This window comes from Paenibacillus sp. FSL H8-0537 (genome assembly GCF_038051995.1).
GTDB lineage: Bacteria > Bacillota > Bacilli > Paenibacillales > Paenibacillaceae > Pristimantibacillus.
Genome location: NZ_CP150290.1, coordinates 5,632,672 through 5,690,342, shown reverse-complemented (window position 1 = coordinate 5,690,342; position 57,671 = coordinate 5,632,672). Strand labels below are relative to the sequence as shown.

General features: G+C 52.2%; 21 protein-coding genes and 1 riboswitch (1 of these 22 running past the window's edge). Of the genes, 18 read left to right on the top strand and 3 right to left on the bottom strand.

The window, feature by feature from the left end:
- Positions 1-53: 53 nt before the first annotated feature.
- The gene (pyk, locus tag MHB80_RS24035) at positions 54-1,475 is read left to right on the top strand and encodes a pyruvate kinase (RefSeq protein WP_341279335.1); all 1,422 of its coding nucleotides are present in this window, start codon (positions 54-56) and stop codon (positions 1,473-1,475) included.
- Positions 1,476-1,633: 158 nt separating this feature from the next.
- Here pyk and MHB80_RS24030 read toward each other — a convergent pair whose 3' ends face one another.
- A complete protein-coding gene (locus MHB80_RS24030; RefSeq protein WP_341279334.1) occupies positions 1,634-2,311 on the bottom strand; it encodes a hypothetical protein in 678 nt (225 codons plus the stop codon).
- 737 nt (positions 2,312-3,048) lie between these two features.
- On the opposite strand from MHB80_RS24030, the gene MHB80_RS24025 reads away from it, so the two are divergent.
- The 17 genes from MHB80_RS24025 to MHB80_RS23945 all read left to right on the top strand — a co-directional run bounded on the left by MHB80_RS24025 (position 3,049) and on the right by MHB80_RS23945 (position 55,991).
- Complete coding sequence (locus MHB80_RS24025) at positions 3,049-3,834, top strand: alpha/beta fold hydrolase (protein WP_341279333.1); 786 nt, start codon at positions 3,049-3,051, stop codon at positions 3,832-3,834.
- Between the two features lie 108 nt (positions 3,835-3,942).
- Complete coding sequence (gene ectB, locus MHB80_RS24020; RefSeq protein WP_341279332.1) at positions 3,943-5,229, top strand: diaminobutyrate--2-oxoglutarate transaminase; 1,287 nt, start codon at positions 3,943-3,945, stop codon at positions 5,227-5,229.
- A 151-nt stretch (positions 5,230-5,380) separates the two neighbouring features.
- Complete coding sequence (locus MHB80_RS24015) at positions 5,381-13,033, top strand: amino acid adenylation domain-containing protein (RefSeq protein ID WP_341279331.1); 7,653 nt, start codon at positions 5,381-5,383, stop codon at positions 13,031-13,033.
- A 105-nt stretch (positions 13,034-13,138) separates the two neighbouring features.
- Complete coding sequence (locus MHB80_RS24010; protein ID WP_341279330.1) at positions 13,139-34,132, top strand: non-ribosomal peptide synthase/polyketide synthase; 20,994 nt, start codon at positions 13,139-13,141, stop codon at positions 34,130-34,132.
- Between the two features lie 119 nt (positions 34,133-34,251).
- Positions 34,252-37,533: an amino acid adenylation domain-containing protein gene (locus MHB80_RS24005; protein ID WP_341279329.1), complete on the top strand. Its 3,282-nt coding sequence runs from the start codon at positions 34,252-34,254 to the stop codon at positions 37,531-37,533.
- A gap of 40 nt (positions 37,534-37,573) precedes the next feature.
- On the top strand, positions 37,574-39,358 hold the full coding sequence (locus MHB80_RS24000) for an ABC transporter ATP-binding protein (RefSeq protein ID WP_341279328.1): 1,785 nt from the start codon (positions 37,574-37,576) through the stop codon (positions 39,356-39,358).
- Positions 39,355-41,136 (top strand): ABC transporter ATP-binding protein, encoded by a 1,782-nt coding sequence (locus MHB80_RS23995; RefSeq protein ID WP_341279327.1) that lies wholly within the window; start codon positions 39,355-39,357, stop codon positions 41,134-41,136. Before MHB80_RS24000 ends, MHB80_RS23995 begins: the two co-directional genes overlap by 4 nt.
- Positions 41,137-41,652: 516 nt before the next feature.
- Entirely contained in the window at positions 41,653-42,984 is a 1,332-nt protein-coding gene (locus MHB80_RS23990; RefSeq protein ID WP_341279326.1) for an SPFH domain-containing protein, read from the top strand.
- A 124-nt stretch (positions 42,985-43,108) separates the two neighbouring features.
- Positions 43,109-43,558 (top strand): hypothetical protein, encoded by a 450-nt coding sequence (locus MHB80_RS23985; RefSeq protein WP_341279325.1) that lies wholly within the window; start codon positions 43,109-43,111, stop codon positions 43,556-43,558.
- A gap of 48 nt (positions 43,559-43,606) precedes the next feature.
- Complete coding sequence (locus MHB80_RS23980; protein ID WP_341279324.1) at positions 43,607-44,173, top strand: hypothetical protein; 567 nt, start codon at positions 43,607-43,609, stop codon at positions 44,171-44,173.
- 139 nt (positions 44,174-44,312) lie between these two features.
- Positions 44,313-44,498 carry a hypothetical protein gene (locus MHB80_RS23975; RefSeq protein WP_341279323.1) on the top strand — a complete coding sequence of 62 codons (186 nt, stop codon included), beginning with the start codon at positions 44,313-44,315 and terminating at the stop codon, positions 44,496-44,498.
- A 664-nt stretch (positions 44,499-45,162) separates the two neighbouring features.
- Positions 45,163-45,684: a type 1 glutamine amidotransferase domain-containing protein gene (locus MHB80_RS23970; RefSeq protein WP_341283063.1), complete on the top strand. Its 522-nt coding sequence runs from the start codon at positions 45,163-45,165 to the stop codon at positions 45,682-45,684.
- A gap of 275 nt (positions 45,685-45,959) precedes the next feature.
- Complete coding sequence (locus MHB80_RS23965; protein WP_341279322.1) at positions 45,960-47,123, top strand: response regulator; 1,164 nt, start codon at positions 45,960-45,962, stop codon at positions 47,121-47,123.
- Between the two features lie 89 nt (positions 47,124-47,212).
- The gene (locus MHB80_RS23960; protein WP_341279321.1) at positions 47,213-47,743 is read left to right on the top strand and encodes a hypothetical protein; all 531 of its coding nucleotides are present in this window, start codon (positions 47,213-47,215) and stop codon (positions 47,741-47,743) included.
- 359 nt (positions 47,744-48,102) lie between these two features.
- Positions 48,103-48,188, top strand: a riboswitch (cyclic di-GMP riboswitch).
- A 13-nt stretch (positions 48,189-48,201) separates the two neighbouring features.
- A complete protein-coding gene (locus tag MHB80_RS23955; protein ID WP_341279320.1) occupies positions 48,202-49,014 on the top strand; it encodes a transglutaminase-like domain-containing protein in 813 nt (270 codons plus the stop codon).
- Positions 49,015-49,269: 255 nt separating this feature from the next.
- Positions 49,270-55,143, top strand: a complete 5,874-nt coding sequence (locus MHB80_RS23950; protein WP_341279319.1) for an SdrD B-like domain-containing protein — start codon at positions 49,270-49,272, stop codon at positions 55,141-55,143.
- Positions 55,144-55,346: 203 nt separating this feature from the next.
- Positions 55,347-55,991 (top strand): class D sortase, encoded by a 645-nt coding sequence (locus tag MHB80_RS23945; protein ID WP_341279318.1) that lies wholly within the window; start codon positions 55,347-55,349, stop codon positions 55,989-55,991.
- A gap of 94 nt (positions 55,992-56,085) precedes the next feature.
- On the opposite strand, the gene MHB80_RS23940 is transcribed toward MHB80_RS23945, so the two are convergent.
- Together MHB80_RS23940 and MHB80_RS23935 are read right to left on the bottom strand one after the other, a co-directional pair.
- Entirely contained in the window at positions 56,086-56,844 is a 759-nt protein-coding gene (locus tag MHB80_RS23940) for a GGDEF domain-containing protein (RefSeq protein ID WP_341279317.1), read from the bottom strand.
- A 74-nt stretch (positions 56,845-56,918) separates the two neighbouring features.
- Positions 56,919-57,671, bottom strand: the end of a protein-coding gene (locus tag MHB80_RS23935) for an ATP-binding protein (protein ID WP_341279316.1). 2,223 nt of this gene lie beyond the right edge of the window; the window shows 753 of its 2,976 coding nt (coding positions 2,224-2,976); the start codon falls outside the window, past its right edge; it ends in the stop codon at positions 56,919-56,921.

Genomic DNA, 57,671 nt, shown 5'->3' with positions numbered 1-57,671 from the left:
GAAACGGCTAGGTTTATAATAGGGGTATAAATGTTCAGGAGGAATGTGACTTCATGCGTAAAACCAAAATTGTTTGTACGATGGGACCTGCTTGTGATTCTATTGATACCTTAAGGGAAATGATCCGATCGGGGATGAATGTGGCGCGGCTGAATATGGCGCACGGGGAACTAGAGGATCATGCCGGGCGAATTGAGAGGATTCGCGAAGCGGCTGCTGCTGAAAATGCAATCGTGCCGATTTTGCTGGATATTAAAGGACCAGAAGTGCGGATTGGCAAGCTGGAGGAAGCTTCTTACCTGCTGGTGGCTGGCGAAACGCTAACGCTGACGACGGAAGAAGTGCTCGGCAATGGCCGCCGCATTCATGTTAACTATAGCGAGCTTCCGCTTGTCGTGAAGCCTGGCAATACGATTTTGCTCGACGATGGCCTGATTGATCTTGAGGTGGCATCGGTGGAAGCGACGGAAGTGCATTGTACGATCGTAAACGGCGGTCTGATCAAGCCGCGCAAAGGCGTTAACCTGCCGGGCATCCGCACGACGCTGCCGGGCGTAACGGAGCGCGACATTCGCCATATCCACTTCGGCATTCAGCAAAATATTGATATTGTTGCGCCTTCCTTCGTAAGAAGAGCGGAAGATATTTTGGAAATTCGCGAGCTGCTGCAGGCGCACGGTGCCGGCCATGTTCAAATCATTTCGAAAATTGAAAATGAAGAGGGCGTCGTCAACCTGGATTCCATCATTGCAGCATCGGATGGCATTATGGTTGCCCGTGGCGACTTGGGCGTTGAAATTCCAGTTCAGGATGTCCCATCGATGCAGCGCGACATGATCAATAAATGTAACGTAGCGGGCAAGCCTGTTATCGTTGCGACTCATATGCTGGATTCCATGCAAGTAAACCCGCGTCCTTCACGCGCTGAAGTGAGCGACGTTGCAGGTGCGGTTATGCAAGGAACGGATGCGATCATGCTGTCCGGCGAGACGGCTGCAGGAAAATATCCGGTCCAATCGGTTGCTACAATGGCTGCCATTGCGCTTAAAGCAGAGTCCCAGCTGGACTATTACGCAGGCTTCCAAGAGCGCCGTCAGAATGCTTCAACGACGATTACAGAGGTCATTAGCCAAGCGGTTGTCAGCTCCTCCCTTGAGCTGAAGGCGAAAGCGATCCTTACTCGTACGGAAAGCGGCTTTACGGCGCGGATGGTATCCAAATATCGCCCGCAATCGCCAGTTATCGCGATTACTTCGGACGAGAAGATTTTGCCGCTGCTGGCGCTGCTATGGGGCGTTATTCCGGTGAAGGGCACGAAGACCGGCACGACGGACGAGCTGCTGCATGCTGCAATGGCGGATGCGGAGCAAACGGGACTGCTTGCTGAGGGCGACTTTGTCGTCATTACGGCAGGAGCGCCAGTTGGTCTATCCGGTACGACGAATTTGATCAAAATCGAGCAATATGGCGTATAGCCGCAAGCCTAAATGATAAGCTGAACGTAAGCTAGAGCCCGAGCAAGAAGGAGCGTGTAAACAAGCCTTGCGCATGGATGTAGTCATGCAATCGCCTCCTCTATTGGTCGCATTTGGGCTCCAAACATTTCGTCATACTGACGCAAGTGTATTTCGGCTTATTTTGGAATATAGGTCTTATATATGTTTTTGATGTAGGATTGAGCCTGCGCAAGTGCCGTGCTATCGGTTAATGCGCCAGGCTTTTTCTTTAATGTTTCGAGATCGTGAAGCAGATTCAGTCGCCACTCACGGCATCCAACTAGTGTTGCATATATATCTACCCTGGCATGTACGACCCTTGCAGTGTCAAACATAGGCAGGCTCTGAAACAGGTAAGGCTGTTCTTCCTCCAGACATGCTGTCGCTGTCTTTCCTTCCCGCCGATCTTGGGGTTGGTTGTTCAGTTTTTCGCATACTTCTAGCAAAAAGTCGTTGTCCTCTTCTAACGTTTCGAACGTATCCCTAAAGGCGAATGCTTTACGCCTAGCTACTTCAACGGTCCTCTCAACATGCTCCTTTTCGTTTCCACTACGAGCATTGCAAAACCGAAACTCAAAGCCATAGTAAACAGATAATTGCAATAGCCCTTCGGTAGATTCTTTCTCATCACCGACAAATCGTTTGACTGCCCCCTTCATGTTGTCATAGACAAGGGCTTGGTACGCGGCGCCGTCAATAGGCTTAAAGAACCGTGTATAGCTTCTTGAAAGCATGCTGTCATTTGATTCGTGAATAAATAGGTCTAACGGTAATTTCCATAAGCAGAGGTAAAAACAGCCAAGAAGCATAGTCAACCGACAATCCTGCACAGCCTAACCGCCCCGCGAACGTTCCCGATGGTCCCCTAAATCGCCTCTTGGAATGAAATGGATCAAATCAGCGGTTGGATAAAAGGAAATGGATGGATTATATGGAAATAGTAAAAGGTGAAAACAGTTTTAATAAAGGATAGATTCCGCCCATTTTTTGGCCTGCTTTTTTAAATACTTAAGCAACAGAAGGGCAAATTGTCGTTTTCAACGGGTCCCATTCCGCTTTCTGGCTGACGTACCAGGCATCCATGTGCTGGCAGATCATCATGTTGTAGAGTCACATGTACCCCATCATTGTAAATCGGTGTCTACCGGGTTCCGGATTGCAGTCCATTTTCTCGCTATTTTGGAGCGACATAGAAAAGGTCGAGTTTTTTGGTTTAATAACCAAAAAAATCTATAATCATTCCTAAATGGTAAAAACCAATAGATTCAAAAATTGAAATAGGAGAGAATGAACAAAGGTGGTACAAGGAAAATCCTTGTCCCACCTATCTTTTTGGATGCCGAGAGGGTATTTAAGGCAGTGAGAATTCGCGGATGAAAGAACGTTATGGGAAATCTCCCAATATCTATAAAAATGAATGGTTACGCGCCTTCTTGGTCGCTTAATGTTTATTTTAGTCTTTTTTACTCACTTTTTACAATTTTTAAATTGTATATTTTTGATATTTTTGTTATAGTAGCCACATAAATACTATGATGTGGGTGATAGAGAGATGACTGCTCGAGAGAGTTCCTGGTTCTTGAATGCGCACGCCGGCTCTTTTGCAAAGCTCCGCTTATTTTGTTTTCCTTACGCCGGCGGCGGAGCCTCTGTATTTAGTAACTGGAAGCGAGAATTGCCGACTCACATTCATGTTTGTCCCGTTCAGCTTCCAGGCCGAGAGAGCAGAATGTTAGAGGATCCGATGGATTCCGTCGAGGCTATCGTTCATTCGCTTGTTTCGGAGATAACACCGTTTTTACATACGCCCTTCGCATTTTTTGGCCACAGCATGGGGGCGCTAATAGCCTTTGAAACCGCTCGTCAATTACACTTCAAGCATCATGTGGCTCCACTCCACTTATTCGTATCAGGTAAAACTGCGCCTCACTTGCCTTATCCAAGAAAATCCCTACACAAATTGCCCGATGATCAGTTTAAGAAAGAGCTTCAGCTCATGCAAGGCACACCTGAAGCAGTTTTACAGAATGATGAATTGATGGAAATTGTAATGCCTCAATTGCGGGCTGACTTTTCCGCTGTTGAAAACTATGAATACAGACCGGGAGAAGTGCTTCCTTGTCCGATTTCGGTTTTTGGCGGATTGCAGGACCATGACGTAAGTATTGAATCGCTTGACGCTTGGCAAGAGCATACAAATGGTGCATTCCAAGTGCAGATGTTGGAGGGCAATCATTTTTTTCTCCAAAAACAGGAACAAGAGGTCATCAGAAGTGTGCTGCGTGAATTATCACCTCAGATGAGGGGGGTTGCTGCAAGCGGTCCGGTTGTACGTTAACCAACTGCCGCATAAAAATGATGAAATCACGCTCATTGCTGTCCATCGCCGCCTATTAACGAAGTCTATTTGTTATGCACATTTTCATAATTATGGAGGGATTTTTTTATGACAACCACATTCGAAATGCTGGAATCCAATGTAAGATCTTATTGCCGTTCTTTTCCCGATGTCTTTGTGCGTGCGAAAGGCTCGGTATTGTACGCCGAGTCCGGCAAAGCGTTTATCGATTTCTTCGCCGGAGCCGGAGCGCTAAATTACGGACACAATAATGATTTTATCAAGCAACAGCTCATCCAATATCTGCAATCGGACGGCCTTAGTCACGGACTGGATATGTACACTTCCGCCAAGGAGACCTTTCTGCAGACGTTCTCAGACAAGATTCTGAAGCCACGCGGTCTCGACTATAAGCTTCAGTTTTGCGGTCCTACCGGAACCAATGCGGTAGAGGCGGCGCTGAAATTGGCAAGAAAAGTGAAGGGAAGGACGGGCGTGTTTGCTTTCATCGGATCGTTTCATGGGATGTCGCTTGGAAGCTTGTCCGCCACAAGCAGTCTATACCACCGCGAAGCGGGAGGATTGCCGCTGCATGATGTTACGTTTATGCCATTCCCAACGGGTTTTATCGACAGTTTGGATACGATTGGCTACATGGAAGCGATTTTAACGGACGATCACTCGGGCATAGCTAAGCCGGCAGCTATCATCCTTGAAACTATGCAAGCTGAGGGCGGCTTAAATGCGGCGCCTACCCAGTGGCTGCAGCAGCTGCGGGATCTTTGCAACCGTCACGATATTTTGCTGATCGTCGACGATATCCAGGTGGGCTGCGGACGAACAGGTTCATTTTTCTCCTTTGAACGGGCGGGGATTGTTCCTGATCTGGTCGTGCTCTCCAAATCAATCAGCGGTTATGGTCTGCCGATGTCGTTGCTGCTGCTAAAGCCCGAACTGGATGTTTGGCAGCCGGCTGAACATAACGGCACCTTCCGGGGAAATCAGCTTGCGTTCGTTGGCGCGACGGCGGCTCTTGAGCTCCGGGAATTGACGCAGTTGGAAGCAGAGACGGAACGTAAAGCGCAGTTTGTTGAGCAATACCTGAGGGAGCATATTCTGCCGATCAACCCACTCATTTCAATGCGCGGTATGGGATTGATATGGGGCATTGACGTTTCGGCTTGCCAGGATGAGAATCTCTCCAAAGCCATCGTATCTCGATGCTATGAGCTTGGACTGATTGTCGAACGAGCCGGACGTCAAGATATGGTTGTCAAGCTGATGCCTGCGCTTACGATTTCCATGGACGAACTAGCTGCCGGATGCGAAATATTTAGGCGGGGCGTATCGGAATGCTGCACCTTGATCGATTCACTTCAGCCTCAGCTGACATAAACATCGCCTAGAAGAACGGACGGCGTTGGCGCCTGCCAAGCGATCTGGCTGGTAGCGATCATTTTGGCGGTTACATAGCACAACGTCGGACGTCTGGCTAGGCTTCGCGTACCTCGGAGGTTCAATCAAGCATTTATCAAGGGGAGAGACGATGAAAAACAACAATGTTCCATTATTTCCATTAACGCAACCCCAGGAGCGGATTTGGTATACCGAATTGCTATATCCAAATCGAACGACCTCGACGATCATTGCGATAGTGAAAATAACAGGCCGCATCGATGTGTTTGCTTTGAAGCAAGCCATAAACAAAGTCATTGAGCAAAGCGACTCTTTTCGTATCCGATTGAAGACGGAGAATGGAGTTCCTTATCAATACGTTCGGGATTATGAGGAGAAGGATTTCGAATGTATTGATTTGAGCAAGGAGCAGGCGGAGCAAAGGATGCTTGAGCTTCGGTCGATTCCGCTTGAGCTGCTGGAATCCGAGCTGCACCGGTTCGTTGTGGTACGGATTGGGGACGAGGAGACGTGGATCAATTTCAAGATGCATCACATCGTATCCGATGGCATCTCCATGAATTTGGCCGCAAACGAAATCATGCAGCATTATTCGAATATCATAAGGGGCAACAGCTCTCCTTGTAAGTACAGCTCTTATATCGATTTTATTCAGGTCGAGCACGACTACGAGCAATCCGAGCGCTATCAGAAGGACAAGGACTATTGGCTCGCAAAATTCGGCACTATGCCCGAAGCCACTAGTTTGAAGTCATACAATCCGTTAACAGTGGGCACGGACGCAAGAGTCGATAGATGGTTGCTTGAAGACGAACTGCATCATGGCGTAAAAGCCTTTTGCGAGGAGCATCAGATCAGTATCTTTACCTTCTTTCTGAGTGCTTTATATATTTACATGCATAAGGTAACGAGCGAGCAGGATGTGGCAATTGGCACATTGTATGCGAACCGGACGACAAGGAAAGAAAAAGAAACGGTCGGTATGTTCGTCAGTACGGTCGCAACGAGGATGTTGGTGGAGCCTGAGCAGGAATTACTTTCGTTTCTAAAAAATGTCGCCAAAGAACAAGCCTCCATCCTGCGCCATCAGCGTTATCCGTACAATAAGATCATTCAGGACTTGCGAGAGGCTCACCGCAATCAGGATGTCCAGCGGTTGTTTGGCGTTTCGATACAATACCGACCAGTGAGCTTCTTTCGTATGGATGAGGCAGTTATGCATGGGAATCAAGATTACACCGGGGATTCGGTTAACGACTTTGATATTCATGTGCTGGATTTTGCAGATGATGGAAAGCTCTTTGTTGATCTGTATTACCGCACGCAGCTATTTGGCGAGCATGAAGCGAAGGCGATTATCCATCAATTCATCTGTATCTTGGAGCATATGATTCGCAGCCCGTATCAGAAAATCTCCGAGCTGTCGCTTATTAGCGAAGAGGAGCAGCGCAGGCTGATCACTGCCTTCAACGATACGGATGCGGATTACCCGAGAGAGAAGACGATTCACATGTTGTTCGAGGAGCAGGCGGAGTGTCATCCGGATGCAGTCGCGGTCGAGTACGAGGACGAGCGGCTGACGTACCGCGAGCTGAATGAGCGGGCGAACCGTCTGGCGCGCACCCTGCGCAGCCAAGGTGTAGGGGCGGATCAGTTGGTAGGCATTATGGCTGAACGTTCCCCTTCCATGGTGATCGGGATTCTCGCTATCTTGAAGGCGGGTGGGGCGTATGTGCCGATCGATCCAGAGTATCCAGAGGAGCGTATCCGCTACATGCTGGACGATTCGGGAGTCGGTGTGCTGCTGCTGCAAGCGCATTTGCGGGACAAAGCGACGTTTGCGGGTGTCTGCCTGCTTCTGGATGACGAGCAGACCTACGCAGCGGACAGCACGAGCCTGACCTCGGTTAACCAGCCGAACGATCTGGCTTATGTGATCTATACGTCGGGAACGACGGGCAAGCCGAAAGGCACCTTGATCGAGCATAAGAACGTCGTGCGGCTGCTGTTCAACAGCAAGAACCGGTTCGACTTCGGCCCATCCGATACGTGGACCTTGTTCCACTCATTCTGCTTCGACTTCTCGGTGTGGGAAATGTACGGGGCGCTGCTGTACGGGGGCAAGCTGGTGATTGTGCCGCCGATGACGGCGAAACAGCCGGCACAGTTTCTGCAGCTGCTGAAGGAGCGTGGGGTCACGATCCTGAACCAGACGCCGACGTATTTCTACCAGCTGCTTCGCGAAGCACTGACGGAGAGCGGGCAGACGCTGAGCCTTCGGAAGGTCATCTTCGGAGGAGAGGCGCTGGCGCCGCAGCAGCTGAAGGACTGGAGGAAGAGGTACCCGGCTACGGAGTTGATCAATATGTACGGGATCACCGAAACGACGGTGCACGTGACCTACAAGGAAATCACCGAGGTGGAAATCGCCGAGGGGAGAAGCAATATCGGAAGACCGATCCCGACGCTGAAGGTGTATGTGCTGGATGGTAAGCGCCGATGCGTACCAGCGGGAGTAGCAGGGGAGATGTATGTGGCCGGAGAGGGTTTGGCGCGCGGTTACTTGAACCGCCCAGAGCTGACGGCAGAGAAATTCGTGGACGATCCATTTACGCCAGGGGAGCGGATGTACCGATCGGGAGATCTGGCGAGATGGTTGCCAGACGGGAACATCGAATACATGGGACGAATCGACCATCAAGTGAAGATACGCGGGTACCGAATCGAGCTTGGGGAAGTGGAAGCGCAGCTGTTGAAGGTAGAGTCGGTGCAGGAAGTACTGGTCATGGCGCGAGAGGATGAAAGCGGCGAGAAGCAGCTGTGCGCGTACGTGGTAGCAGACAAACTGCTGACGGTGAGCGAGCTAAGAGGAAGGCTGCTGCAGGAGATGCCGGGGTACATGATCCCATCGTACTTCGTGCAGCTGGAGAAGATGCCGCTGACGTCGAACGGGAAGACGGACCGCAAGGCGCTGCCCGCTCCGGAGGGAAGCGTGAATACCGGTGCGGAATACACCGCGCCCCGTACACCGCTGGAAGAGCAGCTCGTGCAGATTTGGCAAGAGGTGCTTGGGACGGAAAGGATCGGAGTGAAGGACAATTTCTTCGATCTTGGCGGGCATTCCCTGCGTGCGACTGCGTTGGCAAGCAAGCTCTACAAAGAGATGAACGTCAATCTGTCGCTGCGGGACGTATTCCGGCTCCCGACCATTGAGGAAATGGCTCGGGCGATGGGCGGGATGGAAGAGAAGATGTATGCCTCCATACCGCTCACCGAAGAAAAGGAGTATTACCCGGTATCTTCAGCGCAGAAGCGGCTTTATATTCTGCAACAGTTGGAAGGAGCAGAGCAAAGCTACAACATGCCGGGGATTATGAGGCTTGACGGCATACTTGACCGGAAACGGCTTGAAGAAGCTTTCCGGCTTTTAATCGCGCGCCATGAGACGCTGCGAACCGGCTTTGTGCTGGTGGATGGAGAGCCTGTGCAGCGGATATACCCGCAGGCGGATTTGATATTGGAGCATCGGCAAGTAAGTGATGAAGAAGCGCAGGAGGCGATGCGACATTTTGCCCGAGCGTTCGATTTGGGACAGCCGCCATTATTACGTGCAGGTCTGCTGGAGTTGTCAAAAGAGAGCCAACTTCTGCTGCTGGATATGCATCATATCATCTCCGACGGCGTGTCCGTGGATATCCTAGTGGAGGAGCTTGTCCGCTTATACGGCGGCGAGGAGCTTCCTGAGCTGCGGATACAGTACAAGGATTACGCGGTATGGCAGCAATCCGAAGCGCAGCGCGAGCGTTTGAACAAGCAGGGAGCCTACTGGCTGAGCCAGTTTAGCGGAGAACTGCCGGTGCTGGAGCTGCCGACAGATTATGCGCGTCCCGCCGTGCAGCGGTACGATGGCGATACGCTGCAGTTCCGTATGGATGCCGAGAAGAGCGAGGGCTTGAAGCGAATTGCGGCGGAAAACGGCGCGACGCTGTACATGGTATTGCTGGCGGCGTATACGATTCTGCTGCAAAAGTACACGGGTCAGGAAGATATGATCGTCGGCACGCCAATCGCGGGAAGGACACATGGCGACCTGCAGCCCTTGATCGGGATGTTCGTCAATACACTGGCGCTGCGCAACGGCCCGTCTGGAGAGAAAACATTCCTGTCGTATCTGGCGGAAGTCAAGGAAACAACCTTGGGTGCCTACGAGCACCAGGATTATCCGTTTGAAGAACTGGTGGAAAAATTGCAGCTGACCCGCGACTTGAGCCGCAATCCGCTCTTTGACACCATGTTTTCGCTGCAAAGCTTGGAAAATAGAGCCTATCATCTCGAGGGCCTTAAACTGGCCTTGTATCCTAATGCCCATTCGGTGTCGAAATTTGACCTAAGCCTGGACGTCATGGAAGGCAGTGACGGGTTAGAATGCGCCCTCGAATACGCAACCGCGCTGTACAAGCAAGAAACGGCAGAGCGGTTGGCGAAGCACTTCGAGCAAGTGGTCGCCGCGATCGTGAACGATCCGGGCGCGAAAATCGCGTCGTTAGGGATGCTGACGACGGAGGAGCAGGAGCAGATTCAGCGCGTATTCAATCCAGAGACCGCGCCGCCGCTGCTGGAGAAAACCTTCCATCACCTGTTTGAGGAACAAGCGGAGCGGAGCCCGGAGGCGACGGCGGTGGTGTACGAGGAGAAGCGGCTGACGTACCGCGAGCTGAACGAGCGTTCGAACGCTCTGGCGCGCAGCCTGCGAGCCCAAGGGGTGAAGCCAGATCAGCTGGTCGGCATTCTAGCGGATCGGTCGGTGGACATGCTGGTCGGGGCCCTGGCGGTATGGAAGGCGGGAGGCGCTTATGTGCCGCTCGATCCGGATTACCCGTCCGACCGGATCCGTTTTATGCTGGCGGACAGCGGAGCGGAAGTGCTGCTGACACAGACGCATCTAGCGGAGCGGACGCGGGAGTGGCTGACGGAAGAGCAGACGCTGCAGAGCGTGCTGTGCTTGGATGACGAGGCGCTGTACCGCGAAGGCGCGTCGAACGATTCGAACCGGATGAATTTGACGCACGTCAACAAGCCGAGTGATCTGGCCTATGTGATTTATACGTCGGGGACGACCGGACGGCCGAAGGGCGTCATGATCGAGCACCGCAGTCTGGTGAATACGGCGGATGGCTATCGCCGGGAGTACCGCCTGAACGAGTTCCCCGTCCGGCTGCTGCAATTAGCGAGCTTCTCCTTCGACGTGTTCGTGGGGGATATAGCGCGGACGCTGTACAACGGGGGAACGATGGTCATTTGTCCAAAGGACGACCGGATCGACCCTTCCCGGCTGTACAGCTGGATACGGGAATGCGAGATTACGATCTTCGAATCGACACCAGCGCTGATCGTGCCGTTCATGGCGTATATCGCCGAGCAGGAGCTGGCGCTTCCCTCGATGCGGCTGCTGATTACGAGCTCAGACAGCTGCAGCGTGGGGGATTACCGGGAGCTGCAGGAGAGATACGGCGGGCAGATCCGCATCATAAACGCCTACGGCGTGACGGAAGCGGCGATCGACTCGAGCTACTACGAGGAGCCGTTGGAGAAGCTGCCGGAGACAGGGAACGTGCCGATCGGCAAGGCGTGGCTAAACGCACGGTTTGCGATCGTCGATGCGCATCTGAATCCGGTGCCGGTGGGCGTGCTAGGCGAGTTGTGCATCGGAGGAGCGGGGGTGGCCCGAGGCTACTGGAATCAGCCGGAGCTGACGGCGGAGAAGTTTGTGCCGAGCCCGTTCGAAGCGAGGGAGCGTCTATACCGGACGGGGGATCTGGCGCGCTGGATGCCGGACGGGAACGTGGACTTTATCGGACGGATCGACCATCAGGCGAAAATCCGGGGATACCGGATCGAGATCGGAGAGATCGAGTCGCAGCTGCTGAAAGCGGAAGGCATAGGAGAAGCGGTCGTGGTGGTGCGAGAGGACGCAGGCGGGGAGAAAGCCCTGTGCGCGTACTACACGGCGGAGAATGAGCGGAAGGCAAGCGAGCTGAGAGCGGCGCTTTCGCAGGAGCTGCCGGGGTATATGATCCCGTCGTACTTTGTACAGCTGGAGAGGCTGCCGCTCACGGCGAACGGCAAAATCGACCGCAAGGCGCTGCCAGCACCGGAAGGTGGACAGAGTGGGGTGGAGCATGTTGCGCCACGGACAGCGCTGGAGGCGAAGCTGGCAGGCATCTGGCAGGAGGTACTCGGGGCTGAGCAGGTTGGCGTTCGAGACAACTTCTTTGATCTTGGGGGCCACTCCTTGCGGGCAACCACGCTGGTCAGCAAGATCCACAAGGAGCTGAACGTGAATCTGCCGCTGCGGGACGTGTTCCGCCACGCTACGGTCGAGGAAATGGCCGAAGCCATCAACCGGATGGAGCAAACGGAGCACGTCTCCATTCCTACGGCTGAAGAAAGCGATTATTACCCGATGTCTTCAGCGCAGAAACGGCTGTATATTTTGCAGCAAACGGAGGGAGCGGAACTAAGCTATAACATGTCGGGAGCGCTGTTCCTTTTGGGGCCGCTCGACCGGGTGCGTTTCGAAGCGTCGTTCCGCGCTCTGATTGCGCGTCATGAGACGCTGCGCACCGGGTTTGAGCTAGTAGACGGCGAGCCGGTACAGCGGATATACCCGCAGGTGGATTTTGCGGTGGAGTATAGGCAGGCAACGGAAGAGGAAGCCGAGGAAATTGCACGACAATTTGTCCGCACCTTTGATCTGGAGCAGCCTCCTCTGCTGAGGGTTGGGCTGATTCAAATAGAAAAAGAACGCCACATTCTGTTGTTTGATATGCACCATATCATTTCCGATGGCATTTCCATCAACATTGTGGTAGATGAATTTGTTCGTTTGTACAGCGAGGAGACGTTGCCCCCTCTGCGGATTCAATATAAGGATTATGCCGTATGGCAACAGTCCGTAGCGCAGCGCGAACGAATGAAACACCAGGAGGCTTACTGGACGAATGTTCTGAGCGGCAAACTGCCACGCTTGGAACTGCCGACCGATTTCGCCAGACCGGCCATTCGCAGCTATGAGGGAGCTGTGCTGAGCATCGTCATCGACAATCAGAGAAGCGAAGGACTGAAGCGAATTTGCGAGGAAACCGGGTCAACCCTATACATGGTGCTGTTGGCGGCTTATACGGTTTTGCTTCATAAATACTCCGGTCAGGAAGACATTATCGTGGGCGCGCCGATTGCGGGAAGAACGCATACAGATGTAGAGCCGCTGATCGGAATGTTCGTCAATACGCTCGCCATCCGCAGTTATCCGGCGGGAGAGAAGAAGTTCCTGTCCTATTTGGAGGAAATGAAGGAGACGACTCTCCAAGCTTATGAGCACCAGGATTACCCGTTCGAGGAGCTTTTGGAAAAAGTGCAGGTTGCCTGGGAATTAAGCCGCAATCCGTTGTTTGACACCGTCTTTGTGCTGCAGAACACCGATGACCGAAGTATTGGCGAGATCAGAGAGATGACCGTAGAACCGTTCATGCATTATCAAACGATCGCCAGATTCGATCTGACCCTGGAACTGAAGGTAGAGAAGGATGGCACGATTAGCGGTCAATTCGAATATTGTACGAAATTGTTTACTCCGAATATGATTCGTCATTTCGCCGAGGATTTATTAACGATTATTAGCCAGATTTGTGAACAGCCTTACGTCCTGTTGAACACGATTTCGCTTACACGTAGTGCGGAGCAAGAGCAGCTCCTTGAAGAATTCATTGATTTTGCTTTTTAGTTTTCATTCGCTGCAAGTGTGCGTGATGGCCGAAACGCCACAGCGCACACTTACGGCGAATGTAAACATGGTACAACCAGACTTTTGCGGGTAGAGAAGGAGACGATGAAAGTGGCATTTGAGAAGGAAGCCCTTTTTTGGAATGGAAAATTTGATGGTGAAGACGTTACACCTACGAAGCTACCCTATAACAAATCGCCAAATAACGCTGCAGCGAAGATTCAGACGATTGCCGGCGCGCTGTCTGCGGATGTATCGCAACAGATTATTCAGTTAAGCAAAGGCTCCGGCCTGGCTACATACATGGTTCTATTAACGGGAGTGCAATGCCTCCTTTACAAATATACCAATGAGCAGCATATCCTGCTCGGCATGCCGGTTGTCAGCAAGTCGAACGAAACCGCGGGGCATATCAGCCCTGTTGTCATGCTCAAGGATAATTTCAGCGCGGATCAATCCTTTAAGGCTCTATTGAACCAAGTAAAGCTTTCATTGACGGAAGCGATCAAGCATCAGAACATACCGTTCCGGAAAATGACAGAGCGGCTGGAGCTTGAATATATCGACGGAGTTCCTGTAGTCAACACCCTCGTTTCTTTGAAGGAAATCCACACGGCTGATGTCAGTCAGCATGTGATGACAGATATTTCATTGCAGTTCTCACTTGATAACGGTCTGGTTCGTTATCAGCTTGAGTATAACGAGAATTTGTATCATGCATCATTTATGAATCAGGCTATAGACCACCTGCAACGGCTATTTTCAATCGTTCTCTCTTCGCCCGAGCTTGAAATCAATCAAGTGGATATTTTGTTCGAATATGAGAAGCAGCAATTGCTTCATGCTTTCAACGAAACCAGCACGGATTACCCGCGTGAACGAATGCTTCATCAGTTGTTTGAGGAGCAGGCGGAGCGTATCCCGGAAGCGGTGGCGGTCGTTTATGAGCAGGAGCATTTGACCTACCGGGAGCTGAATGAACGGTCGAACCGGCTTGCACGGACATTGCGCGCAAGCGGAGTGCAGGCGGACGAGCTTGTCGGTCTGATGGCAGAGCGCTCGTTGGAGATGATCGTTGGAATTATGGCGATCTTGAAAGCTGGCGGGGCTTATGTGCCGATTGATCCGGAGTATCCAGAGGAGCGCATTCACTACATGCTGGAGGATTCGGGAGCGCAAGTGCTGTTGGCTCAGCGTGGTCTGCAAACACGGGCATCCTTTGGCGGTACATGGATCGAGCTGGACGATGAGGCGTCTTATCATGAGAATGGCTCCAATCTGGAAGATGTCAACGAGCCGGAGCATCTGACCTACGTCATTTATACATCCGGAACGACCGGCAAGCCGAAGGGCAATTTGACGACCCATCGCAACATCGTTCGTGTTGCGCGCAACACCAACTACATAAACGTGACCGAGAAGGACAGTGTGCTGCAATTATCAAGCTATTCCTTCGACGGATCGACGTTCGATATTTTCGGAGCGCTGTTGAATGGAGCCAGGCTGATTCTTGTTCCCAAGGAAACGATGCTGGATGTAGGGAACTTGGCTAGCCTGATCGAACGGCAGCAAATTTCGGTGATGTTTATTACCACCGCATTTTTCAATGTGCTTGTAGACATGAAACCGGATTGCCTGCGCTACATCCGCGCTGTTTTGTTCGGCGGAGAACGGGTTTCCGTCAACCATGTGCGAAAAGCGCTTAAGCATCTTGGACCGGGCAAAATCAAGCATGTGTATGGACCGACAGAGAGCACGGTATTTGCGACCTGCCACGATGTGAACGAAGTGCAAGAGGATGCAATCACGATTCCGATCGGACAGCCGATTAGCAATACAGCGATCTATATCGTTGACGAACAGAATAAGCCGCAGCCGATTGGAGTCGCCGGGGAGCTGTGTGTGGCTGGCGACGGACTGGCCAGAGGCTACTTGAACCGTCCAGAGCTGACAGCGGAGAAGTTTGCGGACAACCCGTTTGCGCCAGGCGAGCGGATGTACCGGACGGGCGACCTAGCTAGATGGCTGCCGGACGGCACGATTGAGTATGTGGGCCGGATTGATGATCAGGTGAAAATTCGCGGCTTCCGCATCGAGCTGGGCGAGATCGAATCGCATTTGCTCAAGGTGGAGCCGATCGAAAAAGCGACGGTCGTGGTTCGTGAAACCACCGAAGGGGAGAAGCAGCTTTGCGCATACTTCGTAGCTGGCAGCAAGCTGGCGGCAAGTGAACTAAGAAACACGCTGTCGCAAGAGCTCCCAGGCTATATGATCCCGACGTACTTTGTGCAGCTGGAGCAGATGCCGCTGACGACCAACGGGAAGGTGGACCGCCGAGCGCTTCCGGCCCCGGAGGAAAGCATGCAGACGGGGATGGACTATGTGGCGCCGAGAACGCCGCTGGAAGTGAAGCTGGCACTCATCTGGCAGGACGTGCTTGGAGTGGGAAGGGTCGGCGTCCACGATAATTTCTTCGAGCTTGGCGGCCACTCGCTGCGCGCGACGACGCTGGTGGGCCGGATTCACAAGGAATTGAACGTCAGTCTGCCGTTAAAAGAGGTGTTTCGCTCGGCTACCGTCGAGAAGATGGCGGAAGTGCTCGAGGGGATGGCGCAGCAGGCCTACGAAGCGATTCCTCGGACGGAGGCAAGCGAGCATTACCCCGTATCGTCGGCGCAGAAGCGGCTTTATATTTTGCACCAGCTGGAAGGGGCGGAGCAAAGCTACAACATGCCAGGCGCGATGCTGCTGGAGGGAACGCTTGTGCGGGAACGGTTTGAAGCGGTGTTCCGCGGTCTGATCGCACGCCATGAGACGCTGCGCACCGGGTTCGAGATCGTAAATGGCGAACCGGTACAACGGGTATATCCCGAGGTGGATTTTGCCGTGGCGTATATGGAGGCAAGCGAAGAAGAGGCGGAACAGAAGGTGCGGGCCTTCATCCGTGCGTTCGATCTGAAGAAGCCGCCGCTCCTGCGGATAGGCTTGATCCAGCTGGCGGAAGAGCGCCATATCCTGCTCGTTGACATGCATCATATTATCTCGGACGGCGTCTCTACGGATGTCCTCGTCGAAGAATTCGCCCGTCTGTACGGCGGCGAGGAGCTGCCTGAGCTGCGGATACAGTACAAGGATTACGCGGTATGGCAGCAATCCGAAGCGCAGCGCGAGCGTTTGAACAAGCAGGGGGCCTACTGGCTGAGCCAGTTTAGCGGAGAACTGCCGGTGCTGGAGCTGCCGACAGATTATGCGCGTCCTGCCGTGCAGCGATACGATGGGCATACGCTGCAGTTCTATATGGATGCCGAGAAAAGCGAGGGCTTGAAGCGAATTGCGGCGGAAAACGGCGCGACGCTGTACATGGTGTTGCTTGCGGCGTATACGATTCTGCTGCAAAAGTATACGGGCCAGGAAGATATTGTCGTCGGCACGCCAATCGCGGGAAGGACGCATGGCGACCTGCAGCCCTTGATCGGGATGTTCGTCAATACACTGGCGCTGCGCAACGGCCCGTCCGGAGAGAAAACATTCCTGTCGTATCTGGCGGAAGTGAAGGAAACGACCTTGGGTGCCTACGAGCACCAGGATTATCCGTTCGAGGAACTGGTGGAACAATTGCAACTGACTCGCGACTTGAGCCGCAGTCCGCTCTTTGAAACGATGTTTTCGCTGCAAAATATTGAAAACAAGGAATTTGCGCTCGAAGGGCTTCGTTTGACGTCGTTTCCGAGTGACTACGGGATGGCGAAATTTGACCTGAGCCTGGACGTCCTAGAAGGCAGCGACGGGTTAGAATGCGCCCTCGAATATGCAACCGCATTGTACAAGCAAGAAACGGCAGAGCGGTTGGCGAAGCACTTCGAGCAAGTGGTCGCCGCGATCGTGAACGATCCGGGCGCGAAAATCGCATCGTTAGGCATGCTGACGACGGAGGAGCAGGAGCAGATTCAGCGCGTATTCAATCCAGAGACCGCGCCGCCGCTGCTGGAGAAAACCTTCCATCACCTGTTTGAGGAACAAGTGGAGCGGAGCCCGGAGGCGACGGCGGTGGTTTACGAGGAGAAGCGGCTGACCTACCGCGAGCTGAACGAGCGTTCGAACGCTCTGGCGCGCAGCCTGCGAGTCCAAGGGGTGAAGCCGGATCAGCTGGTCGGCATTCTGGCCGATCGGTCGGTGGACATGCTGGTCGGGGCGCTGGCGGTATGGAAGGCGGGAGGCGCTTATGTGCCGCTCGATCCGGATTACCCGGCCGACCGGATCCGTTTTATGCTGGCGGACAGCGGAGCGGAAGTGCTGCTGACACAGACGCATCTAGAGGAGCGTACGCGGGAGTGGCTGGCGGAAGAGCAGACGCTGCAGACCGTGCTGTGCTTGGACGACGAGGCGCTGTACCGCGAAGGCGCGTCGAACGACCCGAACCGGATGAATCTGGTGAACGTCAACAAGCCGAGTGATCTGGCTTATGTGATTTATACGTCGGGGACGACCGGACGGCCGAAGGGCGTCATGATCGAGCACCGCAGTTTGGTGAATACGGCGGATGGCTATCGCCGGGAGTACCGCCTGAACGAGTTCCCCGTCCGGCTGCTGCAATTAGCGAGCTTCTCCTTCGACGTGTTCGTGGGGGATATAGCGCGGACGCTGTACAACGGGGGAACGATGGTCATTTGTCCGAAGGACGACCGGATCGACCCTGCCCGGCTGTACAGCTGGATACAGGAATGCGAGATTACGATCTTCGAATCGACACCGGCGCTGATCGTGCCGTTCATGGCGTATATCGCCGAGCAGGAGCTGGAGCTTCCCTCGATGCGGCTGCTGATTACGAGCTCAGACAGCTGCAGCGTGGGGGATTACCGGGAGCTGCAGGAGAGATACGGCGGGCAGATCCGCATCATAAACGCCTACGGCGTGACGGAAGCGGCGATCGACTCGAGCTACTACGAGGAGCCGTTGGAGAAGCTGCCGGAAACGGGCAACGTGCCGATCGGCAAGGCGTGGCTGAATGCACGGTTTGCGATCGTCGATGCGCATCTGAATCCGGTGCCGGTGGGCGTGCTGGGCGAGTTGTGCATCGGAGGAGCGGGGGTGGCCCGAGGCTACTGGAATCAACCGGAGCTGACGGCGGAGAAGTTTGTGCCGAGCCCGTTCGAAGCGAGGGAGCGTCTATACCGGACGGGGGATCTGGCGCGCTGGATGCCGGACGGGAACGTGGACTTTATCGGACGGATCGACCATCAGGCGAAAATCCGTGGATACCGGATTGAGATCGGGGAGATCGAGTCGCAGCTGCTGAAAGCGGAAGGCATAGGAGAAGCGGTCGTGGTGGTGCGAGAGGACGCAGGCGGGGAGAAAGCCCTGTGCGCGTACTACACGGCAGACAATGAGCGGAAGGCAAGCGAGCTGAGAGCGGCGCTGTCGCAGGAGCTGCCGGGGTACATGATCCCGTCGTACTTTGTGCAGCTGGAGAGGCTGCCGCTCACCGCGAACGGCAAAATCGACCGCAAGGCGCTGCCGGCGCCGGAAGGTGGGCAGAGTGGCGTGGAGCATGTCGCGCCACGGACAGCGCTGGAGGCGAAGCTGGTAGGCATCTGGCAGGAGGTACTTGGGGCTGAGCAGGTCGGCGTTCGAGACAACTTCTTTGATCTTGGGGGTCACTCCTTGCGGGCGACTACGCTGGTCAGCAAGATCCACAAGGAGCTAAACGTGGAGCTGCCGCTGCGGGACGTGTTCCGCTACGCGACGGTCGAGGAAATGGCCGAAGCCATCAACCGGATGGAGCAAGCGGAGCACGTCTCCATTCCTACGGCTGAAGAAAGCGATTATTACCCGATGTCTTCGGCGCAGAAACGGCTGTATATTTTGCGCCAGATGGCGGAGGTTGAACAGAGCTACAACATGCCGGGAGCAATGCTGCTGGAAGGGGCACTCGACCGGGAACGGTTCGAAGCGGCATTCCGCGCTCTGATTGTGCGTCATGAGTCGCTGCGCACCGGGTTTGAGCTGGTAGACGGCGAGCCGGTACAGCAGATATACCCGCAGGTGGATTTTGTAGTAGAGTACAAGCAGGCCGCCAACGAACGGGAAGCCGACGAGCTCGTGCGCGAATTTGTCCGGCCGTTTGACCTTACGAAGCCTCCGCTGCTGCGGGTCGGATTGATCGAGTTGGAGCAGCACCGCCACATTCTGCAGTTCGACATGCATCATATTATCTCTGACGGAATCTCGACAGATGTTCTGGTGGAGGAGTTTATCTCCCTGTATGGCGGGGAACAATTGCCGCCTCTGCGCATTCAGTACAAGGACTTTGCCGTGTGGCAGCAGTCTGAGTCGCAAAAGGAGCGGATAAAGCAGCAGGAAGCGTACTGGCTGGAGCAGTTAGGCGGAGATCTGCCCGTATTGGAGATGCCGCTTGATTACGTGCGCCCTGCGGTACAGCGGTTCAATGGGAACACGCTTCATTTCCGGATCGATGCACAGAAGGTCGAGGGCTTGAAGCAAATGGCAGCGGAAAGCGGAGCGACGCTGTACATGGTGTTGCTTGCGGCCTATACCGTTTTACTGCAAAAGTATACGGGGCAAGAGGACATCATTGTCGGCACGCCGATTGCGGGCAGAACCCACGAAGACCTGCAGCCGCTCATCGGAATGTTCGTCAATACGCTAGCCATTCGCATGGCTCCGGCCGGGGGCAAACCGTTCCTTTCGTATCTGAAGGAAGTCAAGGAAGCTACCTTCGGAGCTTACGAGCACCAGGATTACCCGTTCGAGGAACTGGTGGAAAAATTGCAGGTGACCCGCGATTTAAGCCGTAACCCACTCTTTGACACGATGTTTGCTCTGCAAAACACGGAAAACAAGGAGCTTGCTCTCGAAGGCCTTCATCTGAAGCCGTACCCGAGCGAGTATACGGTGGCAAAATTCGACCTGATTTTGGATGTAACAGAGGGGAATGACGGTTTGGCGTGCAGCTTGGAATATGCGACCTCCTTATATAAACGGGAAACGATTGAGCGGGTGGCCAAGCACTACGAGCAGTTGCTCGAAGCCATTGTGTCTTCTCCAGAGGCGACTATTGCGGTGCTCGGCATGTTGACTGCGCAAGAAGAGAACCAGCTTCACCGCGTGTTCAACCATACGGCGGCGGCCTATCCGGCCGGGGCGACTATCCATCAATTGATCGAGGAGCAGGCAGAGCGCACGCCGGATCATGCGGCTGTCGTATTTGAGGGCAAACAGCTTTCGTATAGGGAGTTGAACGAACGGGCCAATCGGCTGGCGCGGACATTGAGAGCGGAGGGCGTGCAGGCGGACGAGCCGGTCGGCATTATGCTGGAGCGTTCCTTGGAGATGATCGTCGGAATCCTCGCGGTCTTAAAAGCGGGGGGCGCGTATGTGCCGATTGATTCCGAATATCCGGAGGAACGCATCCGTTATATGCTAGAGGATTGCGGCGCGAAGCTGATGCTGGTGCAAAGTCGTCTTCGGGATCACGTGGCTTTTGCTGGAAAATACGTCATTGTAGATGACGAGCAGGCATACGGCGAGGATAGCTCGAATCTTGAGCCGGTAGTCGGGCCGAATCATTTGGCTTATGTGATTTATACGTCAGGAACAACGGGCAAGCCAAAAGGGGTTATGGTAGAGCATCACGGGCTTTGCAGCCTGAAGCTGATGTTTAAGAACACCTTGGGAATTACCGATCGGGACCGGGTCGTCCAATTCGCCAGCCTCTCCTTTGACGCGGCGTGCTGGGAAATCTATAAAGCCCTGTTCTTTGGAGCAACCTTGTACATCCCGACGGCTGCGACGATTCTGGATTATCAATTGTTCGAAGCCTACATGAATGAAAACGGGATTACAGCGGCGATTCTACCTCCTACCTATGTGACCTACCTGAATCCGGAGCATATGCCGAGCTTCAAGAAGCTAATCACAGGAGGCTCGGCGGTATCCGTTGAGCTTGTGAACCAGTGGAAGGACAAGGTGATGTATTTCAATGCCTACGGGCCAACCGAAGCCTCCATTGTAACGTCGGTTTGGGCGGCTCCGCTAGGCGTGTTCGAGCAAAAGTCTGTGCCAATCGGCCGTCCGATTGCGAACCATCGGATCTACATCCTGGATGCGTACAATCAACCGCTGCCCGTCGGCGTGGCCGGCGAATTATGCATTGCGGGCGTCGGGCTGGCTCGCGGCTACTTGAACCGTCCCGAGCTGACGGCGGAGAAGTTCGTGGATAATCCGTTCGCGCCAGGAGAGAGAATGTACCGGACGGGGGACTTGACCAGATGGCTGCCTGACGGCAATATCGAATATTTGGGACGGATCGACCATCAGGTGAAAATTCGCGGTTACCGCATCGAGCTTGGCGAGATTGAGGAGCAATTCTTGAAGGTGGCGCATGTTCAAGAAGCGATTGTGCTTGCACGAGAGGACGAGAGTGGACAAAACCAGCTTTGTGCCTACTTTGTGGCGCACGGGGAGCTTACGGCGAGCGAGCTGAGGTTAACGCTGTCGCAGGAGCTGCCGGGCTACATGATTCCGTCCTACTTTGTGCAGTTGGAGCGGATGCCGCTCACTGCAAGCGGGAAGATCGACCGCAAGGCGCTGCCCGCTCCAGAAGGAAACGTACACACCGGCGGTGAGTATGTCGCGCCTAGAACCGAGGCGGAAAAAGCGCTTGCGGTTGTATGGAAGGCGGTACTTGGAGCGGAGCGCATCAGCGTGACGGATCATTTCTTCGAGCTTGGCGGCGATTCCATTAAATCGATTCAGGTTTCGTCACGGCTGCATCAGGCTGGCTACAAGCTGGAAATTCGTGACTTGTTCAAATACCCGACCGTTGCCCAACTGGGACGGCACATCAGGCCGATTGCCAGAATGGCCGATCAGGGCGAGGTGGCCGGAGAGGTTGCGTTAGCGCCAATCCAGCGCTGGTTTTTTGAACAGCAATATGCCGACCCGCACCACTTTAACCAATCGGTGATGCTTCATCGTAAGGAAGGCTTCAATGAAGCGGCGGTCCGCAAGGTGCTTCAAAGAATCGTTGAGCATCACGACGCGCTGCGTATCGTATTCCGCCAGACGGAAAACGGAATTGCGGCATGGAACCGGGGAGTGGAGGAAGGCGAGCTTTACAGTCTGGAAGCGGTCGACTTCAAGGGAATAGAACCGGCAGCGTACGAAAAGGCGATCGAAGCCAAAGCAAGCGACATTCAGAGCAGCATCGATCTGGAGTCGGGCCCGTTGGTAAAAGCCGGGTTGTTCCGCAGCGAGGATGGGGATCATTGGCTTATCGCCATACACCATGGCGTCATCGACGGCGTATCGTGGCGCATCCTGCTTGAGGATATCGCGGCCGGGTATGAGCAAGCCGTGAAGGGAGAGGAGATCCGTCTTCCGGCGAAGACCGATTCGTATCATGCTTGGTCAGGGCAGCTTTCGACATACGCGCAAAGTCCGGCCATGGAGAACGAAGAGGCCTATTGGCAGCGCGTTGCACAAACAGCTGTGCCGCCGCTGCCCAAGAATCAGGAAGCGGAGCTCTCCTTGCAGGAGGATAGCGAAACGATCACGATTCAGTGGAGCGCGGCAGAAACGGAGCTGCTGCTCAAGCAAGTTCATAAAGCGTATAACACCGAAATGAACGACATTTTGCTGACGGCGCTGGGAACGGCGATTCAGAAGTGGAGCCGTCATGACCGGGTGCTGGTGAATCTGGAAGGTCACGGCCGTGAATCCATCCTGCCGGATATCGATATTACGCGTACCGTGGGATGGTTTACAAGCAAATATCCGGTATTGCTGGAGATGGACCCAGGCAAGGATGTGTCCTACCGGATCAAGAAGACGAAGGAAGATCTGCGTCAGATCCCGAACAAAGGGATCGGGTACGGAATATGCCGGTATTTGTCGGAGCACGCGACGGAAGACGTATGGGGAGTGACACCGCAGATCAGTTTCAACTACTTGGGTCAGTTTGATCAAGATCTGCAAAACAACGAGCTTGGCATATCGCGGTATGCAGGTGGGGCGCAGTGGAGCGGCAAGCAAGCCCGAAGCTACGCGCTGGACATTAACGGAATGATTGCGGACGGCTCGCTGACGCTGGACCTCGGCTACAGCGGCAAGGAATACCGCAGGGAAACGATGGAGGAACTGGCTTCATGCCTGCAGGAGAGCCTTCGGGAACTGATCGCTCATTGCGAGGCGAAGGATCGGACGGAACTGACACCAAACGATGTGCAGCTTAAGGGATTGAGCTTAGAGGAACTGGAGCAGCTCTCGGAACAAACACGCCATCTTGGGCAGATCGACAACATCTACGCGCTTACGCCTATGCAGAAGGGGATGTGGTTCCACAGCGCCATGGACCCGGATGCCGGTGCATATTTTGAGCAGGCGCGATTTACCTTGCGAGGAACGCTCAATATCGAATGGTTTGCGAAAAGCTGGGAGGAGCTGGCGGTCCGTCATGCCGTACTGCGGACCAATTTCTACAGCGGCTGGAACGGTGAACCGATGCAAATCGTGTTCCGAGACAAGCGGATCGGATTTTCCTACAAGGACCTTACCGCTCTTCATGCGTCCGAGCAGCAAGCGCAGATCGACCAATTAGAGCAAGACGATAAAGCTCGCGGATTTGATTTGAAGCGGGATGCGCTGGCACGCGTAACGGTCATCCATACAGAAGCGGAAAGCTGCCAGGTGCTCTGGAGCTTCCATCACATTCTGATGGACGGCTGGTGCTTGCCGCAGTTGACGAAAGAGCTGTTTGAAACGTATTCCGCCTACGTTCAGGGTCCTGAGCGGGAAGATGCTTCGGAGCGGAACCTAACGCCAGTCTACAGCCAGTATATTGAGTGGCTGGAACGGCAGGACAAGGAAGCGGCGTCCCACTATTGGGACGAGTACTTGGCAGGCTACGAGGGGCAGACCCTATTGCCGCAGGCCAAGACGGAGGGAAGAAGCCCAGGGTATGCCTTGGAGCGCATCGTATGTGATTTGGGCAACAGCCTGAGCGAACGGATGAGCCGTGTAGCAAAGCGGCATCAGGTGACGGTCAATACGCTCATGCAAGCGGCATGGGGTATCATTCTGCAGAAATATAACGGAACAGGTGATGTTGTATTCGGCCATGTCGTGTCGGGAAGACCGGCGGAAATTCCGGGGATTGAGGAGATGATCGGGCTATTCATTAACACGACCCCGCTGCGCGTCACTTCTGAACCGGATACGAGCTTTGTCGAAGTGATGGGAAGACTGCAGGAACAGGCGTTGGAATCTGGTCGTTACGATTATTATCCGCTGTACGAGATTCAGGCGAAGAGCACACAAAAGCAGGATCTGATCAGCCATATCATGGCGTTCGAAAACTATCCGGTCGATGAGCAGATGGAGCAAGCCGGACATGAAGACGGCGGAAAGCTTTCGATTGCGGATGTTGAAATGGCAGAGCATACGAACTATGACTTCACACTGACGGTGCTTCCCGGAGACAACATTCAACTGCACCTAGACTACAATGCCAATGTGTTTGATCAGGCGGGTATGGAGCGGTTGAAGGGACATCTGGTCTATGTCTTCGAACAAATTGTCGAAAATCCGCTGGCTGCTGTAGGAGAACTGGAGCTTGCGACAGCCGGGGAGAAAGCCGAGATTGTAGAGCAGTTTAATGATACGGCGACGGTGTATCCTCGGGAGAAGACGCTTCACCAGCTGATTGAGGAACAGGCGCAGCGTCTCCCTGATGCAGTGGCGCTTGTGTTTGAGGACCGGCAGTGGACCTACCGTGAACTGAATGAGCGGGCCAATCGGCTGGCGAGGACGCTGCGTTCCCACGGAGTCGGCGAGGAACGTTTGGTGGCCCTGATGGCGGAGCGATCCATGGAAATGATTGTGGGCATGCTGGCGATTCTAAAAGCTGGAGGAGCCTACGTGGCGATCGACCCGGAATATCCGGAAGAACGCATCCGCTACATGATCGAGGATTCGGGAGCGCACGTGATGCTGGCGCAGCGCCAGTTGCGTGAGCGGATTCCGACACAGAGCACACTTGTCTTCCTAGACGATGAGCAATCGTATAGCGACGACGGCTCCAATCTGGAGCACAGTAACGGAGCGACTGACTTGGTGTGCGTCATTTACACGTCGGGTACGACCGGCAAGCCGAAAGGCAATCTAACCACTCATCGCAACCTGATGCGAATTGTTCGGAATACGAACTATATTGAGATTACAGATCAGGATCGTGTGCTGCAGTTGTCCAGCTACTCCTTCGACGGGTCGGCTTTTGATATTTTCGGGGCTTTAACCAATGGAGCTAGACTAGTTCTAGTGCCAAAAGAAACGATGCTGGACGTCGAGCAATTGGCGGGTCTAATCGAAACGCAGCACATTTCGGTGATGCTCATTACAACAGCTTTCTTTAATGTGCTTGTGGACGCCAATGTCCATTGTTTGCGCCACCTGAGAGTGATTTTGTTCGGGGGCGAACGGGTTTCCGTCAGTCACGTCCGCAAAGCGCTCAGCTATATCGGACCCGGCAAACTCAAGCATGCATACGGTCCGTCGGAAAGCGCGGTTTATACAACCTGGTTGGACGTGAATGAGGTGAGCCAGGATGCCGTGAACATCCCAATCGGACAGCCGCTCAGCAACACGACGGTCTACATCGTTGACGCAAGGAACAAGCTGCAGCCGATTGGAGTTGCCGGGGAGCTGTGCGTAGGGGGAGAAGGATTGGTTCGAGGCTACTTGAACCGTCCAGAGCTGACGGCCGAGAAGTTTGTGGACAACCCGTTTGCACCAGGTGAGCGGATGTACCGGACGGGCGACCTAGCTAGATGGCTTCCGGACGGCACGATTGAGTATGTGGGCCGGATTGATGATCAGGTGAAGATCCGCGGCTTCCGCATCGAGCTGGGCGAGATCGAATCGCATTTGCTCAAGGTGGAGCCGATCGAAAAAGCGACGGTCGTGGTTCGTGAAACCACCGAAGGGGAGAAGCAGCTTTGCGCATACTTCGTAGCTGGCAGCAAGCTGGCGGCAAGTGAACTAAGAAGCACGCTGTCGCAAGAGCTCCCAGGCTATATGATCCCGACGTACTTTGTGCAGCTGGAGCAGATGCCGCTGACGACCAACGGGAAGGTGGACCGCCGAGCGCTTCCGGCCCCGGAGGAAAGCATGCAGACGGGGATGGACTATGTGGCGCCGAGAACGCCGCTGGAAGTGAAGCTGGCACTCATCTGGCAGGACGTGCTTGGAGTGGGAAGGGTCGGCGTCCACGATAATTTCTTCGAGCTTGGCGGCCACTCGCTGCGCGCGACTACGCTGGTGGGCCGGATTCACAAGGAATTGAACGTCAGTCTGCCGTTAAAAGAGGTGTTTCGCTCGGCTACCGTCGAGAAGATGGCGGAAGTGCTCGAGGGGATGGCGCAGCAGGCCTACGAAGCGATTCCTCGGACGGAGGCAAGCGAGCATTACCCCGTATCGTCGGCGCAGAAGCGGCTTTATATTTTGCACCAGCTGGAAGGGGCGGAGCAAAGCTACAACATGCCAGGAGCGATGCTGCTGGAGGGAACGCTTGTGCGGGAACGGTTTGAAGCGGTGTTCCGCGGTCTGATCGCACGCCATGAGACGCTGCGCACCGGGTTCGAGATCGTAAATGGCGAACCGGTACAACGGGTATATCCCGAGGTGGATTTTGCCGTGGCGTATATGGAGGCAAGCGAGGAAGAGGCGGAACAGAAGGTGCGGGCCTTTATCCGTGCGTTCGATCTGAAGAAGCCGCCGCTCCTGCGGATAGGCTTGATCCAGCTGGCGGAAGAGCGCCATATCCTGCTCGTCGACATGCATCATATTATTTCGGACGGCGTATCTACGGATGTCCTCGTTGAAGAATTCGCCCGCCTGTACGGCGGCGAGGAGCTTCCTGAGCTGCGGATACAGTACAAGGATTACGCGGTATGGCAGCAATCCGAAGCGCAGCGCGAGCGTTTGAACAAGCAGGGAGCCTACTGGCTGAGCCAGTTTAGCGGAGAACTGCCAGTGCTGGAGCTGCCGACAGATTATGCGCGTCCTGCCGTGCAGCGATACGATGGGCATACGCTGCAGTTCCATATGGATGCCGAGAAGAGCGAGGGCTTGAAGCGAATTGCGGCGGAAAATGGCGCGACGCTGTACATGGTGTTGCTTGCGGCGTATACGATCCTGCTGCAAAAGTACACGGGTCAGGAAGATATTGTCGTCGGCACGCCAATCGCGGGAAGGACGCATGGCGACCTGCAGCCCTTGATCGGGATGTTCGTCAATACACTGGCGCTGCGCAACGGCCCGTCCGGAGAGAAAACATTCCTGTCGTATCTGGCGGAAGTGAAGGAAACGACCTTGGGTGCCTACGAGCACCAGGATTATCCGTTCGAGGAACTGGTGGAACAATTGCAGCTGACTCGCGACTTGAGCCGCAGTCCGCTCTTTGAAACGATGTTTTCGCTGCAAAATATTGAAAACAAGGAATTTGCGCTCGAAGGGCTTCGTTTGACGTCGTTTCCGAGTGACTACGGGATGTCGAAATTTGACCTGAGCCTGGACGTCCTAGAAGGCAGCGACGGGTTAGAATGCGCCCTCGAATATGCAACCGCATTGTACAAGCAAGAAACGGCAGAGCGGTTGGCGAAGCACTTCGAGCAAGTGGTCGCCGCGATCGTGAACGATCCGGGCGCGAAAATCGCATCGTTAGGCATGCTGACGACGGAGGAGCAGGAGCAGATTCAGCGCGTATTCAATCCAGAGACCGCGCCGCCGCTGCTGGAGAAAACCTTCCATCACCTGTTTGAGGAACAAGTGGAGCGGAGCCCGGAGGCGACGGCGGTGGTTTACGAGGAGAAGCGGCTGACCTACCGCGAGCTGAACGAGCGTTCGAACGCTCTGGCGCGCAGCCTGCGAGTCCAAGGGGTGAAGCCGGATCAGTTGGTCGGCATTCTGGCCGATCGGTCGGTGGACATGCTGGTCGGGGCGCTGGCGGTATGGAAGGCGGGAGGCGCCTATGTGCCGCTCGATCCGGATTACCCGGCCGACCGGATCCGTTTTATGCTGGCGGACAGCGGAGCGGAAGTGCTTCTGACACAGACGCATCTAGAGGAGCGGACGCGGGAGTGGCTGGCGGAAGAGCAGACGCTGCAGACCGTGCTGTGCTTGGATGACGAGACGCTGTACCGCGAAGGCGCGTCGAACGATTCGAACCGGATGAATTTGACGCACGTCAACAAGCCGAGTGATCTGGCCTATGTGATCTATACGTCGGGGACAACGGGACGTCCGAAGGGCGTCATGATCGAGCACCGCAGTCTGGTGAATACGGCGGAAGGCTATCGCCGAGAGTACCGCCTGAGCGAGTTCCCGGTCCGGCTGCTGCAATTAGCGAGCTTCTCCTTCGACGTGTTCGTGGGGGATATAGCGCGGACGCTGTACAACGGGGGAACGATGGTCATTTGTCCGAAGGACGACCGGATCGACCCTGCCCGGCTGTACAGCTGGATACAGGAATGCGAGATTACGATCTTCGAATCGACACCGGCGCTGATCGTGCCGTTCATGGCGTATATCGCCGAGCAGGAGCTGGAGCTTCCCTCGATGCGGCTGCTGATTACGAGCTCAGACAGCTGCAGCGTGGGGGATTACCGGGAGCTGCAGGAGAGATACGGCGGGCAGATCCGCATCATAAACGCCTACGGCGTGACGGAAGCGGCGATCGACTCGAGCTACTACGAGGAGCCGTTGGAGAAGCTGCCGGAAACGGGCAACGTGCCGATCGGCAAGGCGTGGCTGAATGCACGGTTTGCGATCGTCGATGCGCATCTGAATCCGGTGCCGGTGGGCGTGCTGGGCGAGTTGTGCATCGGAGGAGCGGGGGTGGCCCGAGGCTACTGGAATCAACCGGAGCTGACGGCGGAGAAGTTTGTGCCGAGCCCGTTCGAAGCGAGGGAGCGTCTATACCGGACGGGGGATCTGGCGCGCTGGATGCCGGACGGGAACGTGGACTTTATTGGACGGATCGACCATCAGGCAAAAATCCGGGGATACCGGATCGAGATCGGGGAGATCGAGTCGCAGCTGCTGAAAGCGGAAGGCATAGGGGAAGCGGTCGTGGTGGTGCGAGAGGACGCAGGCGGGGAGAAAGCCCTGTGCGCGTACTACACGGCGGACAATGAGCGAAAGGCAAGCGAGCTGAGAGCGGCGTTGTCGCAGGAGCTGCCGGGGTACATGATCCCGTCGTACTTTGTGCAGTTGGAGAGGCTGCCGCTCACCGCGAATGGCAAAATCGACCGCAAGGCGCTGCCAGCACCGGAAGGCGGACAGAGTGGGGTGGAGCATGTTGCGCCACGGACAGCGCTGGAGGCGAAGCTGGCAGGCATCTGGCAGGAGGTACTCGGGGCTGAGCAGGTTGGCGTTCGAGAAAACTTCTTTGATCTCGGTGGCCACTCCTTGCGAGCGACTACGCTGGTCAGCAAGATCCACAAGGAGCTGAACGTGAATCTGCCGCTGCGGGACGTGTTCCGCTACGCGACGGTCGAGGAAATGGCCGAAGCGATCAACCGGATGGAGCAGCGGCAATATGCCTCCATTCCGGTGGCTAAGGATCAGGAGTATTATCCTTTATCCTCCACGCAGAAACGGATGTACATTTTGCACCAGATGGAAGAAGCCGAGCAAAGCTACAACATGCCGGGAGCGATGCTGCTCGAAGGGGCACTCGACCGGGCACGTTTCGAAGCGGCGTTCCGTGCTCTGATTGCGCGTCATGAGTCGCTGCGCACCGGGTTTGAGCTGGTAGACGGCGAGCCGGCACAGCGGATATACCCGCAGGTGGATTTTGCGGTTGAGTACAAGCAGGTCGCTAACGAACGGGAAGCCGACGAGCTCGTGCGCGAATTTGTCCGGTCGTTTGACCTTGCTAAGCCTCCGCTGCTGCGGGTCGGATTGATCGAGCTGGAGCAAAGCCGCCACATTCTGCTGTTCGACATGCATCATATTATCTCGGATGGCGTGTCGATGGAGATATTGGTGGAGGAGTTTGTCCACTTGTATGGCGGGGAAGAACTGTCGCCTTTGCTCATTCAGTACAAGGACTATGCCGTGTGGCAGCAGTCTGAATCGCAGAAGGATAGGATGAAGCGTCAGGAGGCGTACTGGCTGGAGCAGTTCAGCGGGGAGCTTCCGGTGCTCGAGATGCCGACGGATTTCGCTCGTCCTGTATTCCGCAGCTTCAAAGGAGACACGTACGAGTTCGTAATCGACGCGCGGAAGAGTGTGGCCTTGCGGCAGCTTGCCGCTGAATCGGGGGCCACGTTGTATATGGTGCTTTTAGCCCTTTATACCACACTGCTTCATAAATATTCCGGCCAAGAAGACATCATCGTAGGCTCGCCAATTGCAGGCAGAAGTCACGGCGATTTGGAGCCGCTGATCGGGATGTTTGTCAACACGCTGGCGATTCGCAGCTATCCGTTAGGGGAGAAATCATTCCGCTCCTTCTTGAAGGAAATACAAGAAACGACCATGCAGGCCTATGAACATCAGGATTACCCGTTCGAGGAACTGGTGGAAAAAGTACGGGTGTCTCGCGACGTAAGCCGCAATCCGCTCTTTGACACGCTTCTGGTCATGCAAAACGTGGAAGAAGGGGAATTTGCTATCGACGGGCTGCGCTTGGCACCTTTCGCGAACGAACGGTCTATAGCGAAGTTTGATCTGACGCTGGAAATCGCAGAGGATGCTGACAGGCTGGTATGCGGCATCGAATACACGACGGCGTTATATACAAGGGAAACGATGGAACGGTTGGCGAAGCACTTCGACCGGTTGATTGAGAACGTCATCCAGACCCCATCGGCGACCCTTGAAACGCTGGATATGATGACATCGGAAGAGAGCATTCAATTGCTTACCGTATTCAACGATACGGATGCGGATTACCCGAGAGAGAAGACGATTCACATGTTGTTCGAGGAGCAGGCGGAGTGTCATCCGGATGCAGTCGCGGTCGAGTACGAGGACGAGCGGCTGACGTACCGCGAGCTGAATGAGCGGTCGAACCGTCTGGCGCGTACCCTGCGCAGCCAAGGCCTAGGGGCGGATCAGCTGGTGGGCATTATGGCTGAACGTTCCCCTTCCATGGTGATCGGGATTCTTGCGATTCTGAAGGCGGGTGGGGCGTATGTGCCGATCGATCCGGAGTATCCGGAGGAGCGCATTCGCTACATGCTGGACGATTCGGGAGCCAGTGTGCTGCTGCTGCAAGCGCATTTGCAGGACAAAGCGACCTTTGCAGGCGTCTGCCTGCTTCTGGATGACGAGCAGACCTACGCAGCGGATAGCGCGAGCCTCGCCTCGGTTAACCAGCCGAACGATCTGGCCTATGTGATCTATACCTCGGGAACGACGGGCAAGCCGAAAGGCACCTTGATCGAGCACAAGAACGTCGTCCGGCTGCTGTTCAACAGCAAGAACCGGTTCGACTTCGGCTCATCCGATACGTGGACCTTGTTCCACTCGTTCTGCTTCGACTTCTCGGTGTGGGAAATGTACGGGGCGCTGCTGTACGGAGGCAAGCTGGTGATTGTACCGCCGATGACGGCGAAACAGCCGGCACAGTTCCTGCAGCTGCTGAAGGAGCGGGGCGTGACGATTCTGAACCAGACGCCGACGTATTTCTACCAGCTGCTTCGCGAAGCGCTGACGGAGAGCGGGCAGACGCTGAGCCTTCGGAAGGTCATCTTCGGAGGAGAGGCGCTGGCGCCGCAGCAGCTGAAGGACTGGAGGAAGAGGTACCCGGCTACGGAGTTGATCAATATGTACGGGATCACCGAAACGACGGTGCACGTGACCTACAAGGAAATCACCGAGGTGGAAATCGCCGAGGGGAGAAGCAATATCGGAAGACCGATCCCGACGCTGAAGGTGTACGTGCTGGATGGCAACCGCCGATGCGTGCCAGCGGGAGTGGCTGGGGAGATGTATGTAGCCGGAGAAGGTCTGGCGCGCGGGTACTTGAACCGCCCAGAGCTGACGGCGGAGAAATTCGTGGACGATCCGTTTACACCAGGCGAGCGGATGTACCGATCGGGGGATCTGGCGAGATGGCTGCCGGACGGCAACATCGAATACATGGGACGGATCGACCATCAAGTGAAGATACGCGGTTACCGGATCGAGCTTGGGGAAGTGGAAGCGCAGCTGTTGAAGGTGGAGTCGGTGCAGGAAGCGATGGTCATGGCGCGGGAGGATGAAAGCGGGGAGAAGCAGCTGTGCGCGTACGTGGTAGCGGACAAACTGCTGACGGTGAGCGAGCTAAGAGGAAGGCTGTTACAGGAGATGCCGGCATACATGATTCCGTCGTACTTCGTGCAGCTGGAGAAGATGCCGCTGACGGCGAATGGGAAGACGGACCGCAAGGCGCTGCCCGCGCCGGAAGGAAGCGTGAATACCGGTGCGGAATACACCGCGCCTCGTACACCGCTGGAAGAGCAGCTCGTGCCGATTTGGCAAGAGGTGCTTGGAGCTGAAAGGATCGGAGTGAAGGACAATTTCTTCGATCTTGGGGGGCATTCCCTGCGTGCGACTGCGTTGGTAAGCAAGCTCTATAAAGAGATGAACGTCAATCTGCCGCTGCGGGATGTATTCCGGCTCCCGACCATTGAGGAGATGGCGAAAGCGATCGCCGACATGACGCAAATGACCTATGCATCCATACCGACCGTTGAGGAAAGAGCGTACTACCCGCTATCCTCGGCGCAAAAGCGGCTTTACATTCTGCATCAACTGGAAGGCGCGGAACAAAGCTACAACATGCCGGAATTCATGACGCTTGAAGGTCCGCTGAATCGTGAGCGGTTTGAAGAGTCGTTTAGGAAGCTGATCGCACGACATGAGATTTTGCGCACCGGCTTTGAGATGGTGCACGGCGAACCGGTACAGCGGGTGCACGCGCAAGTGGAATTTGAGGTGGAGTATGGGCAGGCTGACGAAGAAGAGGTCGAAGACATTGTCCGCGGTTTCGTCCGCACCTTTGATTTGAAGCATCCGCCTCTGCTTCGCGTAGAACTCGTCGAGCTGGAGCCGGAGCGCCATCTGCTGATGGTGGACATGCATCACTTAATTTCCGACGGTGCTTCTATGGGGATTTTGGTGGATGAATGGTCCCGACTCTATGCAGGCGAGGAGCTCCCCGCTTTGCGGATTCAGTACAAGGATTTTGCCGTATGGCAGCAGCACGAGGCGCAGCGCGAGCGCATGAATAAGCAGGAGGGGTATTGGCTGCAGGCGTTCGAAGGGGAACTGCCTGTGGCAGATTTGCCAACGGATTACGAACGGCCTTCTGTTCGAAGCTTTGAAGGAGCACATGTCGAATTCGAAGTCGATTCCGAGCTTGCACGGCAATTAAACCAATTGGCGGCAACACGCGGGAGCACGCTGTATATGGTTCTCCTATCCGCCTATAACGTGCTGCTCTCCAAATACAGCGGCCAGAAAGACATCATTGTGGGGACGCCTGTCGCAGGAAGAACACATCCGGATTTGGAGCCGCTGCTCGGGATGTTTGTCAACACGCTTGCCATCCGCAATTACCCGGCGGGAGACAAGACGTTTGCTTCCTTCCTGGAAGAAGTCAAAGAAACGACCTTGGGTGCATTCGAACATCAAGACTATCCTTTCGAAGAGCTTGTAGAACGGTTGAATGTGAAACGGGACGCAAGTCGTAATCCGGTGTTCGACACGATGTTTGTCATGCAGAATACCGAGGATCGTGAGGCCCGGTTTGAAGCGCTGCACTTGACCCCGTACGTTCTTGACCATACGAATGATGCGAAATTCGATCTTTCATTGTTTGTAGCGGAAGATAACGGAGTCATCACGGGCGGCTTCCAGTATTGCGCTAAGCTGTTCAAACCGGCGATGATCCATAAAATGTTGAAGGATTTCCTGTTCGTGTTGTCGCAGATTTGCGAAGACCCGAACATCCCATTAAACCAAATCCAATGTCATGCGCCTTCGGCAAGCCGCAAAGGCTCGTTGGAGGACATTGAATTTGCATTCTAGACAGAACCGAAGAAATGCACCGTCTATACCCGAAATATACCCGAAAGAGTGTGTGTCCGTCTTGTTCCGGGGGCACACACTCCGGGTTTTGTCTGACACCAGTATGGGGAGGGATAATAATGAAGTCGGTGTTTGAGAGGGAAGAGGCCTATTGGAACGACATATTTGACGCTGAAGATAGTATGAGCTTCTTGCCGTACAGCAGCCCCGTCAATAAGGGAACGAGCGTGAATGCCGCGTCCAAAATAGGTGTAATCTGCTGCACGCTACCGCAGGAGCTAGCGGCGAAAATTCTCTCGCTGGCGAATGGATCGGACATGGCCGTCTATATGATCGTAATGGCTGGAGTCAACGGGTTGCTCTACACCTATACTCACCAAGAACATACGATTGTAGGCATGCCCGCTTACAGCGAGCCCGATGATGGAAATCTGCCGAGCCAAGAAGTTCTTTTGATTAAAACTAGGGTGAATGGTGAGAGCACGATTAGAACGCTGCTGGGCCAAATCAAATCGTCGGTCAGCGGAGCCATAGAGCATCAGAATATTCCATTTCGAAAAATGGTTCGGCCTATGAATGTAGAGTACAATTCGCATGGCGAGCCCGTTGTCCCAACAGTGGTCTCGTTTGCAAACATACATACGGATGCCGGGAATAACAAAGCTTGGACCGACACCTTGTTTCAATTCGAATTGATGCAGGGCTCGATCGTATTGAATCTGAGCTTCGACTCCACCCGATACGACCAAGATTTTATGGTCAAGGTGACCGATCATTACATTCGGCTTCTGTCTGGCGTTTTGTTCGAGCCGGATCTTGCCATCGATAGAGCGGACATTCTGTCTGAAGCCGAGAAGCATGAGATTGTTACCGTATTCAACGATACGGATGCGGATTACCCGAGAGAGAAGACGATTCATGTGTTGTTCGAGGAGCAAGCGGAGCGTCATCCGGATGCGGTCGCGGTCGAGTACGAGGACGAGCGGCTGACGTACCGCGAGCTGAATGAGCGGGCGAACCGTCTGGCGCGCACCTTGCGCAGCCAAGGTGTAGGGGCGGATCAGTTGGTAGGCATTATGGCTGAACGTTCCCCTTCCATGGTGATCGGGATTCTCGCTATCTTGAAGGCGGGTGGGGCGTATGTGCCGATCGATCCAGAGTATCCAGAGGAGCGTATCCGCTATATGCTGGACGATTCGGGAGTCGGTGTGCTGCTGCTGCAAGCGCATTTGCGGGACAAAGCGACGTTTGCGGGTGTCTGCCTGCTTCTGGATGACGAGCAGACCTACGCAGCGGACAGCACGAGCCTGGCCTCGGTTAACCAGCCGAACGATCTGGCTTATGTGATCTATACGTCGGGAACGACGGGCAAGCCGAAAGGCACCTTGATCGAGCATAAGAACGTCGTGCGGCTGCTGTTCAACAGCAAGAACCGGTTCGACTTCGGCCCATCCGATACGTGGACCTTGTTCCACTCGTTCTGCTTCGATTTCTCGGTGTGGGAAATGTACGGAGCGCTGCTGTACGGAGGCAAGCTGGTCATAGTGCCGCCGATGACGGCGAAACAGCCGGCACAGTTCCTGCAACTGCTGAAGGAGCGGGGCGTGACGATTCTGAACCAGACGCCGACGTATTTCTACCAGCTGCTTCGCGAAGCGCTGACGGAGAGCGGGCAGACGCTGAGCCTTCGGAAGGTCATCTTCGGAGGAGAGGCGCTGGCGCCGCAGCAGCTGAAGGACTGGAGGAAGAGGTACCCGGCTACGGAGTTGATCAATATGTACGGGATCACCGAAACGACGGTGCACGTGACCTACAAGGAAATCACCGAGGTGGAAATCGCCGAGGGGAGAAGCAATATCGGAAGACCGATCCCGACGCTGAAGGTGTACGTGCTGGATGGCAAGCGCCGATGCGTACCAGCGGGAGTGGCAGGGGAGATGTATGTAGCTGGAGAAGGTCTGGCTCGCGGGTACTTGAACCGCCCAGAGCTGACGGCGGAGAAATTCGTGGAAGATCCGTTTGCGCCAGGGGAGCGAATGTACCGATCGGGAGATCTGGCGAGATGGCTGCCGGATGGCAACATCGAATACATGGGACGGATCGACCATCAAGTGAAAATACGGGGGTACCGAATCGAGCTTGGGGAAGTGGAAGCGCAGCTGTTGAAGGTGGAGTCGGTGCAGGAAGCGATGGTCATGGCGCGGGAGGATGAAAGCGGCGAGAAGCAGCTGTGCGCGTACGTGGTAGCGGACAAGCTGCTGACGGTGAGCGAACTAAGAGGAAGGCTGCTGCAGGAGATGCCGGGATACATGATCCCGTCGTACTTCGTGCAGCTGGAGAAGATGCCGCTGACGGCGAACGGGAAGACGGACCGCAAGGCGCTGCCTGCGCCGGAGGGAAGCGTGAATACCGGTGCGGAATACATCGCGCCTCGTACACCGCTGGAAGAGCAGCTCGTGCCGATTTGGCAAGAGGTGCTTGGAACGGAGAGAGTCGGAGTGAAGGACAATTTCTTCGATCTTGGCGGACATTCCTTAAGCCTTATGCAATTGATTCAAAAAGTGTATGCCGCAATGGGAGTCGAAATCTCACTCCACAGCATGTTCCAGAATCCGTCCGTCGAAGCGATGGCTTATGAGATCTGGCAATCCGGGCTGGAGGGACACAGCGGCGACCGCTTTATGAAACTCAACGAAAACGGAGCGATCAACGTCTTTTGCTTTCCTCCGGGGGGCGGATATGGCATAAGCTATATGGAACTTGCGAAGAAGCTGGATGACCGCTGCGTACTTTACGCCATAGATTTTATAGACGACACGTATGGCTTCAAAGACATACCAGACCGTTATGTGGAGGAGATGCTCCGCGTGCAGGACGGCTCGCCGTATGTGCTGCTGGGGTATTCGTTGGGCGGCAATCTGATGTATGAGGTGGCCCAAGCGATAGAGAGGAGAGGCGGCCGCGTCTCCGACCTGATTATGTTGGATTCTGCGTATAAACAATTCGAAACGCCGATGGACGAAGTGGAAAGTGACATCAAGGAAATTCTGGAGCCTGCCGAAGGCGAGGAGAAAGAATTGCTCGACAACCCATTCATTCGCGAACGCGTGGAGCGCAAAGTGCGGGCGTATCTGACATATGGAGCGAAGCTGATTCACTCGGGCACGGTTCAGGCGAATATTCACGGGCTAATCGCGGAGGGTTCCAGAGAGCGCGGAGCGCTTGAACATAGGCCGTCATGGCAGGAAGCTACCTTGCAAAACTACGAGGAATATCAGCTCGCCGGGGTTCACGAGCAGGTGTTTGCTCCTGAATACGTGGAAGAAAACGCGAACGTGATTGGTGGCATCGTCCAACACATTATTGAGCGGAAGATGGAATCTCATAAGGTGCCGTTTTGAAGTCGAATAACCCTGCGCATACCTTGAAAGGGGACAACATGTGGTGCAAGAGCGAAAAGACGGATTGACCCTGTGGAAATCATTTCTATGGATATGGACATATTTGAAAACTCACATAGGCTGGATGATCGTCGGAATTGTTTCGGCCATGGCGGCAGCGCTGATCGAGATATGGATAGGCAGTTTCATTCAAGATTTAACGACTCGTGCGGAGAATGGGGCAGGGCGGCTCGTCTTGTCCATCGTTTTCACCGTTTTTGCCGTCATCCTAATCGGCGTTCCTGCGAAGTATTTTATGGCGTTCGGCGTGGAGCGAAGCAGCGCCTTGGCCATAAGAGATATTCGCAATCATCTGATGGACCATATCGGGAAGCTGCCTGTTCATTATATCGAAAAGCAGCACTCCGGAGATGTGTTGTCTCGATCCAGCAATGACCTGCAGGTCATCCATCAATTCATGAGTCGAGATTTGGCGCAATGGTTTTACCATCCGATGTTGTTTATCGGCTGCTTCATCTATTTGATTTGGATTCAGTGGCAGCTTGTCTTGTTCAGTCTTCTGCTTCTTCCTATATCCTTGCTTGTATCGCAATGGGTCGGCAAACAAATGCAGCGACTGACGGAAGAGGTGCAAGAGCATACGGGGCAAATGAACGCTATTACGCAGGAGACGCTGGGCGGAATGCCAATTGTGAAAAGTTACCTGCTCTCAGGAATGCTGCTTCGTTCGTATCAGTCTTTGCTTCAATTGACGCTGCTCAAGAAACTGGCCTTGCGAAAACGGGAGGCTTGGGTTGATCCTCTCTTGTTCTCGTTGATGCTAAGTCCGATTATCTTTGCCGTGATCTACGGCAGCTACTTGATATCCATAGGAAAGTTTGGCGCCGGAGAATTGATCGCCTTTTTGTATCTGCTTAATTTATGCCTGGAGCCGCTGGATCACATCCCGACTCTGATTACGAACACCTTTCAAATGACCGGGGCTTTGAAGAGGGTGGCCGAAATGCTGAAGCAGCCTGCCGAAAATCTGGAGGGGCATTCGATTGCAAGAACGGATGATCTGCCTGTCGTATTCGATAACGTTACGTTCGCCTACGATAACAACGCCCCTGTGCTGCGAAATCTCAGCTTTACGGTAGCGGAAGGGAAAACCGTTGCGCTGGTCGGAGAGAGCGGCGGGGGAAAGAGCACGGTGTTTAAGCTGCTATGCGGATTTTATCCCTTGCCTGCTGAACAAGGAACGATTCGAATTTTCGGCCAACCGATTCTAGACAGCAACCCAAATGAGCTTCGTTCTTGTTTTTCGGTTGTTACCCAGGATGCATATTTGTTCAGTGGCACGATTGCCGACAATATTGCTTACGGACGGGAGCATGCGACGATGGACGAGGTGATCGAGGCGGCGAAGCTGGCTAATGCGCATTCGTTTATCATGGAGCTTCCCGACGGGTACCAAGCCGAGGTAGGAGAGAGAGGGGGGCTTCTGTCCGGCGGACAGCGCCAGCGGATTACCATTGCGCGCGCGTTCCTTAAAGACGCGCCTATCCTGCTCTTGGACGAGCCTACATCCGCGCTGGATACGGCGTCTGAATTGTACGTTCAGGAAGCGCTGAACGTACTCATGAAGGACCGAACAACCATTGTGATTGCGCACCGACTGTCAACCATCGAGAAGGCGGATGAAATCTTGGTCATGGAGCAGGGGGAGATTGCAGAGGCTGGCAATCATGGCGAACTGCTGGCATTGAACGGTTTGTACGCCCGTTCGTATCATCAGGAGTTTACCACCGCTCTTGTGAAGAGTAGAGAGGTGGTCTTCTTATGAAAGTGGCTGACATAGTCTCCCATGCAAAGGAACTTGGCCATATCCTAAACTTTATGAGCAAAAGAAGCAAAATTCGTTATTTCACTGGCCTTAGTGTAAGCACGACCATTCAAAGTTTGTTTTTGGTATCTTTCAGCCTGGTCGTCCAGGGTCTGGTGGATTTTGCGGTGACGCAGGATACTTCGCTGATGTATCGTGCCATCTTTATCTTGGCCGGCTCCCTGTTTCTCGTGAATTTCGTCGCTCCGTTTTTTTCCTATATGTTTCGCAGCAGTGTGGAGTTGACGATGGCGGATATAAGGGAGCGTCTGTTTGTCAAGCTTTGCAAGCTTCGGTCGAGGTATCTGGAGCAGACACACAACGGGGATATCCTCTCTCGGATGAACAACGACGTAACCACTTTGGAAGTGACTTACACAGGCGTTTATTTCGTGCTGCTGCTGCAGTTCGTATTCGGTGTGGGCTCGCTTGTGACGATGTTTGTCGTTCATTGGCCGTTTGCGTGCGCTTCGCTTGCCATTTTACTGGTTTCCTTTGCGATCAGCGCCCGGTTTGTACAGCAGATCCGCACACTCTCCGAGCAATCGCTCCAGCTTCTGGCCAGGATGACGGGGAAATTCTCCGACTTTATCGGAGGGATACAGCTTGTGAAATTATTTCATATTCAGCCGATCTATGCGCAGTATGCAAGCTTGAATGAACAAGTAACGAGAGTAGCCACACAAACCGCCAGAAAGAATGGCATGCTGGCCGCCGTAAATTATTTTGTCAGTTATGTGACATTCTGCGGAATCATAGCCATAGGCAGTCTGCTCTATACCTATGGGCTTATTGGAATGGGAACCGTAGCGGCGCTGGCCGTGCTTCAAATCAATCTGACCCACGCCATTATGAATTTTGGCACGACGCTGTCCATGGCGCAGAACTCGTTGGCGGGTGCGCAGCGTCTGCAGCAATTATTGGACGAGCAAGAGGAGCCGGAGCAACTCGGATCTCGGCAAGAGGATGAGCCTTCGTTTAAGACCTTGTCTGCATCTTCGCCTGCCATGGTGGAGTTTCAGAGCGTAGAATTTTCCTATCTGCCAGGCAAAAAAGTTCTGAGCGATGTATCTTTGCGAGTAGCTCCAGGACAAATCGCCGCGATCGTAGGCAGCAGCGGCAGCGGCAAAAGCACTCTGATCAAGCTGCTGCTGGGCTTCTACCCCATTGACGGCGGGGAACTTCTGATTCAAGGCAAGCCGCTAGGACATTATACCTTGGACGAGCTTCGCGCACGCATCGCCTATGTGCCGCAGGATGCCTTCCTGTTCAGCGGAACGATCGAAGAGAACATTCGTTACGGAAATCCACAAGCCACGGAAGAGGAGATCATAGAGGCGGCCAAAGCGGCGCATGCGCATCATTTTATTGAGGAGCTGCCCGAGCAGTATCGGACGCAGGTGGGGGAGCGTGGGAAGTCTTTGTCAGGCGGTCAGAGACAGCGGATTGCCATTGCCCGCGCATTGCTCAAGAACGCCCCGATTTTGCTGCTGGATGAGGCAACGTCCGCTTTGGATTCCGAATCGGAATATTGGGTGCAGCAGGCCCTCAACCAATTGATGGAAGGCCGAACGACCATTCTGATCGCTCATCGGCTCAGCAGCGTGGAGAAAACGGATCTGATCATGGTCATGAATGAGGGAACCGTTGTCGAACAGGGCACGTATCGGGAATTGCTTGAACGAGGGGCCTACTTCGTGAAATTATACGGTAGCACGGAATTGAGTAAGAGGGGGTGACAGGGGGTGACGCCCCCTGATCTCTCATTTCTGTACAAGCGGGGCGCATACGGCGGCGGTTCATAAAGGATAACGAAATGAACTGGCAAAGAAACGCATAACTGTGGTATGCATCTTCTGAACCGTTTTTTTTCAGTAGGGTTGTCATGTAAAAACTCAACTTGAAAAGTATCGGGTGACAAGAGTCAGGAGCGCCAGTTGGTCTATCCGGTATGACGAATTTGATCAAAATCGAGCAATATGGCGCATAGCCGCAAGCCTAAACGATAAGCTGAATGTAAGCTAAACGATAAGACATGGATGATAGACTGGCCTAGGTGGGACAGGATTATCGATCCATGTCTTTTTTCTTATGATTAGGTTTGCCAAAGTCGAAAGCTGGCGAAATTCGCTCAAATATGTGGAATATGGAACATAATTTTGTTGAAAAACAGGAAAATTGTTCTTATTATTAAATGTATAGAGATAGAAGCTTTAATAGATTTGAAAATGTCAGCATGATAGAGGTGAGAGGGAATGGCTATAGTAGAGGTGGTCAAATACGACGGTTCTCCGGACGTATACGCTTGGAAATACCCGAATGCGGAGCTAGGAACCTGGACGCAGCTAATTGTTAATAATACGCAAGAGGCGCTGCTATTCAAGGGCGGTAAGGCGCTAGATTTATTCGGGCCTGGCAGGCATACGCTTAGTACGCTTAATATACCGATTTTAAACCAGCTGGTTAATATCCCTTTTGGCGGAAGATCGCCGTTCTCGGCCGAGGTGTGGTTTGTGAACAAGCAGGTGTCGCTCGATGTGAAGTGGGGAACGGCGTCGCCGATTCAATTGCAGGACCCGAAATACAATATTGTTATTCCGGTTCGGGCTTTCGGCCAGTTCGGTATTGTAATTGAGGATTCACGCCAGTTTTTGTCGAAGCTGGTCGGAACGCTTCCGCTGTTTAATCAGGACACGCTGTCCAAATATTTGCGCGGCATGATTATGATGAATATTAATGAGCTGCTTTCTTCTTATCTGGTGTTCAAAAAAGTGAGCTTGCTTGAAATCAACGCCTACATCGGCGAAATTTCCAAGCATGTCGAGGAACGGGTTGGCGCGCTGATGCATCCCTTCGGCATTCGGCTCGTCAATTTCTTCATTGATTCGATCAGTACGCCGGAGGATGATGCCTCGCTGAAACGGCTGCGTGATGCGCTTGCGCGCAAAGCAGAGATGGACATTATCGGCTATAACTACCAGCAGGAGCGTACCTTCGACACTCTGGAGGGCGCAGCGAAAAATGAAGGCAGCTCGCAAGCCGGCGTCATGGGCGCAGCGCTCGGACTTAGCATGGGAGCGGGAATTGGCGGCATTTTCGGCAGCCAATTTGGGCAGCTGGGCGAGCAGCTATATGGTGCAGCAGGCGCAGCTCAGGTTTGTCCAAGCTGCCAAAGCCGCAACGATGCGCAGGCGAAATTTTGCAACAGCTGCGGCAAAGGGCTTGCTGGCAGCTCCGCCGGCGGTCAGGCGGGAGTGCCTAGGCCCATCCATAATTGCGATAAATGCGGCATGCCGCATCGGGAAAATTCTAAGTTTTGCGCCAACTGCGGTGATGCTTATAATCCTTGTCCAAGCTGCGGCGCGGATTGTGCGGACGATGCAGTCAATTGCAGCGCTTGCGGCGAGACGCTGCCGCGTCCGTGTAGAGGCTGCGGGGAGCAAGTGGCCGCAAGCGCCAAGTTTTGTCCGCATTGCGGCACCAATAACAGCAGCGGCAGCCAGCAATGTCCGGGATGCCGTCATGAAGTTCAGGCAGGGCAGAAGTTTTGCCCAGAATGCGGGCATGGACTTGCTGGCAGAGCATAGCTCCTATGCAGCTCGTGTGCAGTTCATGGGAGGGGCAAGTGTTGGGCCGTGGCAGCTATCAAAAGCAGCACATTACTGCGTGTGAGACGTAATGGCGTTGCTGCTGGGAAAGAGGGAAAGCTTCATGAGTTTGACGTTTCGCGTAATTGGCGTGGGATTTTTGCTAGTGGTAGGCTATATGCTAGGGGAATATGATAATAGGCCAAGTTCACTTTTATTTTCACAAAAAGTAGGGTTATATATTTTTGGAGCGATTCTACCCGCTCTGTTCTTTTTTTTACTGGCTTATTTTGCTGCCAAAGGAGAGAAGAAGAAGGATGCCTCATGGGTTGCCAACATTCGGGTGAGCCATGCTACCATACAACAGAACACGTTAGAAGCTAAAAAAATGGCCGATGAAATGAGGCATGCGCGGCTGCAGAGGGAGCAGGCAAGGGAAGGCAGGGCTCCTGCGAGCAGCTCGGGACAGGGGAGAAAGTCTGTTGCTTGCCCAAGCTGCGGCAACCATACAATGCTATGGCCTAAACAAACGATCCTCTGTGAATATTGCCATGCAAATATTGAATACCGCTAGGTGTAAAGGCTCCTATGCCATACGGAGCGAAAGACGGGGTGAATGAAAATGGCAGCTGGTTTTTGGCATAAGGCAATTGGCGTATTGTGGGCTGCTTTAGGTCTCATCATATATCCTAATACATTGCCCCAGTCAGGTTATGGAGTAGATGGCATCATAGCCTCTTGGATTGTCGTCTTTTTATTTCCTGGTGCTTGCCTTATTTGTGTCGGGGCAAGGAAGAACAGGCGTTTTAAATGGAAGCAAAAATATTTAGATGAACAGGAGCCGTATCTTGTCCAGTTTCGATTGGAGCTGCAGAAGCTGGAGCATGAACAGGAGCTTGCAAGAGAAGAGCGTGAACGAGCCGAAGAGGAGGAAGAAGCCGAAGAAGCGGCTAGGCTAGAGGCTGAGAAGGAAGCGACGCTAGCGGCTATTCGCGCAGAAGCGGAGGCAGTGGCAAGGCGTGAAGCGAAGAGCCGTACTTCACCGCCCCCGCCTCCACCGTCGTCTCCACCTCCACCACCCCTCATGCCCAAAAGTATCAGCTGTGCGGGCTGTGGCGCGAGAAAGGTGCTGCAGCCTATGCAGAGCATGGAATGCGACTACTGCGGAACGATGCTGGTGTACAGTTAACACGAGCAGTGCCTGCATGGTAGGAGCGGAGGTGATTAGAGCAGCAATCGTTTAGCCTATGTAGAGGTTAACGGATGCTGCTCTTTTTATTAGGGAGCAGGGTGTCGTCTTTGTAACGAAAGGAAGAGGAGGAAGCGAGATGGGTGGAGTACTTAAAATCATTGCAATCGGATGCCTTGTGAATGGCATGCTGTTCACACCGTACTATTGGGGAGGAGAGAAGTCCTTCGCGGAGCAGGCTTTATTTTTCGGTAAATATTTCGGGATAACAGCGGTGGTCATATTTATATTAGGAGCAACAAGACTTGGGAGCGAACATCATTAAAATAGAAGAAAGTGGATGAAGCTACAGAGGCGGGATGAGTTATGCTAGAGAGAAGCGAGAAAATCGGTGTGTATATAATTGGATCGGTATGGCCAATTATTGGAGTTATCTTTTATATAATTGTATTACCGGATTCATATCAGGGAAAATTACTGCTGAATATACTTCTTTATTCCGTGATTTTTATTTTCCCAGCGTGGATTTTAGTTCACCTTGTTTTACAGTTTGCAGAACGTGAACCAGTCCAGAAGCCGATTAGGGAAGCAATAGAATCCCTGCGACTTGAATTGCAGAGCGCGGAGCAAGAGCTAGAGCTTGAGAGAAGTACGGCCGAGAATGAAGAGCAAGAGCGGAGAGCTGCGTGGGAGGCCGAGGAGCAAGCAGCAGCGGCAGCCCGTTTAGCGGAACGGATAGCGGTTCATAATGCTAGGCAAAGCCCCCCGCCCCCGTCTGCCCCACCGTCCGTGCCTAAAACAATCAGCTGCCCAGGCTGCGGTGCTAGTAAGTTGTTGCGTCCAATGCAAAGCGAGGAATGCGACTATTGCGGGAGGATGCTCGTGTATCGTTGATCGCATCTGAGCATCAGGATTTGTTTGCGAATCCTTTTTTTAGGGTAAAGTAAAATAGAGCCCAAACAAGAAGGAGCGTGTAAAGGATGACGCAAATGAAGAAGGTGGCTTTTCTGCTGGCCGATGGCTTTGAAGATTCCGAAATGCAAAATCCGTATGATGAAATGGTGAAAAATGGCCATGAGGCGGTTATTATAAGCTTGCGCAGCAATGAGGAATTGAAGGGCAAGCAAGGCACAATTGCCTATAAGTCGCATCTGGCGATTAATGAGGCAAAGGCAAGCGACTATGCGGCGATTATTATCCCTGGCGGGGCATCCCCCTCCCACTTGAAGGAGGATGCGGCCGTGCATGCTTTCGTAAAAGATGCTGATGAAAAAGGTATAACCATTGCCGCCATCTGTCACGGCCCGCAAGTGTTGGCTGAGGCTGGGTTGCTGCAGGGACGGACGCTTACAGCTTATCCGGAGCTGGAGCAGGAAGTGCTGGCAGCTGGGGGACATTTTCGTAATGAGGAAGTCGTGGTAGATCGCAATTTGATTACTTCCCGTACACCAGAGGACGAGCCTGCTTTTATTCAGGCAACGATTGAACAGTTGGGCGTCAACGCCTGGTAGACTATCTAGCAGAACAACTGGATCGTCCATTCTATCCATTATCGCTGCGAGTTTTGCCTTTGAACAAAACCCTAACCGCAGAGCGTAAGAGCAGCAAGCGTTTAGCCTACTTGAGGTTTAGCAAATGCTGCTCTTTTTAATATGCAAATTTTCCTGAATTTGTAACGGCTATTCAAGCCAAATGATTGCGGCAACTATTTAACTGGATTATAATTGTTGTCAGCATGGCAGAGTTTGTGAACGAGTGGTTATTTCGTATATTAAAGGAGTAAAGCATGAAGGTTATCCTTGTAGATGATGAATGCCTCGCTTTGGATTACTTGGAGCGACAACTCGTGAAATTAAATAACGTAGAGGTTTTGGGGAAATATGAGGATCCGATGACCGGGAAAGAGCGGATTTTACGCGATCTGCCGGATGTCGTATTTTTGGATATTAATTTGCCTGAAGTGAGTGGCATTGCGCTTGCTGAACAGCTTCTTGAGGTCAGGCCGGAGCTGAATATCGTATTTGTAACCGCTTATGATGAATACGCAGTGAAAGCTTTTGAGCTGAATGCACTGGATTATGTCGTCAAACCGATTCATCCTGAGCGCTTATTGAAAACGATGGAACGGATTCAGAAGCGGCTGGATTCGTCTGCGAAGGATAAAGAGCAGGCTCTACAGTCAGTGAAAAATGCGAATGAGGAGCAGCATCTGGTTTTGCAGCTATTGGGGCAGTTCAGTGTGGAGTTTTCCGGGAAAAAGGATGCAGCCATAAGGTGGCGTACAACGAAGGCGCAGGAGTTGTTTCTGTATTTGCTCCAGCATCGCGAACAGCTTGTAAGAAAATCGATATTAATCGATTTGCTATGGCCCGATAATGGGACTGAAAAAATATATGCCCAGCTGTATACGACTGTGTACCATATTAGGAAAACGCTAGATCAGTTTGGAAAGTGTTTTCACATTGCCAATACAACAGAAGGATACATAATGACGCTGAATCAGGTTGTGCTCGATGTAGAGGAATGGGAGCGGGGCATTGCTGCCGCACCGCCGCTAGCGGCTGCAACGCTTGCGGAATACGAAGAGACTATGAATCTTTATAGAGGCGATTATTTAAAGGATTATGATTATTGGTGGGCGGAGAGCGAGCGCCAGCGGCTGAAACGGTTATGGCTGAATACTTCCTATCGATTGGAAGAATGGCATGTCGAGCATGGTCAGCTGGATAAAGCGATTGCTGGATATATTCGGATTATAGAGGAGCATGCGCAAGCGGAAGAGGCTTATTTTGCCTTAATGCAGCTGTATGCGTCTAAAGGAAATCATCTTATGGTTAATCAGCAGTACAATGTTTTAACCGCCGCGCTGATAGAAGAATTGAACGAGCAGCCAAGCGCGTACATTATAGAATGGTATAAAGAGTGGAAAAGCAGCGTTAGCACGTTGTAGGGCCTATTTTGTAAATTTTTCGAGATTAAACAGGGATTTTGTCGAGAAATTGTAGAGTTGCCTTATTTATAATGGAGGAGCAGGTGAAAATGGAGACGGACAAGCTTTACGGGCTTCATTTTCAAAAAATAGCATGTTCAAAGGAATGGTTGAAGAAGATGATGATAACCGAGAAACGGCAAATAAACGTCATTCGCCATTTTCGCTATCCTGAGCTGGCTTGCTGTATAAGCGAGGGAGCCCAGCACCTACGACAGCTGAATTTAAATCAAGTGACCGATTACACGATCGTTCGAGGCTTTTATACCCATCATCGAGGTCATTTTATTGGGATTACAGCTACTTCTGAGGGGCCTTTGTTTTTCTATGACAAGCAATATTTTCAGCTTTCGGAAGGGAAATTTATTATTGCTCTGGAGCATGACGACAAGCGAAACACGTTCTCTTTTTGGTGGGATGGGGTAGAAATATGTCGCCTGAACTATCAGCGGCAGCTTTATCGGTACAATGAGGGAATCGTGGATGACGGTATTCGTGATTTTTTTGCTTGGCTTTATTTGTCGACAGGACCGAGGAAGTTTTGGAGATTCCAAAAATTTTATACGGTCAAAAGCAGCTAAACGCTGGTTCGGGTATCAGAATTTTATCAGCCGAAAAAGGATTGATAAAACGTATGATGGAGCTGAAGTGGGATGGGCGCTGAACATTTGAAAGAGTTTCAAAGCTTGAAGCATGAGGATGAAATGCGGTATATGCTCCTGCTAAGGGATGTAAAGGGCATGCTTAAAGAGCGGAAAGAAGAGCCTTTTATGAAACGGTTAAAGCGGAGATGGATGAAGAAAAGCCAGAAAATACAAGCCTCAGCCTGGAAATAAAAAAGGTTTAACGTATTGTTTGTTGCAAATAATGGGTATATACTAGAGATAATCATAGATTAATATAAGGTAGTTCTTCTACCTAACACCACTTACAAAACTTTACACGATAACGGCAAACCTGTCGAAAGGCAGGGACGCAAAGCTAAAGGGCCTTCTCTATTATTTAGATGGTAGCCTAGCCACCGAAGGGAGTTTTTTTTATGCGCAAAAGTTTAACGGTTATGATTTTGCTTGCATTGATACTGTCCGTGTTCCCGCAAGCAACTGCTCAAGTGGCAGCAGCTGGGACAAGCTGGCTCGATGAATCCAATGTGGATAAAGGAAGCATTGGTATTCGTTATGAGGTCAAGTCGGGCATAGATACAAGGCTGGTTGTAGCCAAAGACGGCAAAAATTACACATATGCGCTCCGGGCAAACCAGACAGAAGAGTGGTTTGCGCTTCAACTGGGCAATGGAGACTATACGATTACATTATTGGAAAACGTCAGTGGAACCAATAAATATAGAGCAGTTCAAACAGGCAAAGTTACCTTGAATTTGAGTGACAGCAGCCTCGTCTATTTAAACTCCATTCAAAATATTGACTGGAGCAGCAACAGCAAAGCGGTCAAGAAAGCATTGGAACTGACTAAGGGGAAAAAGACGGATACCGAGAAGGTAACGGCAATTTACAAATATATTGTAGCGAATATTTCTTACGATCATCAGCTTGCAGCTAAGGTGACCAACGATTATTTGCCACAAATCGATCGTACGTTTAGCTCGCAGAAAGACATTTGCTACGGTTATGCTGCATTAATGGCAGGCATGCTTCGCAGCGTGGACATTCCGGCTAAAATGGTGACGGGCAAAGCGTCCGATGTATCTAACTATCATGCTTGGAATGAAGTATATTTGGACGGCAAATGGATCACGATCGATACGACGCTTGATGCTGGCATGAAGAACAGCAAGAAAGCGGGCAAAATGATTAAAGACAGCTCGCGTTATACAGCTGCTAAAGTCTATTAAACGGATCTAAGCACATAGAAATGAATAGGCACGTACAGAAGCTTCGTCTATCCTTCAAGGGATGGGCGGAGCTTTTTTTGCTGTTATTTAGGCTATCGAATGAAGGGGAAGCTTGTAAAGTTTTTGTACAGTTGGGCTAGATATAATTTTCTTATTTGAATGCAAGGAGGGAGAGGATGGAGAAAAACTTGGCTTTCGTGAGGTAATCACAACAATAGAACAACTAGACAAGATAGAGAAAAAGAGAGGATTGATATGATGCCCGCAAGTAGACAGAGAGCGATCAGGCAAAAGATTTCCTGGATCATGCTGCTCGTTTTGCTGCTGCAAGCCGCATTCCAGCCATTCGCAGCGCCAATACAGGCAGCAGGTCCGATTACAGGACTGACTTTTACAAAGACAGCTAGTGTGAGCACCGTTAATGTAGGCGATACCTTCAAGTATACCATCTTGTATCAGGCGGATGGCGCGACTCATGTTGGTAAGAATGTAACGATTGTTGATACTGTACCGGCACAATTTGAAATTGTGGATGGCTGGGAGGATGGAGGCTGGGATACGAAAAACGGCCAAACCCTTACGGTTAATGCACATCCACTGCCTTCCGGTACTTCGGTGAAGCTGGAAATTCCAGTGAAAGCGAAGCCGACTGGCTCAAGTTCGGTTGTTCCTACGACGAATACGGCGATGATTACACTCGTTGATTCAGCGGAAAGTACAACAGCATCGGCGAATGTAACGATTAACGCGGACCCGAATCCAGTAGCTACACCGACGCCTACAGCAACACCGACGGCGACACCAACTGCCTCAACCTATGACAAATGGTGGGCTTACAAAAGCCAAGACACCGGATTTGGCGGCGGAGTTCCAATTATTGGCGGAGCGGTTGAGTATACGGTAGGCATTAAAGGCGAAGCGGGCAATACGAATCCTGGCAGCTTGAAATATGCGACGTTAGTCGATACGCTGCCGCCAGATGCCGTATATGTGGACTCAACAGAAAGTGGCATCTATGATTCAACTGCTCGTACGATCACTTGGTCGAACATTGAGCTGGCTTCCGGACAATCTTTTGAAGCAAAAGTATCGGTCACATTCCCTGACGATTTAGGGTATGGTCATCCGACCGGAACACCGCTTGAGCGCAAAAACAACGTTGAAATTTTGAGCGGCTATACGCTCGAGGGTGACGGGGCGGTCACTGATCCTGACGCTGATGTGACAACTAAATTCGGAGAGCCGGTATCTGGCGTTTCCGGTTTAACCAAGTCGCGCGTTTACCAGTATCGCTGGCATGGCCAAACCCAGAAGTTCAACATCGGCGGCATCAGCAATACGGGAACAAATGTAAATACCTCTTTGTCGAACCTGGTATTGACAGATGTGCTGCCTGTGGAAATGGATTACAGCAGCATTAAAATGCCAAATGTTTTCACATCCCAGCTTCGTTATAAAACAAGCGATGGCGTGACTGAAACTTGGCATGCGTATAGCGGCAGTCTTGCGCCTAACGGCACAATTACAGTGAGCACGACAGCTGGTACGAACCGCATTGTGCTCAATGCAGGCGAATATTTGGCTGCTTTGGAGTGGTCGTTCAGCACTTTGGCTCCAGGCGGTACAATTGGCGGCATTGAAATTACAGGAACGGTTAGAGACTTTGCTAACGGTACGAATGCTCCTGTCGTTCACGGCGATCAAGTAACGAATCAAGTGTCTCTGGATTATCAGGCACTGAATGTTACCGTTCCAGGTCAATGGGATAATAAGCCTCAAAAAACGGCTCAAGCAGATTTCAACATCAACAATGAGAAGCCATGGCTTGTTGCTAATAAAGCGATTGGAGCGGGAAATTTCCGTCCGCTCAGCACAGTGCCGTTCACTTTAACGGTTCGCAATGATATTAAAGCAACGGGACCTTATATTAATCCAGTTGTCTATGATTTATTGCCAACAAGCTTTGATTATTACCTCAACCCTAAAATAGCCGATCCTGCTGCGGCGCTGGCAGCCTCGTTTACGTTTACGGGCACGCCTGCTGGAGCAAGTGCTCCACAGCTAGAGCTTGTTGATAAAAACTGGAACGGTACTGGACGGACTCTTGTCAAATGGTCATGGTCCGACGGCACTTCTTTTGCTCCAGGCACAAGCTTTGAAATCAGCTATAAAGGCGAGGTTCGTGCGGGTACGCCTCAAGGTACAACCTATACGAACGATATGTATATTACAACAAGCGATCCTAATACAGAGTTCTGGCATACAGGGGACTCCGCACAGGATAAGCCGCAAAGTTTGCCAGCATGGCAAACACGCAACAATGCGATTAAAGATACAGTCATTGGCTTTGATCCAACAGCGGGAACGGATGAATTTTTTGTTCATGCCTCTGCGAATGTAACGGTACGCAAAGCGTCGCTCGTACAGTCGACAAAATGGAATCAAGGCGATCTGGAGCCTATTTTCCGGGCAGCAGATGATGCTACGTATGATGGAATACCGGCTATTCCCGTACAGCCATTCGATTATGATGGCGATATTGCATACACTGAGTATCCGCGTTACAGCGTAACGTATGAAGGCGGAACAGCAGATTATCGTTTGGCGGTACGCAATAGCGGTAATACGAGACTTGGCGTCATTGATGTGCTGGATATTTTGCCGCATGTAGGCGATAATGCGCTGCGCGTCAACAGTAGTTCACCTTATGAAGCAAGGGGCACGCAGTGGCAGCCTAACCTGTCGGAAGTACTCTCGTCCGGCAATAAAACCTTTACATCTTCAGCGGCAGCGGGAAGCAGAACGGTGAACTACACGCTGTCCACCTATTACAGCAAGTCGGTTAATCAGGAGCAGGTTGTTAATTTCACGAATGTGAATGACAGCAAGCAAGGCTGGATCGAACAAGGCAATTATCAGAAGGATGATTTGACAGACATCAAGTCGCTATACTTCCAGCTGTCGAACATTGTAGGCAGTGATGGATCAGCTGGTCTTGCGCCAGGCGACTATATCGTATTGGATTGGAAAATGGATGCCCCTGTAGGAGCACCGACCAATGAAGTAGCTTGGAACTCTTTTGCCATTCAAGCAACTGAAGTCGGTGCAGGCAATGATGAAGGCAGCAAAATGCTTCCAACAGCCCCTAACAAAGTCGGCTTCCTGATTCACCCGAACAACGAGCATGTACCGCTTGGCGAAATCGGAAATTTTGTCTGGTTCGACAGCAACCGCGATGGCACGCAGGATGAAGAATATCCGGGCGACAGCGGTCAAGGTGCAGGTATTAACGGCATTACCGTAAATCTGTACAAAGCAGGTGAAACGACGCCGTTCAAGTCAAGCAAGACGGGCTATCATTACAATGGAAGTCCAGGCTATTATTTGTTCCAGGGACTTGAGGCAGGCAATTATTTCGTAGAGTTTGTGCTGCCGGATCGCTACATGCCAACGACTGCAAATGTGAGTGGAGCAGATCCAAGCCATACGAATGACAATGACTCCAATCTGGTAACGAAAGGCGCTACTGTAGACGGTTATACGCCATATCGTACGGATACGATCAGCTTAGGTACAGCTGGTAAAATTCCGACAATCGATTTGGGACTAATCGAAACAGCATCACCTACGGGCGGTTCATACCCTTCCATCACATTCGAGAAAGAAATTACGAGTGTGACGCAAGGCTCCTCCACGATTGCTCCTTCGCAGCAGTATGTAGTGGTAGGAAACGATGTGCATTATAAGCTTTCTTTGAAAAATACCTCTTCTGTTACTTTGCATAATTTTAAAATTTCAGATGCGCTTGATAGACTGCAAGCCGGCTTTGAGTTTACTAAGCTGACGTATAATGGCGAGGAAATTGCCTTGAATAGCGGCAGCCATGACAGGCCAGACATTATTGGTCAACTGGTAAGCACCGGCACGAATCCGTCTATCATCATTAAAAATCTGGCAGCAGGAGCGGGACTGACGCTTGAGGGCGTATACCGCGTCACAGATGCAGATTTGGATTTGACAGATTTGGATAATGTAGCAACCGTATATTACAATGAATCCCCTGATCCAATTAAGGATGAGGCCAGCATTCCGACAGCAGGGCTCAAGATTGAGAAAAAGGGCAGTGCAGTCGCTGTTTCCGATACAGCAGCAGGAAGCTGGATTAACTACACGGTTAAAGTAACCAATACAGGCAAGCGCGATTTAACGAATGTTGTGATTACCGATACAAAAGTATCTGGCATACCAACCATTCCATCACTGAAATCTGGGGAATCCAAGGAATTTACGTATTCATACCAGGTAACGTCAGTAGATACAGCAGCGGCTTCTATTATCAATGTGGCCAAAGCGGTTTCGAATGAAACGCCGCCAGTGACGACTGAGCATGAAATACCTGTCGTTTCGGATGAGCGTGGCTCCATCGGCAACTATGTATGGCTTGACCGTAATGAAGATGGGCTGCAAGATGCAGCGGAAACAGGCATTAATGGCATTATCGTTAAGCTTTATGACGATGCAAACCATGTATTGGCTGAGACCGTTACGCATGATGAAAATGGTAAACCAGGATTTTATTTATTTGCTGGATTGCCGCAAGGCGACTATCATGTCCAGTTCGTCATTCCGGCGGAATACGGTGTAACTAAGCCGGAAGCTGGAGCACCAGATGTGGATTCGAACAAAACGGATGGCCAAGGAATAACCGAGGTCATTGCGATTGGACCAGCAGGCTGGAATGATTTGACGATTGATTTGGGTCTTGTTCCACGCGGTGAAATCGGGAATTATGTATGGCTCGATCGCAACCGCGATGGCTTGCAGAACGAAGATGAGAAAGACGGTATTAATGGCATTGTGGTTAAGCTGTATAAAGGCAGCAGCACAGGTACGCCTGTAGCTGAAACGACAACAGCGAATGATGCAAGCGGCAAGCCGGGCTATTATTTATTCGATAATTTGCTTGCAGGCGAATATTATGTTCAATTCGTTTTGCCAAGCGATTATGTGAAAACAAGCGCGGAGCAAGGAGCGAACACCGCTCTTGATTCCAATGCAACGGATGCAGACGGCATAACAGCCAAAATCATTATTAATGAAACGGCTGGCTGGGTTGATCATACGATTGACCTTGGCGTAGTTGCCAAAGGGGTTATTGGCAATTATGTGTGGTTTGACCGTAATGACAACGGCAAGCAGGATGAACTGGCTACGGATGGCCAAAATGGCGTTACCGTACAGCTTTTTAATCAAAACAAAGAGCAAATTGGAGAAACCACTACAGCAAATGATGCGAGTGGAAATCCTGGTTACTATTTGTTTGATCAACTGCCAAGCGGACAATATTTTGTGAAATTTATTGTGCCAGTCGGCTACACAGTAACAAAAGCTGAGGCAGACGGTGTTTCTGCTGAGGAAGATTCAAACAAACAGGTAGATGGATACACAGAAGTTATCGTTATTGGTGAAGGGGCGCCGCGTGGCTGGGAAGACCTGACGATTGACCTTGGGCTTATTTATAAGCCAACTAGTCCAGGTGGAAATTCGGGCAACCCATCAGTACCAACGCCGACACCTACACCAACAGCGACACCATCTCCTACACCAACGCCTGTTGTAACGGAGACGCCTACAACGCCAACACCAACGCCGGTGGCTCCAAGTCCTGAGCAGTCAGGCACACCGACGCCAGCACCAACAGCGACTCCTGTCATAGAGAAAGATAAGACACAGGAAAATACGCCAGTTGAAGGTAAAGTTGACGTGCCAAAAGGTGGAAATGTAGATATTGGCAAGCAACCGGAGCACGGACAAGTAACGGTTGACGATAATGGACAATGGGTGTATACACCTGATCCAGGGTATACAGGCAAAGATGATTTCTCTATTATCGTAAAAGATGCTGACGGTATCGAAGAGGAAATATTGTTTGAAATCGATGTGGATGAAATCCCGCTCGGGGTAGTTGAGGAATCGGATTCAGATGGAGATGGAAATACGCCAGCACCGAATAACCAAGGCACACTTCCGAAGACAGGTGAGTCCAGTCAATTGCCTATCCAGCTTGCAGGTGCTGCATTAATTGCACTTGGAGCGATATTGCTTAGAAAAAAACGCTCACGTTCGTAAATGTGATGCAGCAAGCTTCATCAGAGTAAAAGAAATTTGATATTCTGCGCATAAGGCCTCCAAAACGAAGACTTTTCATTCGTTTTGGAGGTTTTTTTAATTGAAGTGTGCGGGCTGTAGAGAAACTGTAGAGCCAGGCTCTGCATAATAGAGAAGCCTATTCAGTTTAGTTAAGCAACATATAAGCAGAGGGAGCTGAGAATTTGCGTAAAATCGCAATTATATTGGTAGCAGTCGGAGTGCTGCTGCTCATTTATCCGCAGTGGAATGAATGGATGGCTGATCGGGAGCAGAAGAAGCTGTTAAAAGAAGCGCTCCTGCTCATGGATACGCCACAGCCTGTAAATACGGGGGCCGCACAAAGCTACGCACAGCTAAATAATATGTTAAATGCAGGAGAAGAAACCGAGGATGAGGCAGCTTCTCTATTAAACGATTTTCAAAATGGCAAGCCCATTGCAACAATTACGATAGATCGTATTGATGTCTTATTACCGATCTTAGATGGCGCTACAAAGGCTAATATGAAGCATGCGGCCGTTCATATGCGAGAGACTGCTTTGTTTGGGGAGGAGGGCAATGCGGCTGTCGCAGCGCATCGTGCCCATACAACCGGAAGGTTATTCAATCGGCTGAATGAAGTAGAAATTGGCGATGAAATTGTCGTACAGACCAGTAATGCAAAATATGTTTACAAAGTGTACGAGACCCTTATTGTCGAGCCAACCGAGCTGTCAGTATTAGATAGTGTTCCCGGTGACAAATTGCTTACACTCATTACTTGCGATCCGCTCATCAACCCGACTCACAGGTTAATTGTGCATGCCCGTCAAATGGAGACACTATAAAAGGAATTGAAAGCTGATAGAAACGTAAAAAAGCAAGGAGTACCACATGATCCACTAAACAAGCGGAAGGTGTAGAACTCCTTGCTTATTGACTTTACGGCTTGGCTTGATTAATATTGCCATATTTCTCTTTTGGAAGTTTGCTTCTTCCTTCCCTGAATACAAAAAATCCATTTTTGCCTTGTTTCTTGGCTACGTACATCGCAGCATCCGCTTCTTTCACAAGCATATCATGCTCAGCGTTGCGGGCCGTGCACATCCGAATACCGATACTAACGGTAATTAACACGTGATAACCTTCGACTGCGTAAGGTGTCGTCAGCTTTTCCAAAATTTGCGTGGCAGCCCGCTTTGCTATAATAGGGTCGCAGTTTTTGAGAATCATCACGAACTCATCACCGCCAATCCGGAATAGCTCACGATGTTTTTTAGACTCCACCTGCTGTAAGCGAACGCTGACCTCCCGAAGCAGTGCGTCTCCAACATGATGGCCGAAACGATCATTTATTTCTTTAAAGTGATCCAAATCCAGATAGAGAATCGCCATACTTTTTTTGCTGCGATATGTTTTCCAAAATTGCTCAAGCCCATGTCGATTATAAAGACCCGTAATACCGTCCCTAAAGGCAAGCTTCTTCAATACTGCTCTCTCAACAAGCATGGCACGCAAGATAATAATAAGAACGGTAATGATAATGACCATTAGGGTGTTGAAGAAGAAAGGAAGGTTCTGATTAGAGAAGAATGGCTCGGGGAGTCTGAACAATTGTGTGAAAAACAGCACCAGCATTCCCGCTATTACAGCAATCATAATGGAAGTCGGGAGAATTTTAACCCATTTTTTTAAGCGCATGTTTTATCACCATAGTTATTTTTTTTGTTCCCCAACATTATACACGGAACATCTATACAATTTCTATACTTGTTTTATATCCCATTTAAATTTGCTTCATCGGTTGAGGATTTTGGGATAGAAAAGCGAACAACCGTACCTTGTTTTACTGTGCTTTCGATGCATAATCCCTTGCCGTACAGCTGTTTCAAACGACGATCCGTATTACGGAGGCCAATTCCTCCACGGTTTTGCTCCAGCACGCTTCTGACCTTCTCTTCTTCCATACCGACCCCGTTATCTATAATCGCAATTTCAGTATAATCGTCGTATCCTTTCAGGTGAATACGCACAGTGCCCCCACTTGAACGGGACAGCACTCCATGCCGCACGGCATTTTCTACAAGCGGCTGAATGGAAAGCGGCGGAATACGAAGCCATGGCAAGTCATCAAGCTCCCACTCAATTTGCAGGCGATTGCCGAAGCGCTCTTTCTCAATAAATAGATAGGAATGAAGCAGATCCAGCTCATGCTGAAGCGGAACTACGCGCTCTGAATTTTTCATATCAAAGCTCGCTCGCAAATATTTTCCGAACTCCTCCAGCAATTGCACCATCCTCGATTGATCAATCACACTTAAGGAGGCGATGGAATTTAACGTATTAAATAGAAAATGAGGTTGAATCTGTGCTTGAAGCCAAGCCGCCTCAATACGCAGCCGCTCATTTACCGTTTGTTTCAGGTCAGTTAAAGCTTGTACGCGAGACTTGAGCTCCAAAGCATCGACAGGCTTAGTAACATAATCATTTGCGCCTGCCATAAAGCCTGTATTGACATCTTCGGGACG

Excerpts from the sequence above, each read along its gene's own strand:
- MHB80_RS23985 (WP_341279325.1), top strand. The coding sequence starts at position 43,109 with ATGAGTTTGACGTTTCGCGTAATTGGCGTGGGATTTTTGCTAGTGGTA.
- MHB80_RS24005 (WP_341279329.1), top strand. The coding sequence starts at position 34,252 with ATGAAGTCGGTGTTTGAGAGGGAAGAGGCCTATTGGAACGACATATTT.
- ectB (WP_341279332.1), top strand. The coding sequence starts at position 3,943 with ATGACAACCACATTCGAAATGCTGGAATCCAATGTAAGATCTTATTGC.
- MHB80_RS24010 (WP_341279330.1), top strand. The coding sequence starts at position 13,139 with ATGAAAGTGGCATTTGAGAAGGAAGCCCTTTTTTGGAATGGAAAATTT.
- MHB80_RS23970 (WP_341283063.1), top strand. The coding sequence starts at position 45,163 with ATGAAGAAGGTGGCTTTTCTGCTGGCCGATGGCTTTGAAGATTCCGAA.
- MHB80_RS24015 (WP_341279331.1), top strand. The coding sequence starts at position 5,381 with ATGAAAAACAACAATGTTCCATTATTTCCATTAACGCAACCCCAGGAG.
- MHB80_RS23960 (WP_341279321.1), top strand. The coding sequence starts at position 47,213 with ATGGAGACGGACAAGCTTTACGGGCTTCATTTTCAAAAAATAGCATGT.
- MHB80_RS23980 (WP_341279324.1), top strand. The coding sequence starts at position 43,607 with ATGGCAGCTGGTTTTTGGCATAAGGCAATTGGCGTATTGTGGGCTGCT.
- MHB80_RS23955 (WP_341279320.1), top strand. The coding sequence starts at position 48,202 with ATGCGCAAAAGTTTAACGGTTATGATTTTGCTTGCATTGATACTGTCC.
- MHB80_RS23995 (WP_341279327.1), top strand. The coding sequence starts at position 39,355 with ATGAAAGTGGCTGACATAGTCTCCCATGCAAAGGAACTTGGCCATATC.
- MHB80_RS23950 (WP_341279319.1), top strand. The coding sequence starts at position 49,270 with ATGATGCCCGCAAGTAGACAGAGAGCGATCAGGCAAAAGATTTCCTGG.
- MHB80_RS23975 (WP_341279323.1), top strand. The coding sequence starts at position 44,313 with ATGGGTGGAGTACTTAAAATCATTGCAATCGGATGCCTTGTGAATGGC.
- MHB80_RS23990 (WP_341279326.1), top strand. The coding sequence starts at position 41,653 with ATGGCTATAGTAGAGGTGGTCAAATACGACGGTTCTCCGGACGTATAC.
- MHB80_RS23965 (WP_341279322.1), top strand. The coding sequence starts at position 45,960 with ATGAAGGTTATCCTTGTAGATGATGAATGCCTCGCTTTGGATTACTTG.
- MHB80_RS24025 (WP_341279333.1), top strand. The coding sequence starts at position 3,049 with ATGACTGCTCGAGAGAGTTCCTGGTTCTTGAATGCGCACGCCGGCTCT.
- pyk (WP_341279335.1), top strand. The coding sequence starts at position 54 with ATGCGTAAAACCAAAATTGTTTGTACGATGGGACCTGCTTGTGATTCT.
- MHB80_RS23940 (WP_341279317.1), bottom strand. The coding sequence starts at position 56,844 with ATGCGCTTAAAAAAATGGGTTAAAATTCTCCCGACTTCCATTATGATT.